This is a genomic window from Gillisella vitis, from assembly GCF_001541345.2.
GTDB classification, from domain to species: Bacteria; Pseudomonadota; Alphaproteobacteria; order Rhizobiales; family Rhizobiaceae; genus Allorhizobium; species Allorhizobium vitis.
This window is the reverse complement of record NZ_LMVL02000003.1, coordinates 687,140-743,731: the sequence shown is the minus strand read 5'-3', so window position 1 is coordinate 743,731 and position 56,592 is coordinate 687,140. Positions and strand designations below refer to the sequence as shown.

The window sequence follows — 56,592 nt, the reverse complement described above, 5'->3', positions numbered from 1 at the left end:
CGCCGAGCCGGTGAATTCCGCCAAAATTCGCAGGCCGCTCTATGAAGCCCGCAAGAAGATCTTTCCAAAGCGCGCTTCGGGCCGTTTCCGGCAGTTCAAATGGCTGATCATGGCCATTACGCTTGGGATCTACTATCTCACGCCCTGGCTGCGCTGGGATCGCGGTCCCTATGCCCCGGATCAGGCAGTGCTGATCGACCTGGCGCATCGGCGATTCTACTTCTTTTTCATCGAGATCTGGCCACAGGAGTTTTTCTTTGTCGCGGGCCTGCTGGTCATGGCGGGATTTGGCCTGTTCCTGGTCACATCTGCGGTCGGGCGCGCCTGGTGTGGCTATACCTGTCCGCAGACGGTCTGGGTCGATTTGTTTCTGGTGGTCGAGCGCTTTCTGGAAGGCGACCGCAATGCCCGCATCAAGCTGGACAGCGCGCCGTGGAGCCCGTCCAAGATCTGGAAACGGGGTGCCAAGCATGTCACCTGGATCATCATCGGCGTGCTGACCGGCGGCGCCTGGATCTTCTATTTCGCGGATGCGCCGAGCCTGCTGAAGGAGTTCGTCACCGGTCAGGCGGCTGGCGTTGCCTATGTCACCGTCGCCATCCTCACCGCCACCACCTATGTGTTCGGCGGGTTGATGCGCGAGCAGGTCTGCATCTATATGTGTCCATGGCCGCGCATCCAGGGGGCGATGCTGGACGAAAAATCACTGGTGGTGACCTATAATGACTGGCGCGGCGAGCCGCGGACCCGTCACGCCAAGAAAGCCGCCGCGGCCTGTGAGAGCGTCGGCGATTGTGTCGATTGCAATGCCTGCGTGGTGGTCTGTCCGATGGGCATCGACATCCGCGAAGGCCAGCAGCTGGAATGCATCACCTGCGCGCTCTGTATTGATGCCTGCGATGGGGTGATGGATAAGCTTGCCAAGCCGCGTGGGCTGATCGCCTATGCGACACTGGAGGAATATCAGTCCAATATGGCGCTGGCGACCGATAGTGGCGCCGTGCCAATCGATCCCGACCGGGTCCGCAAGGCCGATGGCAGCTTTGCCGATGCCATCAGGCATTTTGATTGGCGGGTAATTTTCCGGCCCCGGACCTTGCTTTATACAGCCGTCTGGTCCGCCGTCGGTGGTGGCCTGTTGTTTGCGCTGATGACCCGCGACCGGCTGGACATCAACGTGCTGCATGACCGCAATCCGCAATACGTGCTGGAATCGAGTGGCGCTATCCGAAACGGCTATACGGTGCGGCTGCTAAATATGATCCCGCAACCGCGCGACTTAACGGTCACGCTGGATGGCCTTCCCGACGCCACCATGAAGGTCAACGGCATGCAGGACCAGCCAAGTCGGTCGATGACTGTTACGGCGGAACCGGATGAGGCGACCACGCTGAAAATCTACGTCACGCTTGCCGGTCGTGACGTGACGGAGGCCTCCGAGCCATTCCGCTTTATCGTCAGTGATCCGAATTCCAGCGAGCAAGCCATTTATAAGGCGACGTTTAACGGACCGGCCAACGGATCTGGAGAGAAGAAATGAGTGCTAAGAGCCCAAAACCTTTTGTTTTCACCGGCTGGCATATGCTGGCGACAATCTGCTCTTTCTTTGGGGTGATCATCACCGTCAACCTGACCATGGCCTGGTATGCGGGCCACAGCTGGAGCGGCATGGTGGTGCAAAATACCTATGTCGCCAGCCAGCAATTCAACGACACGACAGCGCAAATCCGCAAACTGCTGGATACCGGCATCCAGGGGACGATGACGATAAAGCAGGGGGCGATTGCCTATGATCTCGCCATTCCCGGCAAGGGCCCTGTGATTGCCGATCAGGTGGTCGCCAATTTCAAGCGCCCGGTTGGTGAGCATCAGGATTTCACGGTCATGCTGAAGCCAGCCGGTCCCGGCCATTTTACCGGCGATCATCCTGTCGATGACGGCCATTGGATTGTCGAGACCATTGCAACGCGTGACGGGCAGTTGGTCATGCATGAAGCCAACCGTATGGCTGTCATCGGGGGTGAAAAATGAGTTGCTGCGCGGCGGGCTCGGAAGCGGCCCTCGACCTGGAACGCTCAATAGCGCTGCTGCCATCCTCGGAAGAAATCCGGCTGGCAAGCCGAGATCTGGGCGAGGGGTTGTCCCAGGTGGATTTCAGCGTCCCCGGCGTCTATTGCGGCGCCTGCATCACCAAGATCGAGACGGCCTTGAAGCGCCTGCCTGCTGTCGAGCGAGCCCGCGTCAACCTCTCCACCCGGCGCGTCGGCGTGGTCTGGCGGGCAAAGGTTGCAGAGGAAGGGCCGTTCATCGACCGGGAAGTAGGCCCATTTACGCACGATAGCGGGTTCGATCCGGCGGAGCTTGCTCGCACCATCGCTTCCACCGGCTATAGTTGTCACTTGTTCACGCCGCAGGATCTGGCGTCCGATCTGCTGTTGAAGCAATTGATCCGGGCCGTCGCCGTTACCGGCTTTGCCGCCACCAATATCATGCTGCTGTCGGTCTCCGTCTGGTCCGGTGCGGATGCATCGACGCGGGATCTGTTCCATTGGATTTCGGCACTGATTGCCGCACCGGCGCTGATCTATGGTGGGCGGTTCTTCTATCAATCGGCCTGGACTGCGCTGCGGCACCGGCGCACCAATATGGATGTGCCGATTGCCATCGGCATCTCGCTTTCCTATTTTTCGTCGCTTTGGGAAACCATTCATCACGGCGAACATGCCTATTTCGATGCGACGGCGTCGCTGCTGTTCTTCCTGCTGATCGGGCGGGCGCTGGACCATATGATGCGCGACCGCGCCCGTTCGGCGATCAGCGGCTTGGCGCGGCTCAATCCGCGCGGCGCCACCGTTGTCGGCGCAGACGGCAGCCGGGAATACCGGCTGGTGGATGATATCAAGGTCGGCGAACATGTCGCCATCTCCGCTGGCGAACGCATTGCGCTTGATGGCACCGTCATCGCCGGTACCAGCGATCTCGATGTCTCCATCGTCAATGGTGAAAGTGCGCCACAAACCGTTGGACCCGGCGATGCCGTGCAGGCGGGAACGCTGAGCCTCACCGGATCGCTGACGGTCAAGGCGACAGCGCAGGCACGCGATTCTTTCCTGTCGGAAATCATCCGGCTGATGGAGGCAGCGGAAGGCGGCAAGGCCCATTATCGCCGCATCGCCGACCGGGCCTCGCAGCTCTATGCGCCTGTCGTTCATCTGCTGGCTCTCACCTCCTTCATCGTCTGGGGGCTTTATGACGGCGACTGGAAACATGCGTTGATGGTGGCGATTGCCGTGCTGATCATTACCTGCCCTTGCGCATTGGGCCTGGCCGTGCCGGTCGTGCAGGTGGTTGCAGCCGGAAAGCTGTTCCAGCGCGGCATCATGGTCAAGGACGGCTCGGCCATGGAGCGCCTGGCCAAGGTGGATGCCGTCGCCTTTGATAAAACAGGGACGCTGACGCTTGGACGTCCCATGCCCGTCGATATCAACAGGGCCAGCCCCGGCATGCTGGCCATCGCTGCCGGGCTTGCTGCTCATTCCCGTCATCCGCTGTCACAGTCCCTGTGGCGCAGCGCCTCATCCAATTACGCAGCCGGGACAATCCGCAATTTCTCCGGTGTGACGGAAATTCCTGGTAGCGGCGTTGAGGCCGACGCGGAGGAAGGGCGCTACCGGCTTGGAAACCGTCGTTTTGCCCTCGGTTCTGGCGGGGATGAGGCCGATGGTCCGGCTTTGTCGGAAGTCATTCTTTCGCTGAATGGTTACAGTCTTGGCTGTTTCCGCTTCGAAGACAGCCTTCGTCCCAGCACAGCGGAAGTTATTGCCGGGCTTCAAGCTGAAGGCATGAGGGTCACGATCCTGTCGGGAGACAGGAGGCCGGTGGTGAAGGCGCTTGCTGCACGGCTTGGCGTCGACGCGGCAGAGGCCGAGCTTTCGCCATCCGGCAAGGCAAAATTTTGTGCGGCTGCGGACGAGGCTGGGCAACATTTGCTGATGGTGGGCGATGGTATCAACGACGCACCAGCGCTATCGGCTGCCTATGTCTCCATGGCACCGGCCACGGCAGCCGATGTCGGGCGCCAGGCCGCCGATTTCGTCTTCATGCATGACGGGCTCGATGCGGTGCCTTTCGCCATCAATGTTTCCCGCCGGGCCGGGCAGTTGATCCGCGAGAATTTCGTGCTGGCAATCGGCTACAACGTCCTGGCCGTGCCAGTCGCGCTGCTGGGCTATGCTACGCCGTTGATTGCCGCTGTCGCCATGTCCACCTCTTCGATCATCGTGGTGGCCAATGCGCTACGGCTGAACGGGGTGGGCGGGTTTACCCGCAAGACCGACGCTCATGCCCTTCAACCGGCATCAAACCGCAAACCGCTGGGAATAGCCGCATGAACATGCTGATCTATCTCATTCCTATTGCGCTTCTGATGGGTGGCATAGGGCTTGCCGCCTTTCTCTGGTCGCTGAAAAGCGGCCAATACGAGGATATGGATGGCGCGGCCTGGCGGGTAATCACTGATGACGACGACCACCCTTGATCATTGATCTGCCAATCATTTATGCATCTGCCGTCACACATCCTTGTCCATGCCGTTTCATGTTGCATCTTGCTCCCCTGCCAAAGGAGTGCCAAAACAGCGCTAAAGTTTTTGGTTGAATGAAATGGAGCATGGTTATGCAGCAGGCGGAAATCGGACTGATCGGCCTTGGCGTTATGGGATCGAACCTGGCGCTCAATATTGCCGAGAAAGGCAACCGCATCGCGGTCTTCAACCGGACACCGGCGCGCACGCATGAATTCATTGGCGAGGCGGGCGACCTTGCCGGCAATATCATCGGCTGCGACACAATCGAGGAGTTTGTGGCCGCCATTCGCCCACCGCGCCCGATCATCATCATGATCAAGGCCGGTGACGCTGTCGATCAGCAGATGGAGTTGCTCAAGCCGCATCTGTCGGCCAATGACATCATGATCGATGCGGGCAATGCCAATTTCCGCGACACGATCCGCCGGTTTGATAATCTGAAGGATAGCGGCCTGACCTTTATCGGCATGGGCGTTTCCGGTGGTGAAGAAGGCGCGCGCCATGGCCCGTCGATCATGGTTGGTGGCCTGGAGGAAAGCTGGAAGCGGGTCGAAAAGGTTCTCACCTCGATTTCCGCCAAGTTCAATGGTGACCCCTGCGTGGCCTGGCTCGGCAACGATGGGGCCGGTCATTTCGTCAAGACCATCCATAATGGTATCGAATATGCCGATATGCAGATGATTGCCGAAATCTACGGCATCCTGCGCGACGGGCTTGGCATGTCGGCCAGCGAAATTGGCGATGTATTCGGCCAGTGGAACAAGGGTCGCCTGAATTCCTACCTGATCGAAATCTCCGAAAAGGTGCTGAAGGCCAAGGACCCAATTACAGGCAATCCGATGGTGGATGTCATCGTCGATGCCGCAGGCCAGAAGGGCACCGGCAAATGGTCGGTGATCGAAGCGCAGAATCTCGGCATTGCGGCAACGGGCATCGAGGCTGCTGTGGCGGGACGTGTGCTGTCTTCGCAAAAGCAGGAACGCGTTGCGGCGGAAGCAATTTTCGGCCTTCCTAAACCCATCGAAAAGCCCCATGACGGCATGGCTTTCCTGGCCGATCTGGAAAGTGCGCTGCTGGCGGCAAAAATTGCGGCCTATGCTCAGGGCTTTGCGGTGATGGCTGCCGCCTCAAAGGAATTCGGCTGGTCGCTGCCGATGCCGACGATTGCGAAAATCTGGCGGGAAGGCTGCATCATCCGCTCGCAATTCCTCGATGAGATCACCTCGGCCTTTACCAAGGACCCTGACGTGGCAAACCTGATCGTCACGCCCGCCTTCTCGAAAATGGTCAAGGACAGCGATGCAGCACTTCGCCGCGTCGTTTCCTACGCAGCCCTTTCCGGCCTGCCGGTTCCGGCCCTTTCCTCGGCACTATCCTACTTTGACAGCTACCGTCGCGGTCGCGGCACAGCCAACCTCATCCAGGCGCAGCGCGACTTCTTTGGCGCCCATGGCTTTGCGCGGGTGGACGGCAAGGATTATCCGCACGGCCCCTGGGGCAGCGGTGCAGCGATCTACTGATCCCAACGGTTTTGCAATAAAAGCAATGCCTCGCTGCTTCACCGCAGCGGGGCTTTTTTGAGGGCGTTGTTTCGATGAACGATCATCTTGTTATTCTGGGCAGTAAGGGCGGCCCGGCGATCCGCCCCGGCGGCCCGAATCCCACATCGATGCTGCTGACACTCGGTGTACGCCGCATTGTCGTCGATTGCGGCCTTGGCGTGACGCGCGGGGTGGTGGAGACGGGCATGTCGTTGAAAGAACTGGATCTTGTATTCATTACCCACCTCCATTCCGATCATGTATTGGAGCTTGGTGGCCTTCTCCATACGGCCTGGACGACGGGGCTTGCAACGCCGGTGCTCGTCTATGGACCTTTGGGTACACAGCAGCTATGGCAGGGGTTTCTCGCCTCGCTTGACTATGACATCCGCACGCGAATCGAAGATGAGGGCAGGCCCGATCCGGCGGAGTTGATTACCATCGTCGAATATGGAGAAGGGCCGATTTTTGTCGAAAACGGTTTGACGGTGTCGGCATTGCGCGTTGACCATCCACCCGTGACAGAATGCTTTGCCCTGCGGTTTTCCTACGGCGAAAAGACGGTCGTGCTATCGTCCGATACGGCCTATTTTCCGCCACTGGCACAGTTTGCGGCTGGGGCCGACATTCTCGTTCATGAGGCCATGTTGCCGGAGGGTGTGGATAACATCGTTGCCCGAACCGGCAATGGCGCTCGCCTGCGAGAGCATCTCTACGCGTCGCACACGCTTGCCGAAGATGCCGGGCGGCTGGCGAATGCTGCGGGTGTGAAAAAGCTCGTGCTCAATCATCTCATTCCTGCCGATGATCCGGCGTTTGGCGAGGCGGATTGGCGCCGTGCGCTTTCTACGGCCTGGCATGGACCATTGGTCATCGCCCGGGACGGGGTTTGTATCCCGTTCTGATCAACGGCCAAGATTCCTGTTGGCGGGTGAATGGTTCAGGACCACACAGGCTGGCTGATGCTTTGCAGCAGATGCGGCTCCACGCCATCGATGCTGGCAATCACTGCCTTGGCGAGTTCACGTCCGGCCATCAACGCATCCTCATTGGCGGTGATGATTTCGGGGCGTATCCATTTAAGGATCGGCACCGATTGCTTGGATACGAGATCAACATCCAGGCCCAGCCTCTTGTTCGCGGCATCAATCCCGGCGTTGACAGCGATCGCGGCGCTGCTGGAAGAGCAGATGATTCCGTCTGGGGCCTCTGGTGAGCGCATCAGTGCTTCTATCGCGTTGCGGATCTCCTCGAGCGATCCATCGATATTGACGGACACCGGCACTTCTTTAGCACCGGCCTCACGGATGCCGGCCACAAAGCCATCGCGCGTATGGCGGTAATAGGTCAGCTTGTCGGTCGGCGGTAACAAGGCGATCCTGCGCCGATGACGCTCGGCGAGGCGCTTTACCGCCTGGCTGGCGAAGGCCTCATTGTCGAAATCGTGAAACGGATGGATGAGACCGGATGCCGTGCGGCCATGGGCGGCAAACGGCATGCCGCGCTCTGTCAACAGCTTGATGCGGGCATCGTCGGGTTCGGTGCGTGAAATAATCACCCCATCCGCCGAACCGGTATCGAGAATATAGCGCACCGGCTGCATCGGGTCTTTGCTATGGGAATGCGGGGTGACGACGATATGGTAAGGTGTGCCTGACAAGACTTCGGAAATACCGAAAACCATCTGGCTGCTGAAACCCATGATTTCTTCATCGATGCTGAGCACCAGGGCGATGACATTGGTCTTGCCGGTGCGCAGACGCACCCCCGCACGGTTGGGCTGATAGCCCAATTGCCGCGCCACCATGCGCACGCGCTCCTTGGTGTCGGCGCCGATATCCGGCGCATCCTTCAACGCGCGCGATACCGTGGTAATCCCGAGCCCGGTCAGGAAGGCAATGGTCTTGAGGGTAGGGCGTTCGCCCTTACCTTCATGTGTGGTCCCAGCCTGTGGGGCTCCGATATGTGAGGCCGTTATCGGGCCTGGTCTTCGCTCATCATTCATGAAATGTCCGCCGTAAAGTCTATTTCTACACTCCAATACTCAGTTTCGGCAAGGAGGTCTGTGACGCGATACGTCATTGGACGAAAGGGAAATTTCCTCCAAATTCTGAAACGATACAGTAAAAATGTCGAGCGCTAATTTGGATGATATTCTTGAATAAATTACAATCAGTGCAGGTATTACATCACATCACCCTATTTCGCATTTGCGAAGAAAAATCTATTTTATCAGAAAAAACAGTCCAAAATTTTAGATTGCAGTGCAGTAAATCCCGATTTTAAGGATGTTTTTTGTGGTTTTTGACGGACGTAATTTCAAATGCAAAAAAGCTGATTAAAAAATTTCTAATTCCCGGTTGCGTCCTCAAGAAGATTGACTTAGGTTTTTCCGGCAACGTTTCAGTGAGGGAGGAGACTCAATGATAATTCGGTGCATTGCGGCTGCATTGGCAGCCACTGTGGCCCTGCCGCTCGGCATGGCCAGCGCGACCGATCTGGAAGTGACCCATTGGTGGACTTCGGGGGGAGAGGCGGCTGCGGTCAAGGAGCTGGCAAAGGCTTTTGACGCGACCGGCAACAAATGGATCGACGGCGCTATCGCCGGATCGGGCGGTACCGCCCGGCCGATCATGATTAGTCGCATCACCGGTGGTGATCCTATGGGGGCGACCCAGTTCAACCATGGACGTCAGGCGCAGGAGCTGGTGGAGGCCGGTTTGATGCGTGATTTGACGGATGTGGCCACCAAGGGCCACTGGAAGGACGTGATCAAGCCTGCCAGCTTGCTGGATAGCTGCACCATTGACGGCAAGATCTATTGCGCGCCGGTCAATATCCATTCCTGGCAATGGCTCTGGTTGTCCAATGCCGCCTTCAAGAAGGCCGGTGTCGAGACCCCAAAAAACTGGAACGAGTTTGTTGCCGCAGCACCTGCCCTGCAGAAGGCAGGCATTCAGCCGCTGGCGCTGGGCGGCCAGCCCTGGCAATCCGCCGGGTTGTTTGACACGCTGCTGATTTCTCTTGGTGGGAAAGACCTTTATCTCAAGGTCTACCAGGACAAGGACGAAGCGACGATCAGCGGTCCTGAATTCGCGGCCATTTTCAAAGCGGCGGATGATGCCCGTAAAATGTCGAAGGGCAGCAATGTCCAGGATTGGAATCAGGCCACCAATATGGTGATTACCGGCAAGGCTGGCGGCCAGATCATGGGTGATTGGGCGCAGGGCGAATTCCAGCTGGCCGGACAGGTGGCGGGCAAGGATTATAGCTGCCTGCCGGGTCTCGGCCTCAACGGCTATCTGACAGCGGGCGGCGATGCCTTCTATTTCCCACTGCTGAAGGACAAGGATAAGTCCAAGGCGCAGGAAGTCCTGGCAGCGACCATTGTCGATCCGAAAACCCAGGTGGCCTTCAACCTGAAGAAGGGCTCGCTGCCGATCCGCGGCGATGTCGATCTGGGAACGGCCAATGACTGCATGAAAAAGGGGCTGGAAATTCTTGCCAAGGGCAATGTCCTGGCCAGCACCGACCAACTGATGTCCGCCGATACGCAAAAGCAGAAGGAGGACCTGTTCTCCGAATTCTTTGCCAATCCATCGATGACACCTGAGGCCGCACAGAAGCGCTTCGCCGATATCATCAGCGACGCGGACTGAGCATTTTCGCTCCATCACTTTGTTTTTATGGATTTTCTGGCTCAAAGCCATGGCGGATCACCCTTCGCCATGGCTTCCGGTTCCAAGGCGCCGCCAACTGGAGTTTTCCAGATATGGAGGGGATGGTTGTGACCAGAGGAGGGTATTTCGATGATGGCCACGGGCCAAACTAAAAGACCGGTTCGGTTGTTTCGCAATCTGAACGCCAAGATTGCCTCTATTCCCATGATTCTGGTTGCTGTCGTTATTTTTCTCGGCGGCAGCGTCTGGACCGTGGTCTATTCCTTTACCAATTCCAAGCTTCTGCCCCGGCTGAATTTCGTCGGTCTCGATCAGTATGAGCGGCTCTGGGGCTCGGCGCGCTGGCTGATCTCGATCCAGAACCTGGCTGTCTACGGCTTTTTCTCGCTGATCTTCAGCCTGGTGATCGGCTTTCTGCTGGCAGCGCTGATGGATCAGAAAATCCGTTTTGAAAACCTGTTTCGCACGATTTTTCTCTATCCCTTTGCGCTTTCCTTCATTGTCACCGGCCTTGTCTGGCAATGGGTGCTCAACCCGGAATTTGGCGTGCAGTCGGTGGTGCGCAGCCTGGGCTTTACCAGCTTCACCTTCGATCCGCTCTATAATCCCCAACTGGTGATTTATGGCATTCTGATCGCAGGCCTTTGGCAGGGAACCGGCCTGGTGATGTGCCTGATGCTGGCTGGCCTGCGCGGTATTGACGAAGACATCTGGAAGGCCTCGCGGGTCGATGGCATTCCGACCTGGAAAACCTATCTGCTGATCATCATTCCGATGATGCGACCGGTGTTCATCACCACGCTTGTCATTATCACCAGTGGTATAGTCAAGGTCTATGACCTGGTGGTGGCGCAAACCAGCGGTGGACCCGGCATCGCGTCGGAAGTGCCTGCCAAATATGTTTATGACTATATGTTCCAGGCGCAGAATCTGGGGCAGGGCTTTGCAGCTTCGACGATGATGCTGGTCACCGTCGCCATCATCATCATTCCCTGGGCCTATCTGGAATTTGGAGGGCGCAAACGTGGTTGACCATTCCGCTCTCAACACGCAGGCTTCAGCTGTGCGTCCTGTGGCATCACGCCTCGGCGAAGGGCCAAAGGGGGCCAAGCCGAAGCCCATGCTGTCGCGCCGCAATATCATGCTCTACGGCATCCTGTTCGTGGCCGCCGCCTATTACCTGCTGCCGCTGTACGTGATGGTCGTCACCTCGCTGAAGGGCATGCCGGAAATCCGGATGGGCAATATCTTCTCGCCGCCGATGGAGATTACTTTTGAGCCCTGGGTGAAAGCCTGGAGCCAGGCCTGTACCGGGCTGAATTGCGATGGCCTGTCGCGCGGTTTCTGGAACTCGGTGCGCATCATGGTACCCTCGACCGTGGTGTCGATCGCCATTGCCTCCGTCAGCGGGTACGCGCTGGCCAATTGGCGCTTCAAGGGTGCGGAACTGTTCTTTTCCATCCTGGTGATCGGCGCCTTCATTCCCTATCAGGTGATGATTTATCCGATCGTCATCGTGCTGCGCGAAATCGGCATCTATGGCAGCCTGACGGGTCTGATCATCGTCCATACGATTTTCGGCATGCCGATCCTGACGCTGCTGTTTCGCAACTATTTCGCGTCGCTGCCGGAGGAATTGTTCAAGGCTGCCCGGATCGATGGGGCAGGGTTCTGGCAGATCTATTTCCGCATCATGCTGCCAATGTCGCTGCCGATCTTCGTGGTGGCGATGATCCTGCAAGTGACCGGCATCTGGAACGACTTCCTGTTCGGCGTCGTCTTCACCCGCCCGGAATATTACCCGATGACGGTGCAGCTCAACAATATCGTCAATTCGGTGCAGGGCGTGAAGGAATACAACGTCAACATGGCCGCAACGATTTTAACCGGCGCTGTGCCGCTGTTTATCTATTTTGTCTCCGGACGCCTGTTCGTGCGTGGCATCGCCGCGGGCGCCGTGAAGGGATAATGCCGATGAATACTAGTGTTTCCATACGCGATCTCTCGCTCAATTTCGGCGCCGTCACGGTGCTGAAGGATCTCAATCTGGATATCGCCGATGGCGAGTTTCTGGTGCTGCTGGGATCGTCCGGCTGCGGCAAGTCCACGCTGCTCAACTGCATAGCCGGGCTTCTCGATGTCTCCGAAGGACAGATCTTCATCAAGGATAAGAACGTCACCTGGGAAGAACCCAAGGATCGCGGCATCGGCATGGTGTTCCAGTCCTATGCGCTGTATCCGCAGATGACCGTGGAGAAAAACCTGTCCTTCGGCTTGCAGGTGGCGAAAATGCCCAAGACCGAAATCGACAAGCGGGTGGCGCGGGCCGCCGAGATTCTGCAAATCGGCCCACTGTTGAAGCGTAAGCCAGCCGAGCTTTCCGGTGGTCAACGCCAGCGCGTTGCCATCGGTCGGGCGTTGGTGCGCGATGTCGATGTCTTCCTGTTTGATGAACCGCTGTCCAATCTCGATGCCAAGCTGCGGGCCGAGTTGCGCGTTGAGATCAAGCGGCTGCATCAATCGCTGAAAAACACGATGATCTACGTCACCCATGACCAGATCGAGGCGCTGACGCTGGCTGACCGAATCGCCATCATGAAAAGCGGCGTCATCCAGCAGTTGGATGATCCGATGACCATCTATAACCGGCCGAAAAACCTGTTCGTGGCTGGCTTTATCGGCTCGCCGTCGATGAATTTCTTCAAGGGCGAATTGCGGGAAAAAAATGGTGCTGTGGTGTTTCATTCCGGTGGCGTCGATTTCGGCCTGACAGGCTATCAGGCCGATAGCACGCTCCTGCCCGGACGAAAGGTTGTGCTCGGTGCTCGTCCCGAACACATCGCCGTGGACGGCGATATCGGTCCGGGCGAGGAGGCGCACTCGGCCCTCGTTGATATTGAGGAGCCAATGGGCGCCGATAACCTCCTCTGGCTGAAGCTGGCGGGCCAGGTGCTGTCGGTGCGCATTGCCGGGACGAGGCGCTACCGGCCCGGCAGCGAGGTCAAACTCGCCTTCGACATGTCCGTCGCATCGATTTTCGACGCCGAGACCGAGATGCGTCTCTGACACCCCTATCCAGAGGAGCGGTATCATCCGCTCCGCAGTTATCGAGGTGAACATGACCGATATCCACGACCTTGCTGGCCCCTGGCAGCTTTCCACTGTAAACGGTGAGCATGCCTGCACCATCACCTTGCCCGGCGACGTGCATAGCGCGCTTCATGCGGCAGGCATGATTGCCGATCCTTATTTCGCCAGGAATGAGGAACAGGTGCAATGGGTGGCCGAAAGCGATTGGGTGATGGTGCGCAGCTTCCATCTCGATGTGGCCGATGCGGACTGGTATCTGGATATCGACAATCTCGATACGGTTGCCATGGTGTTCATCAATGACATCCCGGTGCTTTCCGCCGACAATTGCTTCCGCCGCTACCGTCCTGACATCAGCGCCGCCTTGCAGCCGGGCGAAAATACCATTCGGATTGTCATCCATTCCAGCATCAAGGCGGGTGCCGAGCGGCAGGCGCGCCAGCCTTTCTACGTGCCTTACCATCCCGGCAATTCGCCCATCCCGCATGGGAACATGCTGCGCAAGCCGCAATGCCATTTCGGCTGGGACTGGAATATCGCCATCGCGCCGCTTGGCGTCTATGGGACCATTGCTATCCGCAAACTGGACCCGGCGCGGATCGAGCATGTGGAGACCAGCCAGCTGCACCATGCCGACGGTAGGGTGGAGCTGACGGTCAAGGCAACGATCTTTGCCAAGACCCCATCGGTCGTGCCGGTGCATTTCCAGCTGGAGGACGAGCGGGTGCGGCTGGACTGCGGCGTCAATGCCGGGGAAACGGTGATTACACATGTATTCGAGGTGGAGCAGCCGAACCTGTGGTGGCCTGCGGGCAGCGGCGAGCAGGCGCTTTATGCCCTTAGCGTAGATGTTCCGGGCGATACAGTCGAAAAGCTGATCGGCTTGCGGGTCATCGAACTTATCACCGATGCCGATGAGGCGGGCAGCCGGTTTGCCTTCAAGGTCAATGGTCGGGAGATCTTCTGCCGGGGTGCCAACTGGATTCCCGCCGATGCGCTGTTTTCGCGTTCATCGCCGGAAAAAACCACGGGCCTGCTGGACTCGGCGGTGGCCGCCCATATGAACATGATCCGCGTCTGGGGCGGCGGTTTTTATGAAGCCGACTGGTTCTATGATCTCTGCGACCAGCTGGGTCTGCTGGTCTGGCAGGACTTCATGTTTGCCTGCAATCTCTATCCCTGCACCGATGACTTCCTCGATAATGTCGCAGCCGAGGTTGATTATCAGGTTCGCCGCCTGCAATCGCATCCGTCTATTGCGCTCTGGTGCGGTGACAACGAATTGATGGGCGCGCTGACCTGGTTCGATGAAAGCCGCAACAATCGTGACCGCTATCTGGTCGCCTATGACCGGCTGAACCGGGTGATCGAGCAGGGGGTCAAAAAGACCTTTCCGCAGGCAATCTGGTGGCCCTCCAGCCCAGCCTCGGGCTATCTCGACTATGGCGATGCGTGGCATGCCGATGGCTCCGGCGACATGCATTACTGGTCGGTCTGGCACGAGAACAAGAGCTTCGACAATTACCGCAGCGTCAAGCCGCGCTTCTGCTCGGAATTCGGTTTCCAGTCCTATACGTCGCTGCCCGTCATTGAGAACTTTGCCGAGGCAAAGGACATGAATATCGCCTCGCCGGTCATCGAGCTGCACCAGAAGAATGCTGGCGGCAATGAGCGGATCGCAGGCACGATGTTCCGCTATTTCCGCTTCCCCAAGGATTTCGCCAATTTCGTCTATCTCAGCCAGATCCAGCAGGGCTTGGCGATCAAGACGGCGGTGGACTATTGGCGCTCGCTGAAACCGCATTGCATGGGTACGCTTTATTGGCAGCTCAACGATACCTGGCCTGTCGCCTCCTGGGCGAGCCTGGATTACGGCGGGCGGTGGAAGGCCATGCATTATATGGTCAAGCGTTTCTTCCAGCCGGTGACTATTGCGGCCATCCCGGATGAAACGGGCAAGCGGCTGCAATTTTCCATGGTCAATGACACGGCTGACAGTGTCGATATCGATCTGACCGTGTTTGCGCTGACATTGTCTGGTGAGCGCCGGCTATTGACGACGGCACGCGGATCATGCTCGCCAGATCGAGCGGAGATTTTGACTTCCATTGAACTATCAGATCTCCCCGGCAATCTACTGATAATATGGGATTTCAAGGCATCCAATGGCATGAAAGGCGAGGGCCATTTCGTGTCAGGTGGCGCTTACAAAAGCCTCGAACTGGAGCCATCGGGCCTTGGCCTCAATGTCACGCCACAGGCCGATGGTTCTTTCGAATTGACGGTTACTGCCTCCGGTCTTGCACTGTTCGTGATGATCGAAAGCCGCCTTGACGGGAGCTACAGCGACAACGCCTTCGACCTGACCGCCGGTGAAATCCGCCGTGTGACCTTCACGCCAGCCACGCCGCTGCCGCCGGGCGAAGTGCCTGATTTCACCCTTTACGACCTCTATTCCTGCCAAACCGCCGACTAATTCGACACAAACCGACAACCCGCGTCATGGGAGGCGCGGCTTATTCATTCAGGAGGAAATGACCATGACCGATCTCGGCTTTCAGCTTTACAGCGCCCGTAATTTCCAACCGTTTTCCGCCATCCTTCCGAAGTTGAAGGCTGCGGGCTATACGCATGTCGAGGGCTATGGCGCGATGTATGCCAGCGCCGATGACGCGGCGCTAAAAGCGTTGCGCGACGATCTCGATGCCAATGACCTGACCATGCCGACCGGCCATTTTGGCCTCGACCTGCTGGAAAGCGATCCGGCCAAAGCGCTATCCATTGCCAAGACGTTGGGCGTAAAAGCGGTCTATTGCCCTCATCTCGTTGCGGACCTGCGTCCAACGGATGCGGCGGGCTGGTTTGCTTTTGGCCAAAGGCTGGAAAAGGCAGGCAAGCCTTTCGTCGATGCCGGGTTGCTGTTCGGCTGGCACAATCATGATTTCGAATTCGCAGCACTTCCCGACGGCTCAACGCCGCAGGAGCAGATTTTTGCCGGTGGCCCAAGCCTGACCTGGGAAGCCGACCTGGCCTGGCTGGTGCGTGGCCATGCCGATCCCGTGTCCTGGATCGAGAGCTATGGCAAGCGGATCACCGCCGTGCATGTCAAGGATATCGCGCCCGCAGGCGAAAATGCGGATGAAGACGGCTGGGCCGATGTTGGCCACGGCACGGTCGACTGGAAGGGACTGGTGGCCGCTCTGGAGCGCTATAACGTCCAATATTACGTGGTCGAGCATGACAATCCCAACGATATCGACAGATTGATCACCCGGTCTATTGCGTCCTTTAATTCATTTTAAATCAGTTACTTGTCAGGATAAACTCAGATGACACGTGAACTTAATGTCGGCATCATCGGATGCGGCAATATTTCCTCGGCCTATTTCACACTAGCCCCGCTGTTCAAGGGCATCACGGTGGTGGCTTGCGCCGATATCAACATGAATGCGGCAGAGCTGCGCGCCGAGGAATTCGGCGTCAAGGCCCAGACGGTGGAAGAGCTACTGGCCAATCCGGATGTGGATGTGGTGGTCAACCTCACCATTCCGGCGGTGCATTATGCCGTCTCCAAACAGATTCTCGAAGCAGGCAAGCATGTCTATTCGGAAAAGCCGCTGGTTCTGAGCCTGGAAGAAGGTGAGAGCCTGCGGCGGATCGCAAAAGACAAGGGTCTCTCAGTCGGCTGCGCCCCTGACACCTTCCTGGGTGGTGCGCATCAACTGGCGCGCAAACATATCGATGAAGGCGGTATTGGCCGCGTCACATCTGGCACCTGCCACGTGATGAGCCCCGGCATGGAAATGTGGCACCCGAACCCGGATTTCTTCTTCCTGCCGGGCGGCGGTCCGGTCCTCGATCTCGGGCCTTATTACATCGCCAACCTGATCAACCTGATCGGTCCGGTCAAACGGGTCGGGGCGCTGACATCGATGGCCAGTGAGACCCGTACCATTACCAGTGAACCGCGCAACGGCCAGGTGATCCCGGTCAAGACACCGACCAACATTCATGCCCTGTTGGAATTCGTCAATGGCGCGACCATAACCCTGTCGGCCAGTTGGGATGTCTGGTGTCATCGCCATGCCAATATGGAGCTTTATGGTACGGAAGGTTCGCTATTCGTCCCGGACCCGAATTTCTTCGGTGGCGTGGTCGAGGCAACGGGCCGCAACAAGGATGTCAAGCCGCTGGAGGGATGGGACCATCCGTTCGGCATCAACAATCAGGAAAGCGCCCAGGGGCCGCGCGCCAATTACCGCACGGCGGGGCTTGCCGACATGGCCCTGGCGATCATTGAGGGACGCGATGCGCGTTGCTCGCTGGACCGGGTTTTGCACGGGGTCGATGTGATGACGGCCATTTTGAAATCCGGAGAGACAGGCGAATTCATAACGCTCTCCACTAGCTGTACCCAACCGGCGGCTCTTGGCGTAGAAGAGGCAAGGGCCTTGCTTCGGTAAGGCTGAACAGACAAAGGCGGCGGCGTAATGCCGTCGCCCATTTCAGGGAGCGTAACATGACCTGGCAACCGGCTGACGACCGCTACGAGCGGATGACCTATAATCGTTGCGGCAAGAGCGGACTTAAATTGCCGGCGATCTCGCTTGGTCTCTGGCATAATTTTGGCGATGACACGCCGCACCAGATAAAGCGGGACATGTGCCGCCGCGCCTTTGATCTTGGCATCACCCATTTCGATCTTGCCAACAATTACGGCCCTCTGCCGGGCGCTGCCGAACTGGCCTTCGGCGAAATCCTCAAGACCGATTTTCATGGGTTTCGTGACGAGCTGATCGTCTCGTCCAAGGCGGGCTACAATATGTGGCCCGGTCCTTACGGCGAATGGGGCAGCCGCAAATATCTGATCTCATCCTGCGACCAGAGCCTGAAGCGTATGGGTCTGGACTATGTGGATATTTTCTATTCGCACCGTTTCGACCCTGATACACCGCTGGAAGAAACCTGCGGCGCTCTCGACCATATCGTCCGTTCGGGCCGGGCGCTGTATGTTGGGATTTCCTCGTATAATTCGCAGCGAACCCGCGAAGCGGTCGAGATTATGAAGGGCCTCGGTACGCCGCTGCTGATCCACCAGCCGAGCTATTCGATGCTCAATCGCTGGGTGGAGGATGACAAGCTGCTCGATACGCTTGAGGATGTCGGCATGGGCTCCATCGTGTTTTCACCACTGGCGCAGGGCATGCTGACCACCAAATATCTTCAGGGCATTCCCGAGGATAGCCGTGCCGCTCAGAATCACTTCCTGAAGCGCGAGTTCATCCGCCCTGAGATCATCGACAATATCCGCAAGCTGAACGCGATTGCCGAAAAGCGCGGCCAGACACTGGCGCAGATGGCGATTTCCTGGGTGCTGCGCGGTGGTCGTGTGACCTCTGCCCTGATCGGCGCCAGCCGGGTTTCGCAAATCGAGGATTGCGTCAAGGCGCTCGACACGCCTGATTTTACCGAGGCGGAACTGGCCGAGATCAATGTCTATGCCAAGGAAGCCGATATCAATCTCTGGGCGAAATCCGCCGAGCGCGATTGATTGATCCGACCCTCCTTGCTGGTGACGGCGAGGAGGTTTTTCTCGTGGAGGAGGAAGCATGATCGTCAACCCAATCCTGCCGGGCTTCAACCCGGACCCGTCCATCTGCCGGGTGGGGGAGGATTATTATATCGCCACCTCTACCTTCGAATGGTATCCGGGCGTGCAGATCCACCATTCCCGCGATCTGATCAATTGGACACTGATCCGCCGCCCGTTGGAGCGCCAAAGCCAGTTGGACATGCGCGGCAATCCCGATAGCTGCGGCATCTGGGCGCCGTGCCTGTCCTATGCCGATGGGCTGTTCTGGCTGGTCTATACCGATGTGAAGCGCCTCGATGGTAGCTTCAAGGATGCCCCCAATTACATTGTGACCTCGCCGAGCATCGAGGGTGAATGGTCCGATCCTGTCTATGTTAATGCGTCAGGCTTTGACCCTTCACTGTTTCACGATGACGATGGCCGCAAATGGTTCGTCAACATGCAATGGAACCACCGGCTTGAGGCTTTCAATACCATCGGCCCGCATCCGGCCTTCGACGGCATCCTGTTGCAGGAATGGGACCCGGTGGCAAAAACGCTCACAGGTCCGGTGCGCAATATCTATCCCGGAACCGAACTTGGACTGGTCGAGGGACCGCATCTGTTCAAGCGAAATGGCTGGTACTATCTGACCGTTGCCGAAGGTGGCACAGGCTATGACCATGCGGTCACCATGGCGCGGTCGCGCACTATCGAAGGCCCTTATGAGACCCATCCTGACCGGCATCTGATCACCTCCAAAGATGATTCCAAGGCAGAACTGCAAAAGGCTGGCCACGGGCAATATGTGGAAACGCCTGACGGGCAGGCCTATCACACCCATTTATGCGGCCGCCCGCTGGCGCCCTATCGCCGTTGCACGCTGGGGCGTGAGACATCCTTGCAAAAATGCGTCTGGAAGGAAGACTGGCTCTATCTGGCCCATGGCGGTCCGGTGCCTGCGGTCAATGTGAAGCCGCCTTTACCGGCAGAGCGTTTGGAAAAGCCCGCGATCATCGACTACCGTTTTGATCCTTCCGGCCTGCCGATGGATTTTCAATGGCTGCGGACGCCGGAGCCGGAGCGGATTTTCAGCCTTACGGCGCTGCCCGGCTTTCTGCGGCTTTATGGCCGGCAAAGCATTGGTAGCTGGTTTGAGCAAGCGCTTGTCGCCCGTCGCCAGCAGCATCACTCCTTCCGGGCGCAGACCCGGATCAGTTTTGCGCCGCAGACCTATCAGCAGGCGGCGGGCCTGACCCATTATTATAACCGCTACAAGTTTTACGCCCTGACCGTCACCTGGCACGAGACTTTGGGCCGGACGCTGACAATCCTGTCTTGCCCCGGTGACTATCCAGACGGCAAACTGGTCTTTCCCATCGATGCCGGATTGTCTCTGCCGGATGGCGATATCGATCTGGCGCTGGAGGTGACGAATAACGATCTGCAATTCTTCTGGCGTACAGCCGGGGACGGTTCCGGCGAGGCATGGCAGACGGTTGGCCCGATTCTCGACGCAGGCGTCATTTCCGATGAGGGCGGGCGCGGCTTTGACGCCTCCTTCACGGGCGCCTTTACCGGCCTGTTCGCCTTCGATCTGACGGGGCAGGCGAGATCGGCCGATTTCGAGGGTTTCGTCTACGAAGCGCGTTGAAAACTGCCGTTATCACGGGGCAGGGCCACGACATCGAAATGATCCGGTGCAAGGCCCGCCTTGGCGCGGTCTGCCATGGTGACATAAGCAGCCTCCAGATGGCGGCAAAACCGCGTCGCATCGAACAAGGGCGCTATGAACCGTTGTTCGGCGATATGCGCCTTCAACCGGGCAATCCTGGGAGGATCATTGATCAACGCCGTGGCAAGCTCGACGAAATCGTCTTCGTCCCGCGCCACCAATTCATCAAGACCGATGGCTTTCAACAGGCTTTCCGAAACGCGAGACGCGAAATTAGTTCCCCGCTTGGTTATAACGGGCAAGCCTGACCACAGCATATCCGAGGTGGTGGTGTGGCCGTTATAGGGAAAACTGTCGATGGCAAAATCGGCAGCCTTTGCGCGGGCGATGTGGTTTTCATACAGCATTTTCGGAGCAAACAGCAGTTGCGATTGCTTGACACCAAGCGATTTGAAGAAGGCGGCGGTGGATTGGCGCGCGCTATGGCCATCGACCATCATCCAGAGCAGGGCCTTTGGATTGGCCTTGAGGATGCGCGCCCAGAGCCGCAAGGTTTCCGGTGTGTTTTTCGATTGGCTGTTGAAGGCACCGATTACCACCCTGTCCGCGGGCAGGCCGAGCGCCATGCGGGATGAGGCGGGCGGGAAGGGACGATGAAACGGATCGTTCGGCTGATAGCTGTCCGGCATTCGGCAGAATTTCTCATGATAATGAGGCTTGGCACTATCAGGTAGCACGACATGATCGCCAATGACGTAATCGCAATCGACATCGCAACAACTGCCGGGAAAGCCGAGCCACGCGACATGAACCGGTGCAAGAGGCCGGTTCATCAGCCCGGAGCGGCTGTCGCGTGTATGGCCTTTCAGATCGACCATGATGTCGATCTGAAAGGCCTGGATCGTTGCTTCTGCCTCATCGTCAGTCTGGTCGGCAATCGAGGTGATCGCCCCCCATTGCTGACGGCCGCCCTTATCGATCTCGACGAGGTGGTGAGGCGTATGGCAAAACAGAAAAATCTCGAACCGGCTGGCATCGTGGCTGGTCAACACGCTGCGCAACAAACGCATCGTGGCGTGATCATCCCAGAAATCACCGGAAAGATAGCCTATCCGCAGCTTTTCGCCCCAGACGTGCGGCAGATTGCGCCGTGTCGTCTGGGATGCCGCTGTCATCGCCTGTGTCATCGTATAGTAACGGGCGCGCCTGTTCAGGCTTTCATCCGCCAGCCACATCAGATTGGCATGGGGCGATTCCATTGCGAGAAAATCCACATTACCAGCCGCAATATCGCGATGCAGCAGAGCCTCCTCGGCTGTCAGGATGTCGTAATTGCATTGCATCCGGGCAATCTGCACCAGCGCCATGCGCACTTTCGGCAGGTCCGGACGCAATTGCCGCAGCCTTGTATAAATCGGTAGGCAAAGCGGATGATGGATGTCATTGCCGACAGACAGGGCAGCAAGCACCAGATCATCAATATCATTGCTTGTCCCCAGCGTGGCGATCAGGGCGTCTTTTGCCGCGTGGGACAGTGGAACAGTTCCAGATTTCAGCACCACATAGGCAGCGTCCACAGTCGCGGGGCCAAGTGCGAGGCTGTTTAAAGCAAGAGCGACGGCTTTCTCTTGCTGCATGGCGGCCAGATAGAGACGCGCCGCATGGCCAAGAAAGCCCGCCTGAGCTGACGGATCGACTAATGCGGTAGAAGTGCCGAGATCGGCAAAGGCTTGTGCAGCATCAATGATCTTGCCAGTCGCTTCCAGATTTTTTGCTGTACGAATCCGAAGATCGAGATCCGATGGTTGCGAACCCGTCTCATCCATCAGCACTGTCATGATGTCTGTCTTTCTGGTGTCATGGGGACATCGAAATGGTCCGGCGGCAATCCCGCTTTGGCGCGTTCCGCCATCATTTCGTAGGAGGTCTCCAGGTGGCGGCAAAAGCGCGTTGCATCAAACAACGGCGTCTTGAAGCGTTGATCGACCAAATGGTGTTTCAGGGCGCGCAGCTTTTCCGGGTCGTTGATGAGGTCAGTTGCCAGCACCACGAAATCCTGTTCGTCCCTTGCCACCAGTTGCGGCAGACCGATAGCGTTCAGCAGGCTTTCCGACACGCGGGACGCAAAATTACGGCCTTGCATGGTCAGCACCGGCAGCCCGGCCCACAGCATGTCCGAGGTCGTTGTGTGACCATTGCAGGGGAACGTGTCGATGGCCAAATCAGCCGCCTGCGCCCGGGCCAGATGCGCCGCATAGGCCATTTTCGGCGCAAACAGCAATTGCGATTGCTTGACGCCCAGCGTCTTGAAATGGGCAGCGGTTGCCTGACGCGCACCATTCCCGTCGATCATCAGCCAGAGCAATGCCTTGGGATTGGCCTTGAGCACCTCGGCCCAAAGCCGCATGGTGAGCAGCGAGTTCTTGCGCTGGCTGTTGAAGGCGCCAATCACCACGCGGTCAGCCGGAAGGCCAAGCGCCATGCGGCTGGCGGCATCGGCCAGCGGACGGTAGATGGGGTCGTTCGGCTGGTAGCATTCTGGCAGGCGGCAGAATTTCTCATGGTAATGGCGCTTTGAACTGTCGGGCAGCACAAACCGGTCGCCAATCGCATAATCGCAATCGATCTCGATACAGGTGCCGGGAAAGCCCAGCCATTGAACATGCACTGGCGCCAGCGGCCTGTTCATCAGGGCAGAGCGACTGCCGCGCGTATGGCCCTTCAGATCGACAAGAATGTCGATGTTGTGCGCCCTGATCGTCGCCTCGGCCTGGTCATCGCTCATATCGGTGATCGAAACGATTCGGCCCCATTGCTGACGCCCGCCATTGTCATAGGCCAGAAACTGGTCTGGCGTGTAGCAAAACAGCGTCACATCGAAGCGCGCCGCATCGTGAGCGGTCAGCACCGAGCGCAGCAGCCGCATGGTGGCGTGATCGTCCCAGTAATCACAGCTCAGATAGCCGATTCGGAGCTTTTCGCCCCAGCTATGTGGCTGGCTATGCCGCAAGGCCTGCATGGCCGGAGTGACGGGCGGGAAGCCCCTGATCATCGAGGCCAGACGGTTCAGCCGCTCATCGTCTTCCCACATCAGGCTGGCATGTGGCGGCTCCTGGGTGAGGCATGCGATCTCGCCACGTGCCAGCTTTTGCCGCAGCAGCGGCTCTTCTTCCACCAAAACCGGATAATGGCATTGTTCACGCGCCACCCGCAGCAGCAGCATCAGCACGTTATCGTCTTGAGGTCTAAGACGGCGCAATTTCTGCAACACAGTCAGCGTCAGCGGATTGCGACTGTCTGCCGACAGAATTTCACCGGCCTTTTGCCAATGCTCCGGCCTATCGCTGGCGACCAAGGTGGAGAGCAACCCATTCATGCGCTCCGGCGGGTAGACCGCATCTGTCCCCAGCGCCAGAAAGGCGGCATGGGCGCGCAATCGCGATCCCTCCGGCTCCGGCATACGGCTTGCGGCAAACTCGAAAGCTTCGACCGCACCCTCCACCGAACCCAGTTTCAGCAGGATTTCCCCAAGCAGGCCAGGCGCATCGGGGCCAGGATGGCTGGCAACCAGGCCGGAGACTGCCTCCAATGCCGCCTGATACTGGCCACTGTCATAAAGGCGTTTCGCCTCCTGGAGGGGGTGGGCAACATTCAACACGGTATTCTGGTCTCCCTGCATGGCCGAAAACCGATGCGAGAGTCCGGCAGGTTCCAAGTAAACCCGCCAGACCCCAGACATTCACGTTTCCGTTTGTCTTCTCGGGAAAATCCTAGGAAGTCTGGCTTGCCTGAGCCTAAACCTTAAGCAGTCCGGGTTGCCGCCTTAGCGAGCGCCGCCTTTTTGCGCTTCGCCGCCATCAGCCTTGGACGCACCAGACGATAACCAAGCAACAGGATAACGATGCCGGTATAAATGGCTGGCTCCAGCGTGAAGGACTTGCGCGACAGGACGAAATGCAAAAGCCCCGCTGCCAATATGATGTAGCTCGCCTTATGCAGCGTATTCCAGCGGCTGCCGAGCTTGCGGATCGACCAGCGATTAGAGGTCAGCGCCAGCGGAATGAGCAGGATGAGACCCAACATGCCGAGCATGATATAGGGCCGTTTCAGGATGTCCCCGAGAATGGACGAGAGAATCAGGCCCCTGTCCAGCGTCAGATAGACGGCAAAATGGGCCAGCACATAGTAGAACACCAAAAGGCCCAGCGCCCGGCGATAGGCGATGAAATTGTATTTTGCCAGATCACGCAGCGGCGTGATCGCCAGCCCCAGACAGAGGAAACGCAAGGCCCAGAGCCCGAGGCGATGCTCGAATTCGCGTACCGGATCGGCACCGAGATCGCCGAAAATGCCGAGATAGAAGGCGTAGAGGCCCGGCATGAGGCCAAAGGCATAGAGCGCCCAGATGGAGAGCGATTTTTGCCGTGCGGAGAGACTGAAAGAGGCCATGATCAGAAATTCTTGGTCAGGTCCATGCCAGCGTAAAGGCTGGCGACCTGTTCCCCGTAACCGTTGAAGGGCAGGGTATCCTTGCGTGAGCCGCCGAACAGGCCACCACCTTCACCGATGCGCCGCTCTGTCGCCTGGCTCCAGCGGGGATGATCGACCTTGGGGTTCACATTGGCATAGAAGCCATATTCATTGGCGGCCAGAATGTTCCAGGTGCAGGGCGGTTGCTTTTCCGTCAGCGTGATCTTGACGATGGATTTAATGCCCTTGAAGCCGTATTTCCACGGCACGACCAGCCGCAAAGGCGCACCGTTCTGGTTCGGCAGCGTTTCTCCGTAAAGACCGGTTGCGAGGATGGTCAGCGGATGACGCGCTTCATCCAGTCGCAGGCCATCGACATAGGGCCAGTTGATTGACTGGAAGAAACCGCTCTGGCCCGGCATTTCTTCCGGCCGCACCACGGTTTCAAAGGCAACATACTTGGCGCTGGCCAGCGGCTCGACCCGGTCCAGAAGCGCCGACAGCGGAAAACCATCCCAGGGAATGACCATGGACCAGGCCTCAACGCAGCGCATGCGGTAGATCCGCTCTTCCATGGTGAAGGACTTCATGATGTCTTCGATGGCGATCTTCTGCGGCTTGGAAACCAGACCTCCAACCTCCACCGTCCAGGGGGTTGGTTTGAATTTACCGGAATTGGTTGCGGGATCGGATTTGTCCGTGCCGAATTCGTAGAAATTATTATAGGTGGTGACGTCTTTTTTCGGCGTCAGCTTTTCATCCACCTTATAATCCGACGGCTTGGCAGTCAGGGGCGCGGCCAGCACATCGCCAGCCGCCGCCAGCGCCAAGGTTCCCGCCGCGCCACCAATCAGGCTGCGGCGTGACAGGTAGATGCCCTGCGGTGTAATCTCGGATGCGGGGATATGCGGTGGGCGAAACGCGGCCATGTTAATCTGCTCCCTGTCGATTATGATTGGTCTACGATTGAATACGGCAAATAGATCGAAAAAGTTACAAGGACAGAACGATTTGATGAGAAGTTAACTTCACAATCTTGTGCGCCGCTGCCGCGTCACTCATTCAGCTTTCCGCGAGCGTACCGTTTTCGACCATGCTGATAGTGACACAAAGGCCCGACTACCGTAGATAAATTGGAAAATTCGATGCGTTTCCGGCGCAATAAATAGTATTGAGGTGACACCCATGCCAGCCTATCGCTCAAGAACCACGACCCATGGCCGCAACATGGCAGGCGCACGCGGCCTTTGGCGCGCTACCGGTATGAAGGATGGCGATTTCGGCAAGCCGATTATTGCCGTGGTCAACTCCTTCACGCAATTCGTGCCCGGCCACGTGCACCTGAAGGATCTCGGCCAGCTCGTGGCTCGCGAAATCGAAGCCGCTGGCGGCGTTGCCAAGGAATTCAACACAATTGCCGTGGATGATGGCATCGCCATGGGCCATGATGGCATGCTCTATTCGCTGCCATCGCGTGAAATCATCGCCGATAGCGTCGAATATATGGTCAATGCCCATTGCGCCGATGCCATGGTCTGCATTTCCAACTGCGATAAGATCACCCCCGGCATGCTAATGGCATCCTTGCGCCTGAACATTCCAACCGTGTTCGTGTCCGGCGGCCCAATGGAAGCGGGCAAGGTCGTCATGCACGGCAAGAAGGTCGCGCTAGACCTCGTGGATGCTATGGTTGCAGCCGCTGATGATAAGATTTCCGATGAAGACGTGGCGACCATCGAGCGTTCGGCCTGTCCAACCTGTGGCTCATGCTCGGGCATGTTCACCGCCAATTCCATGAACTGTCTCACGGAAGCGCTGGGCCTGTCACTGCCCGGCAATGGCTCCACGCTGGCCACCCACTCCGACCGCAAGCGGTTATTTGTAGAAGCTGGCCACCTGATCGTTGATATCACACGCCGCTACTATGAGCAGGACGACGAAAACGTGCTGCCGCGCAACATCGCCTCCAAACAGGCGTTTGAAAACGCCATGGCGCTGGATATTGCCATGGGCGGTTCCACCAACACCGTTCTGCATATTCTGGCTGCCGCCTATGAGGGTGAGATTGATTTCAATCTTGATGATATCGACCAGTTGTCGCGCCGCGTGCCGTGCCTCTCCAAGGTCGCGCCTGCCAAGCAGGATGTGCATATGGAAGATGTACACCGTGCAGGTGGCATCATGCGCATTCTCGGCGAGCTGGATCGCGGTGGCTTGATCAACCGCGACTGCCCAACCGTTCATGCGCCAACGCTGGGCGATGCCATCGACCGCTGGGACATTACCCGCACCACGTCCGAGAGTGTACGCGAGTTCTTCCGCGCCGCCCCTGGTGGTGTACCGACGCAGGTGGCGTTTTCGCAATCGTCCCGTTGGGATGAGCTGGACATGGACCGCGAAAATGGCGTTATCCGCTCGGTTGAAAAGCCATTCTCCAAGGATGGCGGTCTGGCTGTTTTGAAGGGCAATATCGCCTTGGATGGCTGCATCGTCAAAACCGCTGGTGTCGATGAAAGCATCCTGAAATTCACCGGCCCGGCCAAGGTCTATGAAAGCCAGGATTCGGCGGTAAAAGCCATTCTCAGCAATGAGGTCGTGGCAGGCGATGTCGTGGTCATCCGCTACGAAGGACCGAAGGGCGGCCCTGGCATGCAGGAAATGCTGTACCCGACCAGCTACCTGAAATCCAAGGGCCTCGGCAAGGTCTGCGCCCTGATCACCGACGGTCGCTTCTCCGGCGGCACATCGGGCCTGTCCATCGGCCACGTCTCGCCAGAAGCTGCCAATGGCGGCACCATCGGCCTGGTGCGCAACGGCGACACGATCGCCATCGACATCCCTAATCGCACCATCGAACTGATGCTGTCCGAAGGGGAACTCGCCGCCCGCCGCGTCTCACAGGATGCCGCTGGCTGGAAGCCTGCGGAGCACCGCAAGCGCAAGGTGACGACCGCGCTGAAGGCCTATGCGGCTTTTGCGACGTCGGCTGATTTGGGCGCTGTGCGGAAACTGCCTGAGTAAAGACTGAAGTGATTTGTCATCAAGCCTCTTTCCGTTATTCGGAAAGAGGCTTTTTTATTGGAAGTGGCCTACTGCCTGATCACACCGGAATAATCAGTCGGTGAATTCCCCGCAGCCTGCGCTTTGGCACTGATGGCGGCGCGGGCGCGCAATTCCGGTTCCGGCAGTTTCCAGAGCGAGGCTCCATGCTCTGCAAGATAGCCGGGCAGGTAGCCCGACAGCAAAACGCGGTAATCCGTTGGAATGCCGGGCTCAATCTGGCGAGCAAGATCAAACACCACTGTCGTGCAATTGGTGGTGATTGTGTCGTAGAATTTGGGCTGTTTGGCAAGCTGATCTGCCGAGTTCACGTAATTTAAAAACAAGGCTCTCATCGCCTGTTTGGGAATATCCAGCGGGTAAAGATAGGTGTCTTCCTTGCGCATATTGGTGCGAAGATAGAGAATGTCACGCTCATCGGCGGCGAGAAAAGCCAGTTCATAGGTTTTGAAAAAGCCTGCAATCGATGAATAGGATTCGGTCTTCTCTCGGCGCGTTTCCACCGAAAATACCACGCGCTGACCATCCTCAAACCCGAAACTGATCAGCGTATGGGCAATGGCATCCATGCCCCAATAGGACAGGACCATATCGGCCTCATTCAGCTTGTTGAGATCATATTGCCGCGTCTCCCATTTGGCATCGGCAACCGTGTCGCTTGTCCAGTTAAAGTTTCGCACATTCTGGAGCGTCACAATGTTGTTCTCAACGCTCCCGGTGACAGTTCTCGACACATCCGTCGCCCAATCGCGATCAAGACTCGGTTTGATCGAGTGCCACCAGATACCGACGACGACCAGGCTCAGCACAAAAAGGCAGACCGATGCGAGCAGTGACTTTCGACCAATTGAGATGATGGCGAGGATAAAAATCAGCCAAAGCCCAACAGCCGCTCCACGAACATATTCCGGTCCGGGAATACGATACCAGAGCGCCAGAGCAATCCAGCCTGTGGCAACGAGTGCTGCCAGAACCAGAAGAGAAAGCAGGATCACACTGATAAAACGAAGAAGAAGTTTCATGCCGCATTCCATTTTTCCACGGCGCTTATCCGCGTACATGACTGATAATGGTCAAGAATATAGCGAGTAAGTACGGTTTAACAATGATCAGCGGGAGGATGAATGGGCGGGATGCAAGTCGTAAAGGAACGGTGTTTCTAGAGTCCGTTTGGTTCAGAATGCATCAACGGACCTTGCCAATTTCAGTTTCTCGTGCCCAGAGCCAAGCGGCAGGCCAAACCAGTAAAGACCGTCGCAAGAAGATATTGAGGCAGTTTTGGAAAGCGACGCACTGATGAAAGATGGCTGCGTATCCGGCTGCCGAGGAGGATGACCACGCCATTCACGAACATTCCGATGACATTCAAGACTGTGGCAAGCAACAGCATTTGCATGAGCAGGGAGCCTCGTTCCGGATTTACGAATTGCGGAAACAGGGCAAGAACGAAAAGCGCCATTTTGGGATTGAGAAGATTAGTCGCAAGACCTTCTGTAAAAATGCGTTTGCCAGAGAGGCGCTTGAGTGACGATTGAGGAGAGAAGGCTGCTCCTTGTGACCGTATCGTCTTATAGGCAAGGTAAAGCAAATAGATGCAGCCTGCCCAACGCACGATCTCATAGGCAACGGGAACAGTGAGGAAAAGTTGCGATAGTCCAAGGGCAGCAGCCGTTGCGTGACAATAGCAGCCAAAAGCAATGCCCGCATATGTTAGAAATCCAGCCGACCGGCCTTGGCTAACACTGCGCGAGGCAATGAGCAACATATCCGGGCCGGGAGTTGCTGTGAGAACCAATGAGGCCGCGGCAAAAAGCATGAATGTAGAAAAATCCGGCATAATATTCCCTCGATATAGTGGAGCCGGAATTCTTGATTATCATCCACGACGTTGAATGCAATCCGTTTTCGAGGTTAAGGCCTCAATCACCTTACAGGTCATGCTCCGCCGTGCGCCGAGCCGCTGATAACGTCGAAATGCTATCGAAGGTGTCACCCTCAAGATAAGCCCACTGCTGTCCGGTTTAAATTCACGCCCACTGGAACGCCAACTGGTTTGGGCTTTTGGGTTTGTTGGGCGGCTTGGTCAGAAGGCGGTCTGTGCGTCTGCGATGCATGAGGTTGACGCGGAACAGTCGTGCGAAGGCGAGCGGGCTTGGCACGGTCTTCTGATCGGCCTGCGCCAATCGCAGGAGCAGGTAGGCGATGAGGGCAACCGCGATCTGGATGCGAACGGCGTTCTCTGACGTGCCAAGGAAATGGCGGATCTTCAGCGTCTGCTTGACCCAGCGAAAGAACAGTTCGATCGCCCAGCGGCGCTTGTAGAGGTCGGCGATCTCCTGCGCCGGTGCGTCGAGATCATTGGACAGGATGCGCAGCACCTTTCCTGTCTCGGTCCTGACGGTAATCTCGCGAATCGGATCGCTGAACGGGTTCTTGCGGTTGGCGGCCTGGCGTGCAGGCAGAAGGCCGATGCGGTCGGACAGAACAGGGCCGTCTTCTGCAACCGTCTGCTCGCGCGTCACGGAAAGCGGCGTATGGGATTTGAACCGGGTCACAATCCGGCATCCGGCCTTGTCCATCTTGGCCCACCAGCCGAAATCATAGTAGCCGAGATCGAAGACATAAGTTGCACCCGGCTCGATCGGCATGGCCTTGGCGGCGGTGATGTCATTGATATTGGCAGGTGTGACGGCCGCATAGATGGGCTGCTCGGCGTCCGCATCATAGACAATGTGAACCTTGGCTCCACAGGCATGGTCGGAGAACCGCGCCCACTGCGATCCAGCACCGCTGAGCCTGACCCCTGTTGCATCAATCAGATAAGTCGCCTCGCCAACTGCCCGACGCAAGCCGCGCCCCGCCATGGCCGCCATCTGCGCAAACAGTCCGGCAAAGACAGCACTCGCACGCAAACGATTGGCATCGGCGAGCGTCGAGCGTGACACGGGCTTGGCACCGACATGATAGAGCCGCGCCGAATGGCTTTCCAGGCCACCGACGATCTCACGCAGGCTCACCGCTCCCGCCAGTTGCCCATAGAGCAGGGCGACGAACTGGCTTTTGGTCGATAGCCGGCGGATATGCTTGTCAGCACCATGTTCATCCACAAGCCGCTCGAACGACGCCCAGGGAATACGCTTCAAAAGATCATGGAAAACGCTATTCTCGTGCCGCACGGTGCTGCTCCTCTTTCGTGTCCGAGATCGTCGCCAAACGCTCGAATACGAGTAGAATCAACACCGTGCGCCATGTCCACAAAATTTAAACCGGACAGTAGTGAGATAAGCCTGAGGGTGACATGATCCAAAATAATCCCATTAAAATTCAGCGCTGTTCAGATGTCTTTCACCCAAAAACCCGCTTGAAAATCGTGTCGACATGCTTGGTGTGATAGCCGAGGTCAAACTTCTCACGGATCTGCTCTTCGCTCAACGCGGCACGAACCTCGGCATCTCCAAGCAATTCCTCCAGGAAGTCCTTGCCCTGTTCCCAGACCTTCATGGCATTGCGCTGCACGAGGCGGTAGCTGTCTTCGCGGGAAACACCAGCTTGGGTGAGCGCCAGCAGCACGCGCTGGCTCATCACGAGGCCGCGGAATTTGTTCATGTTCTTCAACATGTTTTCCGGGTAGATCACCAGCTTTTCAACAACGCCAGCCAAACGGTTCAGGGCGAAATCGAGCGTGATGGTGGTGTCGGGGCCGATTGTCCGTTCCACGCTGGAGTGGCTGATGTCGCGCTCGTGCCAAAGGGCGACGTTTTCCATGGCAGGCACAACCGACATGCGCACGAGGCGGGCGAGGCCGGTGAGGTTTTCTGTCAGTACCGGATTGCGCTTGTGCGGCATGGCAGACGAGCCCTTCTGGCCCGGAGAGAAGAACTCTTCGGCTTCCAGCACCTCGGTGCGCTGCATGTGGCGGATCTCAATCGCGACGTTTTCAATTGACGAGGCAATCACGCCCAATGTGGCGAAGAACATGGCGTGGCGGTCGCGCGGGATGACCTGCGTGGAAACCGGCTCCGGTACGAGTCCGAGCTTTTCGCAGACGTGCTCTTCCACGCTGGGGTCGATGTTGGCAAAGGTGCCAACAGCACCGGAGATGGCGCCCGTGGCAATTTCAGCGCGGGCATTGACGAGACGGGCGCGGTTGCGCTCCATTTCGGCGTAGAACCGGGCAAAGGTCAGGCCCATGGTGGTGGGTTCGGCGTGGATGCCGTGGCTGCGGCCAATGCGCACCGAATCCTTGTGCTCAAAGGCGCGGGTTTTCAGCGCGGCCAGCACGCGGTCCATATCAGCAAGCAACAGATCGGCAGCGCGGACCAGCTGAATGTTGAAGGTGGTATCCAGCACGTCGGACGAGGTCATGCCCTGATGCACGAACCGGCTGTCGGGGCCGATAAACTCTGCCAGATGAGTGAGGAAAGCGATGACATCATGCTTGGTGACGGCTTCGATCTCGTCGATGCGGGCTACGTTGAATTCGGCAGCGCCGCCCTTTTCCCAGATGGTTTTGGCGGCGTCCTTAGGGATCACACCCAGCTCGGCCAGCGCGTCGCAGGCATGGGCCTCGATCTCGAACCAGATGCGGAATTTGGTTTCGGGCGACCAGATGGCGACCATTTCTGGCCGGGAATAACGCGGGATCATCGGCTTGATCTTTCTTGCATGAATAACCTATGCCGCCCCATAGCAAACATGGCAGCCGATCTCAACGGCAACGGCGCGAAAGGATGGTGTCAGGGCTTGATCGGTACCGCCAGCCAGCGTCCGTCAGAGCCTTCGGAGGAGGGGTTCATCACCAGGACCAGGGCGATCTGCACCACATTGCCACCGGGAACCTGATAGGTGACGACGCCACCCAGCCGGTAGCCGGTCGGACAACGGCGGCTGGCGGGTACGTGGCCGTCTTCATAGACGACCTTGTCCTGCTTGGCGCCGTTGATTTGCGTCATCTTCAGGCGAAAGCCCTTGATGGTCTGTACCTGGTCCTTGCAGGCGGCAGGCGCGCCTTCGTCCAGCTCTTCCAGCGTCAGTGTATTTGGCTCGCCCACCGTCGGCTGTGAGGCGTGAACGCGGTAGCTGAGCACATGCGGATCAATGCCGATCTCGCTTAGGGGATTGAAGGCAACCACTTCACCGGGATGATCCAGCAGGCCTCGGTCCTGAACAGTTTTTGCCACCTGATCCATGCTCTGCTTGCGGATCGCGGCCATGCTGGCCTTGTCGTCATCGCCGCGCAGGCGCACCGGCGTATCCGGCAGGAAAGTATTATTGTTGAGATCTATGGCAAAAATATTCGAATAAGGCGTGTTGACGCCGCTCTGCACGCCATATTCCTCAAAGGCGAAGACGGAACCGTCAGCAGAAAAACCGATGGGGCGAACGGCGGCGATATCGCCTGCCGCAGCGGGCAGGGCGGCAAGGCTGCCCACGGCAACCATGGCTGCGGAAAGCCAGTTTAGTTTCAAGACCTGCCTCCTTCAGCGGCATGGCGCAATGCCGTCACCGTTTCGCGGTAGGCATCGACACCCTGGCCCTTGTAGATCGCAGATCCTGCCACCAGCACATTGGCACCGGCCTTTGTGGCAATTGGCGCCGTTTCCACGGTGATGCCGCCATCGACTTCCAGCGCAATCGGCCTCTCGCCAATCAGCGCCCGCGCCTGGGCGATCTTGTCCGCCGCAGAAGGAATGAAGCTCTGCCCGCCAAAACCGGGATTGACACTCATGATCAGGATCAGATCCACATCATCGATGACGTTTTCCAGCATGGAGACCGGCGTGGCCGGATTGATCGATACACCAGCTTTCTTGCCCAGGGCGCGAATGGTTTGCAAGGAGCGATGCAGATGCGGCCCGGCTTCGGCATGGACGGTGATGTAATCACATCCGGCATCGGCAAAGGCGGCCAGAAACGGATCGGCAGGGGCAATCATCAGGTGGCAATCGAATACCGCTTTGGTATGGGGCCGTAACGCCTTGATAACAGCCGGGCCGAAAGAGATATTCGGCACGAAATGGCCATCCATCACATCGAGATGAATCCAGTCGGCGCCCGCCTCCACAACATCGGCAACTTCAGCCCCCAGCCGGGAAAAATTGGCGGCGAGGATCGAAGGGGCGATCAGCAGCGGAGGTGTCATTTATTTCGTTCTTTCGATATAGCGGGTGTCGTGCCGCTCATAGCATTCCCGCATTAGCGCGACAACCTTTCCTGTGGCCCAGATTGCGAAAGTCGGTTGATTTTACAGCCGCTTTGCGGGCGATCATGATCCGGCCTTGGACAGGTGCGATAGCCGGGTTATGAATGCTTGGAGATGACCTATGGGAGGAAATATGGGCAGGTTTGTGATCATCACCGGCGGCAGCACGGGCATAGGGCGCCAGCTGGTCCAGGCTTTTGCCGGTCTGGGCGACACGGTGGCCTTCAGCTATCTTGGCGACGATACACCGGCCAAAAGCCTGGTGTTCCTGATGGAGCAACAGGGCCGCAACGTGCTGGCCCTTTCCGCCGATGTCGGCGACGGAGACGCCGTCGATCAGTTCTTCAATCAGGCCTGCGCCTGGGCCAAGGCAAGCCCGGCTGTTCTCATCAACAATGCCGGTGTGCAGACCTGGTCCAGCCTGCTGGATCTCTCTGAAAAAGACTGGAACCGGGTGATCCGCACCAACCTAACCGGCACGTTTCTCAACACCAAAGCGGCTGCAAGCCGGATGGTTGCAACTGGTAACGGTGGCGCCATCGTCAATATTGGCTCGGGCTGCAATAAGCTCGCCTTCCCAAACCTGGTTGATTATACCGCCTCCAAGGGCGGGGTGGAGCAATTCACCAAGGTAGCCGCGGTGGAATTGGGGCCGCATGGCATCCGGGTCAATTGTATCGCGCCCGGTGCCATTGCCACGGAACGAACCTATGAGGAAGCACCTGACTATGGCGAAGTCTGGGGCAAGGTCACGCCGTTGCGCCGTGTGGGGACACCGCAGGATATCGCCGGCCCCGTGCTCTATCTCGCCAGTGACGCGGCGGCCTTTGTGACCGGTCAGACGCTCTGGGTCGATGGCGGGTTGTTTACACGGCCAGTCTGGCCTTACGAATAGCCGCTGGCCGTTATTCGCTAAGCGGACGGGGCGGCTGGAAACTACCGTCACGCCATTCCTGCAATTGAAACGGATTGTCGCTGAGTTCGTGGCCGTCGGTAAAGGACAGCGAGCCGATGACGGTCTCAGCCTTGGTCTTGCTGATGGCCTCAGCCAACGACGGTTCGTTTAATGCCGCCGCCGCATGCAAAAACTGGACGCTGGCAAAAGCGGGCAGGGCATAACCATCCGCTGCGCTGCCCTGTGTTCGTAGCGCATCAACCGCCTTCTGTGCGCTCGGCATTCTGGCATAATCCGGCGTTATCACGGCCAATACCCCGTCTTGCAATGGAACGGGCCGATCTACCGCCCTCATTGCCTCACCGCCCATAAGCGTCAGGGGGATATTCTCGGCTTTGGCATCGCGGGCGATGATCGAGACGTCGCTACGGTCACCGCCGATGAAGACATTGGTCGCGCCCGTCTTCTTCAAGCGCCGCACCAGGGCAATCTGTTGCTCCTGAGCCGGGCGGTAAGTATCGGTGAAAACCGGCTTCATGCCGCGCTGTTCCAGCGACACGCGGATGGCTTCCACCAGTTCACGGCTGCGGATTGTGCCGTCATCGAGAAGCGCAAAGGCCGTTCCTGCCCATTGGCTGACGATCACATCCACCAGCTTTTCGCTTTCCGCTTTGGTGCTGGGTGCCAGCCGGAAGAGTGGCCATTGGTTCTTCAAGGCATCTTCCATAACAGTGGGCCAGCGCACCGAAAGCGTCACGGACGGAATACCGGCCGGGCCAAGCTTGGCCAGCAAACCATCCAGGCTTTCGCTGCACAAAAAGCCGATCGCCGCATCGGCCTTTGCCGCTACAAGCTTGTCAGCAATCGCCGGGCCGGTGCCCGTGGCGCATGGCTCGTCGATTACCGCCAGCGTATCGCCGCTTTGCTTTGCCGCAGCTTCCGCCCCAGCCCGTATCTGCTGACCAAGAACAGCATAAGGCCCACCCTGCGGCGCAACCAGGCCGATGGTAAGGGCAAACGCACCCGGCGCTGTGAGCGCATAGCCCAGGGCGAAAAGCAGTGGAAAAAGGCGCAATGTCATTTCAACCCGGATCATCATGAATTTTCAGTTACCTTAGCGACACAGCAACAGCAAGGGAATGAAAATGTCTTGGTCGCCGCCGTAAGATGCTGTCGGAGCATGATGGTTTCGTAAAACCGCTTCACACTTTTACGCATCATGCACTATAGCCATTCTTGACAAGCAAATAGGCAAGGAGTGCAGGCGTGGCTATCAATCCTTTGGACTATCGTGAAGCGATGAGCCGCTACGCAGGCCATGTGCAGATCGTCACCACGGAATTTCAAGGTGTTGCCAGAGGCACGACCATCACTGCCGCATGCTCGGTTTCCGATCAGCCACCGATGGTGCTGGCCTGCATCAACAATCAGAATGAAGGCAACAAGCCGTTCTTCGAAAGTGATTGTTTTGCCCTGAACACGCTCGCCGCTCATCATCAGGACCTGGCTGGAGCTTTCGCTGGCTTCGGCAAGCTGTCGAGCGAAGAGCGCTTCGCGCTTGGTAGCTGGGAGCAGATGATTACTGGCGCACCGCTGCTGGCCGATGCCATCGCCGCTTATGATTGCCGGGTGGTGGACAGGAAAATCACGGCCACGCACACTGTCCTGTTCGGCGAAGTGGTGGGGCTGAAGCTTGGTGAAAAAGCTGCAACGCTTCTTTACCTGCAAAGAGGTTTTCACACCGTCTAATAGGCCAGATCATGGACCCAAATCATGGACAATGCCGACATTGAAGAGATGTTTCAATCGCTGGGTCCGGTCAGTATCCGGCGCATGTTCGGTGGCAAGGGTATCTACCACCAGGGCATAATCTTCGCGCTTTATCTGTTTGACGAGATCATGCTGAAAGCCGACGCGCAGACGGCATCAGAGTTTGCCGCCGCTGGCGCCCGGCAATGGGTCTATCAACGGCCCGGCAAGAAGCCTGTCGCCATGCCCTATTGGTCTGTGCCGGAAGACGCGTTTGATGATCCCGACGAAATGGCGCGCTGGGCAAGGCTGGCCTATGAGGCTGGTATCCGGACACAAAAGCCTTCACCCCCAAAGCGCCGCAAGTGAGCTTCGGCGCGGCAACAGCCGCTTAAAACGACACGGACGCAGTAGCCAGGAGACTGGTGCTCGCGCAATCGCTTCGCCACGAAAAAGCACCCAAAAAAGGTCTCTTCAAGAGTGCTGGGCAACTTGACGGTTATTTAAATCAATAGTAGCAATTTTATAACATTCAATCAAAAGACACATTTAACCGCATCAGGATTTACTCGATAGTTCTCTGAAATCTAAGAGGTTTTGAGAGCAAAATCATTCAATGTTTTCACTCACCAAAGTTTTGTTAGGGAAAATCGAGCTCGAGTTTCCCAAAATTCAACGGACAACCTGAAGACCAAAGCATCATGATGATGCTGATTTCCGACGATGTGCCAACGGATCTATATTCAAAGGACGGGGCATTCTCTACGGATTCATAAGTGTAAGCCATTCGGCTGAAGCCTTTTCCTCACCAATCGAAGACCTCACCTCCCTCTAAGGGCGGGATCTTGGGGGGCGAAGCTTTGGCCTAGTTTCTGATCGTTTTTTCATCAAATATCCTGGGGGATAATATGGTTTACGTTCGTAAAAGTGTATGGGCGAATGGCGGCGATTTCAGCGATCCAATTCTCTATTGGTACGCCAAGGGTGTCGGCAAGCTGCGACAAAAGGCGTTGGCCGATAACACCAGCTGGAATTTCATGGCTGCGATCCACGGGATTGATATCGATGATCCCGATAGTCTCTGGACGACATATGGATATTACACGGCTGGAGAGCCCTTGCCGTCCCAAGCGGACCAGGATCTCTATTGGAACCAATGCCAACACGGCAGCTGGTATTTCCTACCCTGGCATCGCGGTTATATCTGGTCGATTGAAGCGCTTGTGCGGGCGCAGATCGTGGCTATGGGAGGGCCAGCGGACTGGGCCATGCCCTATTGGAACTACAGCGATACGACCAATCCCAAGGCACGGATGATGCCACCTGCCTTCGCGCAGGAAGAGTTTGAAGGTGGCCCTAATCCACTCTACATCAAGCAGCGCTACGGCTCAGGAACGCCACCGATCATCGTGCCTGTCGAGGATGTGAGCCTGGAGGCACTGGAGTGGCCTATTTTCACGGGTGTGTCCTCAGGCGGCAGCCCCGGATTTGGTGGCGTCAAGACGGGCTTTTCCCACGATAGCGACACATTCGGCCTGTTGGAACACATGCCACACAATGTGGTCCATATTGCTATCGGTGGCGACAATCCTGAAGATTCGAAGCTACAGGGCCTGATGGCCGTCCCCGACACGGCGGGACTTGATCCGATTTTCTGGCTGCATCATGCCAATATCGACCGGCTTTGGGCGCAATGGAATGCCGCATCCCCATTGCACAAAAACCCTGTCGATCCGGCCTGGCTGGACGGACCTCAGGATCGTAAATTCGTCGTGCCGAACCCGGATGGAACGCCGTATTACTACAAGCCCTCTGATATGCTGGAGACCACAAGCCCGAAACTGGATTATACCTATGACCAGTTCGTTGTAGCTCAAGCCCCCGTTCTGGCGGCGGCTGTCGCAACAGGAGGAAAAGCGGTGACGGAACCCAAGGCTGCCGAACTGGTCGGGGCGAATGCGGATGTTCTTGCCCTGTCCGGTGAAAAAACGTCATCGGCGGTCCATCTGGACGATGCCTCCTCAGCGCTATTTACTGCACCAAAGACGTTGGCTTTGGGGTTGCGCAGTGGCGATGCCCCGCATGACAGGTATTTCCTCAATCTGGAAAACATTCGTGCACAACAGGATGGCTTCGTGATCGATGTCTATCTCAATCTGCCCGATGATGCCGATCATGCGCACCGTCTGGACCTTCGTGCAGGCTCTGTCGGCCTATTCGGCGTTCGCAATGCGTCGAAAACCGACAGCTCCCATGGCGGACGGGGTGTGACGCAGGTTCTTGACATCACCAAACTCCTATCCGGCTTAATCCATAGCGGCAATATCACCAAGAGCGGTTTGAGCGTCCATCTCGTTCCCCGTAAGGCTCTGCGAGAGGGCGCGAAGGTAACTGTCGAACGCATCAGCCTTTACCGTCAGCCGGGCTAAGCGGCATGGCTCCCACTCTGTCTCGGATCAGGGCCGTGGTCTCCTTGTTGAAGGAGCCGCCATGGCCCACCTTGCTTACCTTCAGCCTTACCGGCTGGCTTGCCATGGCTTTCACAAGCCATGGCAATGATGCTCTGGATCTTTGCATTTCGGCCTCTGGCGCTCTTCTTGACCGGGGCTGGCGTGCCTTCCAGGTGCAAATATGGATGATGTCCGTGACCGGCGTTGCCTTGTCTCTGATGATCATGCTGATCGCAATGATGTCATTAATTTTGCGGGACCCGATCATGCATATCTGGAACCGTAGCCTCAAGAGGCGGCGAGTACGCTCGTTGGGCATGTTCTTTGTCAGTTATTGCGGTCTATGGGCTGTTTGCGCACCACTGCTTGTGGTCCTCGGCATGCTGCTGCGGGTGGCTGCAAGCCTAGTCGATCTGCCAGTCCTGCTGCTGGCATTGGGCCTCGTCGGCTTCTGGCAAATCACACCCTGGAAACAACGTATCTTGAACCAGTGTCACTGGACGCCGCGATTGAGCGCTTTTGGCTGGTCCGCAGATCGTGATTGCCTGCGCTACGGCCTGCGTGAGGGCGGACTTTGTGTTGGTACCTGCTGGGCGCTGATGGTGTTACCATTCGCCGTGCATGACTACCACCTTCTGTTTATGGCTGCCGCATCGGCGATCATGGTCTCGGAGAGGCTCCGCCCCGGACGTCCAGCTCGCTGGACTATAGCAGGGCCAGCAGGCCTTGTGTATCAAGGAGCGCTTAAGAGGTTACGCCCCACAACCAACACTGTTCCAGGATTCTTTGATGGTTGCGATCAGTCACGGCACGCGGAAAAATCAGCGTAGAAACGGCAGTATAGCCTTGGTGAAGGCCGATAAAGGCTGCGGCAGGTGATCGAGATCGAACCAGCCGAAATCCGATAGCTTGTCGGGTTCGGTCAAGGTCGCTTCGCCTGAGATGTCGCTGGTCTTATAGAGAAGAGAAACCCAGTGCTGACGGTCGGCTGCGATGATTTGTTCGCTGACGCTGACAAATTCCACGGAGCCGATGGTCAGCCCGGTTTCTTCTTCGGCTTCACGCCGCGCTGCGTGCTCCGCAGGCTCAAGCACATCGACCTTGCCGCCGACAATATTCCAGAAACCGGCTTCGGGCGGGCGGATTCGCTTGTAAAGCAAAAGCTTGCCATCTCTGAGGATGGCAAGGCCAACGCCGACACCCGGGAAATCAATTCCGGGCAGCATGTCAGGCTTTGGCGTTGGCAACGATCAGCATGAAAGCAGGAATATCATCGCCGAAGCCAACAGGGGTCGGGCCGTCATCGTGATCGCGGTAATGCTGGCGGCGGCGTTCGCGCTGGTCATCATTGGCCGGGTTGGGTGCCTGGCTATTGCGATAATCGCGGTTGCCCTGGCTTGGCCGTCTGTCTGTCTTGCGCTCTTGCTTCACGCTATCCACCTTGGTTGCGACGACTTCTACAGCCGCTTCGGTGCTAATCTGCTCTTCTGTCGTGTCAGGCTTGTGACTGCTGCGATGTTCACGATCACCGTCACGCGCGCCGTCTCTGGAGCGCTCCCGGCCACGGCCCCGTTCACTACCGCTTCTGTCACTTCCGCTCTTGTCACGAGCATTCTTGCCGCCACGGCCACGGCGCTCATCACGATCACCTTCTGCCATGGGCGGCAGCGCCGCGACGTCGCCGTCCAGCCATTCTGGCTTTTCGCCGATCAGTTTTTCAATCGCGTCGAGATATTTCGCGTCTGACTTGGTCACGAGCGTAAATGCACGACCGGAGCGCCCAGCGCGGCCGGTACGGCCGATGCGGTGGACATAGTCTTCCGCATGGATCGGCACGTCGAAATTGAACACATGGCTAACATCGGGAATATCAAGGCCACGGGCCGCAACGTCGGAAGCGACCAAAAGCGTAATCTGATTGTCCTTGAAACCTGCCAGCATGTTGGTGCGCGAACGCTGGTCCATGTCGCCATGCAGGGCGCCGACCGAGAAACCATGCCGCTCAAGCGAACGGAACAGATCGGCCACATCCTTCTTCCTGTTACAGAAGATGATGGCGTTCTTCAGATCGTCTTGGGCGCGGATGATGTCGCGCAGGGTGGAGCGCTTTTCATAATCCTTGTTCTGGCAGGCAACCAGCCGCTGCGTCACGGTCTTGGCGGTCGAAGATGGCGGAGCCACCTCGATGCGTTCCGGGTTTTGCAGGAACTTGTCGGCCAGCTTCTGGATTTCCGGCGGCATGGTAGCCGAGAAGAACAGCGTCTGACGGGTAAAGGGAATGAGCTTGGCGATACGCTCGATATCGGGAATGAAGCCCATGTCCAGCATACGGTCGGCTTCGTCGATAACGAGGATTTCCACGCCGGTCATCAGCAGCTTGCCGCGCTCGCAATGGTCCAGCAGGCGGCCAGGCGTGCAGATCAGCACATCGGCGCCACGCTCCAGTTTGCGGTCCTGTTCATCGAACGAAACGCCGCCGATCAGCAGGGCAATGTTGAGCTTATGATTCTTGCCGTATTTTTCGAAATTCTCGGCCACCTGGGCTGCAAGTTCGCGCGTCGGCTCCATAATCAGCGTGCGCGGCATGCGGGCGCGGGCGCGGCCTTTTTCGAGCAATGTCAGCATCGGCAGTACGAAGGACGCCGTCTTGCCTGTACCCGTCTGGGCAATGCCGCAAATGTCGCGGCGCATCAGGGCCGGCGGAATGGCGCCAGCCTGGATCGGTGTCGGCACGGTGTAGCCGGCATCAGTTACAGCGGAAAGAACTTTTTGGCTCAGGCCAAGGTCAGCGAATGTGGTCAAAGGGAAATGTTTTCCGTTCCGTTCTTGCGAACTCAAGATGAATCGCCCGCGAACAGGCGTTAACGCCAGCGCGGGATAGGCCGAAAACGCCCCAAAGTCAAGGAATAGGCCCTTCGCTGCGCCATAAAGCTTAACGAAACTTCAATTTCCGCGGCCAGATGCGAGGATAGCCACCCCGGCAGCGCCCAAAAAACCGCCGGTCGTGCGGTTGATCAGCGCCACGCTGCGGGGTGTTTTCAAGAGGCGTCTGGCCCGTCCCGCCAGAAAGACATGGCCGCCAATCACCAAGGTCTCGACCGCAAGAATGATCGCGATGATATCGATCAGCGCCGACACATTGAAGGATGCGGGTACGAAATTCGGCAGCAGGGCTAGATAGAAAAGTGGCATTTTCGGATTGCCGAGATTGAGCGCGAAACCTGTCAGGTACACGGGAAACAGCGCCCCACGGCGCTCCATCGGCACCATCTGCGGCAGGACCGGCTTTGCCATCCAGAGGCGGACACCCATCCAGATAAGATAGACCGCACCGCCATAACGCAAAAGCTCCATCAGCCAGCCCATGTCTTGCGCCAACACAGACAGGCCGAAAAACGCAAGCGTCAAATAAATTAGGATGCCGGTAACCGTCCCCAAGCCATAAGCAAGACCCGACGCAGGCCCATGGGAAAGGGTGCGGGCCATGATCGTCACATTATCGGGGCCGGGACTGGCGGCAAACACCAGAAAAGCCAGCGCAAAGGTGATCATTGAATGCAGGTCCATAGCAATCCCCTTTTGATATCCGGCGATTCAGGAAGCCGATCTGGGCGGATAGACTATGCCACAAAAAACGCCGGTTGAAACAACCGGCGTTTTTATTTGCAAAAAGAAATATGGGCTAATCAGCGCAGCCGCTTGGCAGCCGGTTCGGGCACCAGTTCGCCTTCCAGGCGGCGATCCAGATAATCCTCGCATTCGGCCATCAGTGTTTCGACCTGGCCATTGAAGAAATGGTTGGCGCCGGGCAAGGTCTTCTGGGTGATCAGAATGCCCTTCTGGGTCTTCAGTTTGTCCACCAGACCCTGAACGTCCTTTTCGGGCGCAACCTTGTCGGCATCGCCATGGATGATCAGACCGGACGAAGGGCAGGGGGCGAGGAAGGAGAAATCATAGGTATTCGGCTGCGGCGCAACCGAAATAAAACCTTCGATTTCCGGGCGGCGCATCAACAGCTGCATGCCGATCCACGAGCCGAAGGAATAGCCGGCAACCCAACAGCTCTTTGAATCGGGATGCAAGCCCTGCACCCAGTCGAGCGCCGAGGCAGCGTCGGACAATTCGCCGGCGCCGTGGTCGAATTCGCCCTGGCTGCGGCCGATGCTGCGGAAGTTGAAGCGCAAGGTTGTAAAACCACGCTTCTGGAACATGTAGAACAACTGATAGACGATCTGGTTGTTCATCGTGCCGCCAAATTGCGGATGCGGATGCAGGATGATCGCAATCGGGGCGCTCTTTTCCTTGGAGGGCTGGTAGCGGCCCTCTAGACGTCCTGCGGGTCCGTTGAAAATGACTTCGGGCATGGATACTCCGGTCTTGGCGTGTTTTTTTGCCTTCGCGCCCTTACCCGTCAGAAGATGACTTGACGGGGGCACTCAGCTTTTCTAAAACCCAGTTTAGAACCATTCGAAATTATGGGTCGCTGTGTTATTGAATGTGTCATAGGACAGTCGGGGTGAAAATTTCAAGAAAAATGCATCTTCTAAGGCAGATGCGTGATTTTCTCCGAAAACAGGGCATGATTTAAGACAATACGCAGGTTTTGCGCCTTCCGGCTTAAGATCGCGGCACAACAAAGCGGAACATATCAGAGAAAACATGGCTGAACGCATCTACATGGACTGGAATGCTACCGCACCGCTTCTGAATGAAGCGCGCGATGCCATGCTGGCTGCTTTGGCCATGCCGGGCAATCCATCCTCTGTTCACGCTGAAGGTCGGGCTGCCCGCGCCCTGGTAGAAAAGGCGCGCCGCCAGGTGGCGGAACTTGTCGGAGCCGCGCCCGCCAATGTCGTCTTTACCTCGACGGCAACGGAAGCGGCAAATTTTGTCCTGTCGCCTCGCTATAGGATGGGCCGTTCACTGTTGGCCATCGGACGAGCCTATGTCTCGGCCATCGAACATCCTGCTGTGCGGCAAGGTGGGCGCTTTTCGCCAGATTGTGCGACCGAAATCCCTGTGACCCAACAGGGCGTGATCGATCTCGATACCCTGGAGCGGGCGCTGGCCGACCATCCTGCCGATCAGGGCATGCCGCTGGTCGCCGTCATGCTGGCTAATAATGAAACCGGGGTTATCCAGCCGGTTGAAGCGGTGGGGCAACTGGTTCACGCTAAGGGCGGATTGCTGCTGGTGGATGCGGTCCAGGCGGTTGGGCGTATCCCGGTCGATATTGCGGCCCTGGATGCGGATTTCCTGATTCTATCTGCCCACAAGCTTGGCGGCCCCAAAGGGGCTGGCGCCGTGGTGGCTCGCGGCGAGGCGCTGATGCCGGAACCGCTGGTGCGCGGCGGCGGGCAGGAAAAGGGCCATCGCGGTGGCACGGAGAACCTTGCTGCAATTGCAGGCTTCGGTGCTGCTGCGGACTATGCTACAAAAGACTTGATAAATCGCAATTTACAGATTGCGGCCTTGCGAGATGCTTTGGAAACAGGCATGCGCAGCATGGCTCCCGATCTAGTGATCCACGGCGCGGGTCAGAAGCGTATCGGCAATACGAGTTTCTTCACGCTGCCGGGTCTGAAAGCTGAAACCGGGCAGATCGCCTTTGATCTGGAAGGCGTGGCGCTGTCTGCCGGAGCGGCCTGTTCGTCCGGCAAGGTTGGACAGAGCCATGTTTTGACGGCGATGGGATTGGATGCAGGCATTGGCGGCTTGCGGCTGTCGCTCGGTCCCGCCACCACGGCTGAAGATATCGAGCGGGTCGTGTCGATTTTCGGCAAGATTGCCGGGCGGCGCCAGCTTGCCGGTCACGCGGCTTAAGGCGCGAAAAGAGTGCCTGAAAAGGCGGAATAAACCCAGGCTTGGGGGTGAAAACTCATCTCCATTCCCTATATGAGAGCGGATCCCCCGCTGAAACGTTGACAAGCTGCCGGACCTTGGACCCGGCGAGATTGGAGAACGCTAATGGCTGCCGTACAAGAAACGATCGATCAGGTCCGCCAGATCGACGTCGATCAGTACAAGTATGGTTTTGAAACCATGATCGAAGTCGATAAGGCCCCGAAGGGCTTGTCGGAGGACATCGTCCGTTTCATTTCCGCAAAGAAGAACGAGCCGGACTGGATGCTGCAATGGCGTCTGGACGCTTATCAGCGCTGGCTGACGATGGAAGAGCCCGATTGGGCGCGCGTCCACTATCCGAAGATCGACTTCAACGACATCTATTACTATGCCGCGCCGAAAAGCACGGCTGGCCCGACGTCAATCGACGATGTCGATCCTGAGCTTTTGAAGGTCTATGAAAAGCTGGGCATTCCGTTGCGCGAGCAGGAAATCCTGGCAGGCGTTCAGACCTCGAAAATCGCTGTCGATGCGGTGTTTGACTCGGTTTCCGTTGTCACCACCTTCAAGGCCGAGCTGATGAAGGCTGGCGTGATCTTCATGTCGATTTCAGAAGCCGTGCGCGAATATCCTGATCTGGTGAAGAAATATCTCGGCACGGTCGTGCCGGTCACCGACAATTATTATGCAACGCTGAATTCGGCTGTGTTTACCGATGGTTCGTTCGTGTTCATTCCCAAGGGTGTTCGTTGCCCGATGGAATTGTCCACCTATTTCCGCATCAACGAGAAAAACACCGGCCAGTTCGAGCGCACGCTGATCATTGCCGAAGAAGGCGCTTACGTCTCCTATCTGGAAGGCTGCACAGCCCCGCAGCGTGATGAAAATCAGCTGCACGCTGCCGTGGTTGAGCTTGTGGCGCTTGACGATGCCGAAATCAAATATTCCACCGTCCAGAACTGGTATCCGGGCGACAAGAACGGCAAGGGCGGTATCTATAATTTCGTCACCAAGCGTGGCGATTGCCGTGGAGCGCGCTCGAAAATTTCGTGGACGCAGGTCGAGACCGGATCGGCGATCACCTGGAAATATCCATCCTGCATTCTGCGCGGCGATGACAGCCGCGGCGAATTCTACTCGATTGCCGTTTCCAACGGTTATCAGCAGGTCGATAGCGGCACCAAGATGATCCATCTCGGCAAGAATACGTCGAGCCGCATCATCTCCAAGGGGATTTCGGCCGGCTTTTCCAGCAATACCTATCGCGGCCAGGTTTCTGCGCATCGCAAGGCTGAAAATGCCCGTAACTTCACCCAGTGCGACAGCCTGCTGATCGGCGACAAATGCGGCGCGCATACCGTGCCTTATATCGAGGCGAAGAACTCCTCGGCTCAGTTCGAGCATGAGGCAACAACCTCGAAAATCTCGGAAGACCAGCTGTTCTACTGCCTGCAACGCGGCATTCCCCAGGAAGCCGCCATCGCCCTGATCGTCAATGGTTTCGTGCGCGAAGTCATCCAGGAATTGCCGATGGAGTTTGCGGTCGAAGCGCAGAAGCTGATCGGGATTTCGCTGGAAGGCAGCGTGGGGTGATGAGCCGGACGATCGTACTTTTTCGTCCGGTCGGACTGGAAGAATTGAAGCTGATTGAGGAGAGTGGCTGGAAAACTTTTCCGCCCCGTCTGCCAGATCAGCCGATATTTTATCCGGTGACGAATGAGGATTATGCCGCGCAGATTGCGCGGGATTGGAACACCAATGTTGGCTCCCGGCGTGGCTTTGTCACGAAATTTGAAGTCGACTCCACCTATGTATCGAAATTCGAAAAGCGGGTCGTTGGTGGTCGAGAACATGAGGAACTATGGGTTCCTGCCGAAGAACTGGAAGAATTTAACCGGCATATCGTCGGAAATATTGTCGTGACGCAGAGCTTCGCGCCTTGAGAGCAGGAAATGCTTTGCCGACGTATGGTTGAATATGCGGGTCCTTGAAACCCGCCATATGAGGGAATTGAAAAATGCTTGAAATCAGAAACCTTCACGCCCGGATCGCGGAAGACGGCACGGAGATCATTCGTGGTCTCAACCTGACCGTCAAGGCTGGCGAAGTGGCGGCGATTATGGGGCCAAACGGCTCTGGCAAATCGACGCTGTCCTACATTCTGTCGGGCCGCTCTGACTATGAAGTCACCGAGGGCGAGATCCTTTATAACGGCGAGAGCATTCTGGAGCTTGACCCGGCGGAACGGGCTGCCAAGGGGATTTTCCTGGCCTTCCAATACCCGGTCGAAATTCCGGGCGTTGCCACCATGCAGTTTCTGAAAGTGGCAATGAACGAGCAGCGCAAGGCGCGCGGCGAAGCGGAACTCACGACGCCGGATTTCATACGCCGGGTCAAGGAAGCCGCTGCCGAACTTAAGATCAACCCTGACATGCTGAAGCGTCCGCTGAATGTCGGCTTTTCCGGTGGCGAGAAGAAGCGCGCGGAAATCCTGCAGATGGCGCTTCTGGCCCCGCAGCTTTGCATTCTCGATGAAACCGACTCTGGCCTCGATATCGATGCGCTGAAGATCGTTGCCGATGGCGTCAATGCATTGAAGTCGCCGGATCGCGCCACCATCGTCATCACCCATTATCAGCGCCTGCTGGATTACATCGTTCCGGATACGGTCCATGTTCTCTACAAGGGCCAGATCATCAAGACCGGCGATAAGAGCCTGGCGCTGGATCTGGAAGCCAATGGCTATGCTGACATCATCGGCGAAGCGGCCTGATTGGTCGGGAGAGGGAGTGTCGTAATGAACATTCAAGCTGCCAATCGGTCGACAGCGGCCGAGGCTGCGCTGGTCGAAGCCTATACGGCCCAACTCGGCGATTTACCGGGCGATGGGGCCGTGCTGGGCGCGCGGGATATCCTGTTTGATGACCTGAAGCGGGCTGGCCTGCCAACCCGTCGCGTTGAAGCCTGGCATTATACGGATCTGAAAACCCTGCTGCGTGCCATTCCCGACGCTGCAACGCTAACGCCTTCCAAGGCTGTGGCGCCGCTGGTGGAGGCGGCTCGTATCTTCGAACTGCGCCAGGGCTTGAGCCGTGACGTCTCTGCACCCGACGGTGTGACCGTGCGTGCCTATAGTGAAAGCCTGCTGGATGGAACGGCGGCGACCGATCTGGTTGCCTTCTCCAAGGACGATGCGATTGGCCGGATCAATGGCAGTTTCGTGCGCGATGGCTATCGGCTGAACGTCGAGGACAATGTCGAGGTTGACAGGCTGATCGAGTTGCAGGCCCATCAGGGTGGCGGTCAGAGCCATGCGCGGTTTGTGGCGAGCTTCGGCTCTGGCTCAAAGGCAACAGTGATCGAGCGCCACCGCAATTCCGGCGAAACCGCTGGCCTGATCTCCAGCGTCAGTGACCTGGACTTGGGCGAGGGTGCCGAGGTAACGTGGATCATCGTGCAGACCCAGGGTCTTGCCGATACCCATCTGGCCCAGATCAAAGTCGTGCTGGGGACCGATGCCAAGCTGAAGCTGTTCGTGATCAACGCTGGCGGCAAGCTGGTGCGCCAGGAAATCCATGTCAGAACCGCAGGCGAAGGTTCCGATTTCACCCTGCGCGCTGTCAACCTTCTGGGTGGCGAAAGCCATACGGACGTGACCATGACGCTTGGTCATGACGTGCCGAACACAACCTCGACGGAAGTGATCCGTAATGTGGTGTTTGATCGGGCACGCGGCGTGTTCCAGGGCCAGATCCGGGTTGCTCCCGATGCCCAGAAGACTGATGCGCGCATGGCCTGCAACACGCTGTTGATGTCTGACGACGCCGAATATTCGGTCAAGCCAGAGCTGGAAATCTTTGCCGATGACGTGCAATGCGCCCATGGTGCAACGGTTGCCGATATCGACCATAACCACCTCTATTACCTGATGGCGCGCGGCATCCCGCAGAAAGTGGCGCGTGGGCTGCTGATCAAGGCTTTCGTCGCCGAATTGGTGGAAGAGCTCGAAGATGAAGAACTGGTAGAGGCCCTGGAAGGGGTCATCGCCGACTGGCTGGAGACCCATGGCTGATCAGATGAAGCCGTCAAGCCGCTATGACGTTGCCAAGGTACGACAGGATTTCCCGATCCTGTCGCGGCTGGTGCATGGCGATAAACCGCTGGTCTACCTGGACAACGGTGCGTCGGCGCAAAAGCCCCAGGCGGTGATTGACGCCATCAGCCATGCCTATTCCAACGAATATGCCAATGTGCATCGCGGCCTGCATTTTCTCTCCAATGCAGCGACCGATGCTTATGAGGCGGCGCGTGAAAAGGTGCGGCACTTTCTGAATGCCGGATCGGTGGACGAGGTGGTGTTCACCAAATCCTCCACCGAGGCCATCAATACGGTGGCCTATGGCCATGGCATGAAAGAGATCGGCGAGGGCGATGAAATCGTCCTGACCATCATGGAGCATCACTCCAACATCGTGCCCTGGCATTTCCTGAGGGAACGCAAGGGTGCCAAGCTGGTCTGGGTGCCAGTGGATGACGATGGTGCGTTCCACATCGAGGAATTCGAAAAGCGGCTGACCGACCGTACCAAGCTGATTGCCGTCACCCATATGTCCAATGCGCTTGGAACCGTGGTGCCCGTCAAGGAAATCTGCCGGATCGCCAGGGAACGTGGCATTCCGGTGCTGGTCGATGGCAGCCAGGCGGCGGTGCATATGCCGGTGGATGTGCAAGACATCGACTGCGACTGGTATGTGATGACCGGCCATAAGCTTTACGGCCCGTCCGGCATCGGCGTGCTCTATGGCAAGATGGACCGGTTGCGCGCCATGCAGCCCTTTATGGGCGGCGGTGAGATGATTGTCGATGTCACTGAGGATTTTGTGACGTACAATGATCCGCCGCATCGGTTCGAGGCGGGGACCCCGCCGATTGTTCAGGCCATCGGGCTTGGCCACGCACTGGATTATATCGAGGGTCTTGGCCGCGAGGCGATTGCCGCACATGAAGCCGATTTGACGTCCTATGCCCACGAGCGGCTAACGGCGATCAATTCGCTCAGGATTTTCGGCAATGCACCGGGCAAGGGTGCGATCTTCTCGTTCGAGCTCAAGGGCATCCACGCCCATGACGTGTCGATGCTGATCGACCGGCGCGGTGTGGCGGTTCGGGCTGGCACGCACTGCGCCCAGCCATTGCTGTCTCGTTTCGGTGTGACCTCTACCTGCCGGGCCTCTTTTGGCCTATATAATACCCGTGAAGAAATCGATGCGCTGGTGGAAGCGCTTGACTATGCCAAGACCTTCTTCGGCTGAGGATTGAAACCATGAGCGCCAGCGACATGAATGCCAGTAAAAGTGACGAAAAGCCGGATGCACGAGAAGGTATTGTTCATACCAGCATCCCGCCGGAGGAAGTCGCCCGCTTGTCGGATGATATCATCTCGGCCCTGAAAACCGTCTATGACCCGGAAATTCCGGCGGATATTTTCGAACTTGGCCTGATCTACAAGGTCGATATCGAAGACGACCGCATGGTGAAGATCATGATGACACTGACGGCGCCCGGCTGCCCGGTGGCTGGAGAAATGCCAGGCTGGGTGGAAAACGCAGTCGGCTCCGTGGAAGGCGTTTCCGGCGTGCAGGTGGAAATGACCTTCGATCCGCCATGGACACCGGACCGGATGTCGGAAGAGGCACAGGTCTCCATCGGCTGGTATTGAGTGAGGGCGGCTTGCTGAAAGGCGAGCCGCCTATTACATTGTAAATACCGGTTTTGTCTGGCGCTATTCCAGTTAAGAAACCGAACCCACTTTTAAAAAACACCGGGCCTTGAACCCAGCTGTGAAAAGGAGAAAGCCCATGGGCTTTGCGGTGATGACCATGACCGATGCGGCAGCAGCCCGCGTCAAGGAAATTGTCGAAAATTCCGGTCCCGATGCCAAGGGCATTCGCGTCGGTATCAAGAAGGGCGGCTGTGCGGGGATGGAATATACCATCGACCTGGTGACAGAGCCGAACCCGAGGGATGACTTGATTGCCCGCGACGGCGCATCCGTCTGGCTGGAGCCAGCCGCTGTGCTTTATCTGCTGGGTACGGAAATCGATTTCGAAACGACAACCTTGCGCTCCGGCTTCACGTTCCGCAATCCGAACCAGACCTCGGCTTGCGGCTGTGGCGAGTCGGTGGAGTTGAAGGCAGCGGACCTCGCCGAACTGGCAAAACAGCGACAAGCAGTCCACGTCTGATCAGAGCCTATTTCTGCCATAAAATAATGTCACAAAAAGAAACGCCTCGCTTTCAGATGAAAGGCGAGGCGTTTCTCATAGATCCGGGTAGAATGAAATTATTTCAACAGGGATCGTAAATCATCTTGCTCACGACGTAGCGCAGAGATCGTCGAAACGACAGAGTAGACAAACATCGCACTTATAGAAGCCGAGAGCACGCAGAGAAGCAAGAACATCTTGTTTTCCTTTGTGTCTGATCATCACTTGTCAAGCCTCAACGGTTATCCTGCACCAAGGTTCCAATCAGCGGCTGGCGCTGTGGTAAGGCTGAGAGATTGACGTACGGAAATTGGAAGGGGCGCGGTCTTCGTTCATGTGAAAACCAATGCTCGTTGCCAGCATAGCGCCGATCATGGCAGTCCAGACCAGATTAATCATCGTCACTTTATCAAGCATGGGTTTCGTCCTTCGTTTTGACGGGGTCAGTTGCAGCAACAATGGCTGCAACCGCGTCTTGTTCCTGTGAGCAGTGCACGCTTTTTACAAAAGCCGTGCTGAAGCTGCCCTTAACACTCCGTTCATCTGGCGTTCATCTGCGAGGCCAGAAATGCGAAGCAATCGTCTTCATGTTCATCAAACCAGGCAACCAATGCTTCAAGAACAAATGCGCTGACAATTGCGATACTCAAAACAACTGCAAGCATTGTTTGCTCTCATGGCCTTGTCGTTGAACATGATCCTTGTATAAACGCCCAGCCTTGAAGCGGGCCTGAATGTGCCGTTCATCAGGCATTCATGGGGCAGGCAGGGGATGGTCTGGCCACAAATATGAACGGAATGGACATGAAAACCGGGGCCGTAGGCGCTTGCGGTTCCAGCCTGTCCGTGACAAAAGGCGGGCGTAAAAAGATGAGGGCGGACCGATGACAATTGCCTTTTATCCGGGCTCTTTCGACCCGATGACCAATGGCCACCTGGATGTCTTGGTTCAGGCGCTGAATGTCGTTCCCAAGGTTGTCGTCGGAATCGGCATTCATCCGGGTAAAGTGCCGATGTTCAGCTTTGAGGAGCGCGCAGCACTGATTGCGACCAGCCTTAGTGAGGCCGTGCCTGAGCGGGCAGGGGATGTTTCGGTTATTGCCTTCGATGGTCTGGCCGTTGATGCCGCCCGACATCATGGCGCGGCCTTGCTGGTTCGCGGCCTGCGCGATGGGTCGGACCTTGACTATGAAATGCAGCTTGCGGGCATGAACCGGCAGATGGCACCAGATCTGCAAACCGTTTTCCTGCCAGCAGGCACGGCTTCGCGGCCCATAACGGCCACATTGGTCCGGCAAATCGCCACCATGGGCGGTGATGTCAGCGCCTTTGTCCCCCCGCCGGTGTCGCGGGCATTGAAATCCCGGCTCAAGACTTGAGCCGATCCGAGAAATTACGGAGCCTTCATGAAACTCATGTCTCTTGCTTTCGCGGGCCTGCTCGCGCTTTCCACCCTTGGCACCAACGCCATGGCCCAGGCCGGGGCTGGCGATAACATCATGACCATCCAGCTGAAGGACGGCCCTGTTGTCGTACAGCTGATGCCGGAGGTCGCGCCCAAGCATGTCGCGCAGATCAAGACGCTGGTAGGCCAGGGTCTATACGACAATGTCGCTTTTCACCGCGTCATTGAGGGCTTCATGGCCCAGACTGGCGACGTGCAATATGGCAATATGAAATCCGGCTTTGACAAGAGCCGTGCTGGCACCGGCGCTTCCAAGCTGCCGAATATTCCGGCGGAATTTTCCAAGACGCCTTTCGTGCGTGGCACGGTTGGTATGGCGCGTTCCCAGGACCCTAACTCTGCCAATTCGCAATTTTTCATCATGTTCGGTGACGGCAGCTTCCTGAACGGCCAATATACCGTGGTTGGCAAGGTTGTGTCCGGCATGGAATTTGTCGATAAGATCAAGCGCGGCCAGGGTGGCAATGGCGAGGTCAGCGACCCCGACCGGATGATCAAGGTCACCCTCGGCAAGAAGTAATTTACCACCACACATCGCCCCTCTCGCCAGCCCGTCCGGGCAAGCGGGGAGGGCATGACCACTAAAAATCTGAGAAAATCGGAATACCAAGGAGAAAATCATGGCCGAGATCAAAGATCCGGAAAATACCGTCATCCTGGAAACCACCAAGGGCAAGGTTGTGATCAGCCTCTTCCCTGACCTGGCCCCTGGTCATGTCGCCCGCATCAAGGAACTGGCCCGCGAAGGCGCCTATGACGGCGTCGTCTTCCACCGCGTCATTCCCGATTTCATGGCCCAGACCGGCGACGTGAAATTCGGCAAGAAGGGTGGCGAAAGCTTCAATCCCGGCCGTGCAGGCATGGGCGGCTCCGACAAGCCGGACCTGAAAGCTGAATTTTCTGCCACACCGCATGTGCGCGGCACCTGCTCCATGGCCCGTTCGCAAAGCCCGAACTCTGCCAATTCACAGTTTTTCATCTGCTTCACCGACGCTCCCTGGCTGAACAAGCAATATTCCGTCTGGGGCCAGGTTATCGAAGGTATGGATGTCATCGACGCCGTCAAGAAGGGCGAACCGGTCACTGACCCCGACTCGATCATCTCGATGAAAGTCGCCGCCGACGCGTGATTTCGGCTTTTCTGTCAGCCCGCTCCGGTGCTTCGGTGCCGGGGCGGGTTTTCGCGTTTCAAATCCTGTTGCGGTATCATGCGTGTAGACCTGTTCGATTTCGACCTTCCAGACAAAAATATCGCGTTGCGCCCGGCCAATCCGCGCGATCAGGCGCGGTTTCTGGTCGTTCGCCCGGATGGAGCGCCCATGCTGGAAGATCGCAAGGTTTTCGAGCTGCCGTCCTTCCTGAGGGCAGGCGACGCGCTGGTCTTCAACGACACCAAGGTCATTCCGGCCCAGCTTGAGGGTGTCCGCATCCGCGAAGGGGCCGAGCGCACGCCGGTGTCCTGCACCTTGCATATGCGCGTTGCCGCCAATCGCTGGAAAGCCTTTGCAAGGCCGGGCAAACGGATCAAGCAAGGCGATGTCATTGATTTCGACGGCCTGCTGGCGACGGTAACAGAAAAAGGCGAGGCGGGCGAAATCGATCTGGAATTTGCCGCCTCCGGCCCTGATCTCGACCGGGCGATTGCTGGTGTCGGCCATATCCCGCTTCCGCCCTATATTGCCGCGAAACGCCCGGAAGACGGGCAGGATCGCACCGATTACCAGACCATTTATGCGCGGGAAGAGGGAGCGGTTGCCGCACCAACCGCCGGTCTGCACTTCACGCCTGCCCTGTTCGAGGCGCTGGATAAAGCCGGAATTGAGCGTCATTTCGTGACGCTGCATGTTGGGGCGGGCACCTTCCTGCCCGTCAAGGCCGACGATACCGACGACCACAAAATGCATCAGGAAATCGGCCATGTCTCGGCGGAGACGGCTGAAGCCTTGAACGCCGTCAAGGCGCGGGGCGGGCGGATCGTCAGTGTCGGCACCACCTCGCTACGGCTGCTGGAAAGTGCAGCCAACGAGGATGGCCATCTCCTGCCCTGGTCGGATGCGACGGGCATTTTTATCACGCCGGGCTATCGCTTCAAGGCGGTCGATGTGTTGATGACCAATTTTCACCTACCGAAATCCACGCTGTTTATGCTGGTTTCGGCATTTGCCGGACTTGAAACCATGCGGGTTGCCTATGCCCATGCGATCGAGACCGGTTACCGTTTTTATTCTTACGGCGATTCCAGCCTGCTCTTCCGGAAAGACAAATAACAATGAGCGAGCAGTTCACGTTTACCTTGAAAGCCACCAGCGGCAAAGCCCGGCTTGGCGAAATCACCATGCCGCGCGGCACGATCCGCACCCCGGCCTTCATGCCGGTCGGCACGGTCGGCACGGTCAAGGCCATGTATCTCGATCAGGTGCGGGAAGGGGGCGCCGATATCATTCTGGGCAATACCTACCACCTGATGCTGCGCCCTGGTGCCGAGCGGGTTGCGCGACTTGGCGGCTTACACGAGTTGATCCGCTGGCCGCAGCCGATCCTGACCGATAGCGGCGGGTTTCAGGTCATGTCACTCTCCGGCCTTCGCAAGCTGGATGAGCAGGGCGTCACCTTCAAGAGCCATATCGACGGTTCGCTGCATCACATGTCGCCGGAAAGGTCCATCGAAATCCAGGGCCTGCTGGACAGCGATATCCAGATGCAGCTGGACGAATGCGTCGCCTTGCCCGCTGAACCGCGTGAAATTGAGCGCGCCATGGAAATGTCGTTGCGCTGGGCGGAGCGTTGCCGCGTTGCTTTTGGCGAACAGCCCGGCAAGGCGATGTTTGGCATCGTGCAGGGCGGTGATCAGCCAGGCTTGCGCATTCGCTCCGCTCAAGGGCTGAAGCAGCTGGACCTGAAAGGCTATGCCGTCGGTGGTTTGGCAGTTGGCGAGCCTCAGGAGGTGATGCTCAGCATGCTCGATATTACCCTGCCTGTGCTGCCGACTGAAAAGCCGCGATACCTGATGGGCGTCGGCACGCCGGATGATATGTTGAAATCGGTCGCGCGTGGCATCGATATGTTCGATTGCGTCATGCCAACCCGCTCTGGCCGTCACGGCCTCGCCTTCACCCGGCGCGGCAAGGTCAATATCCGCAATGCTCGCCACGCGGAGGATAAACGCCCCCTGGACGAACAATCGTCCTGCCCGGCAGCACGAGATTATTCACGGGCCTATCTGCACCATTTGGTGCGTTCGAATGAAGCACTGGGCGGCATGCTGTTATCCTGGAACAATCTATCCTATTATCAGGAATTGATGCAGGGCATCCGCCAGTCAATCGCCGAAGGCAGGTTTGAGGACTTCATGGCAGAAACCATGGAATGCTGGGCAAGGGGCGATATCGATGCGGTGTAACGTAACGTTTGCTCAGTGCTCAGCCATTGCTGGCGAGCGGGAGGTGGACTGCAAGGCCAGGGCCTCGATCAGGGACTGCTGAATGGCATCGCGCAATTGCTGCGATGTTTTTATAGTCTGTTTCTTATCAAGCCACTGCGCCGCGTTGACAAGGTTTGCGCCTTCTTGAACCATGATCCTGTGCGCGCGTTCCAGCGCCCAGGCCTCCCAATCTTCGTTGAGAAAATGTTCAATAGACATATCATTTGCCCCCGGAAACATGCCCGTCATCCATGCAATTCATTCGCCAGGGCAGAATAACAAATCTTATGATTCGCTAAAAAATAAAAACGCGTTAGATCGCGGTTTTTTCGCGAGATACCTGAGATTTACAGGGAGTATTTTCGAGCCATCAAGTCTAAGTTGGGTATTTGAAACAGTTGTTTTATTTAAAGTTGCCGACAGATGGACAAGAGTAATAGATGGCGCGATTTGAGCGTCAATTTCCAATAGCCCCGGTGGTTTTGCCCTCACGCATGATGGGTGGCGCAAAATGGGCAAAATGACATGAGAACAAATAGGACATTGAGCTGGAGACCACATGCGGATTTTTGTCGGATCGGATTTTCATGCTGACCATCAGGAGAACATGGAGTGGCTCCGCCAGAT

General features: G+C 57.4%; 54 protein-coding genes (2 of these 54 only partly in view). 35 read left to right on the top strand and 19 right to left on the bottom strand.

Annotated elements, in window-relative coordinates; genetic code table 11:
* The 6 genes from ccoG to ASB66_RS13580 form a co-directional block, all read left to right on the top strand.
* Positions 1-1,540: the 3' portion of a cytochrome c oxidase accessory protein CcoG gene (gene ccoG / locus ASB66_RS13605; RefSeq protein WP_114386605.1), read on the top strand. 47 nt of this gene lie to the left of the window's left edge; the window shows 1,540 of its 1,587 coding nt (coding positions 48-1,587); its start codon lies off the left edge, out of view; it ends in the stop codon at positions 1,538-1,540.
* Positions 1,537-2,031: a FixH family protein gene (locus tag ASB66_RS13600; protein ID WP_060717811.1), complete on the top strand. Its 495-nt coding sequence runs from the start codon at positions 1,537-1,539 to the stop codon at positions 2,029-2,031. The genes ccoG and ASB66_RS13600 overlap by 4 nt, the downstream gene beginning before the upstream one ends.
* On the top strand, positions 2,028-4,391 hold the full coding sequence (locus ASB66_RS13595) for a cation-translocating P-type ATPase (protein WP_060717810.1): 2,364 nt from the start codon (positions 2,028-2,030) through the stop codon (positions 4,389-4,391). The genes ASB66_RS13600 and ASB66_RS13595 overlap by 4 nt, the downstream gene beginning before the upstream one ends.
* On the top strand, positions 4,388-4,537 hold the full coding sequence (gene ccoS, locus ASB66_RS13590; protein ID WP_015916125.1) for a cbb3-type cytochrome oxidase assembly protein CcoS: 150 nt from the start codon (positions 4,388-4,390) through the stop codon (positions 4,535-4,537). Before ASB66_RS13595 ends, ccoS begins: the two co-directional genes overlap by 4 nt.
* Positions 4,538-4,674: 137 nt before the next feature.
* Positions 4,675-6,105 carry an NADP-dependent phosphogluconate dehydrogenase gene (gene gndA / locus ASB66_RS13585; protein ID WP_060717838.1) on the top strand — a complete coding sequence of 477 codons (1,431 nt, stop codon included), beginning with the start codon at positions 4,675-4,677 and terminating at the stop codon, positions 6,103-6,105.
* Positions 6,106-6,179: 74 nt separating this feature from the next.
* Positions 6,180-7,031 carry an MBL fold metallo-hydrolase gene (locus ASB66_RS13580; protein ID WP_060717809.1) on the top strand — a complete coding sequence of 284 codons (852 nt, stop codon included), beginning with the start codon at positions 6,180-6,182 and terminating at the stop codon, positions 7,029-7,031.
* 35 nt (positions 7,032-7,066) lie between these two features.
* On the opposite strand, the gene ASB66_RS13575 is transcribed toward ASB66_RS13580, so the two are convergent.
* The gene (locus ASB66_RS13575) at positions 7,067-8,131 is read right to left on the bottom strand and encodes a LacI family transcriptional regulator (RefSeq protein WP_156544796.1); all 1,065 of its coding nucleotides are present in this window, start codon (positions 8,129-8,131) and stop codon (positions 7,067-7,069) included.
* 418 nt (positions 8,132-8,549) lie between these two features.
* Between ASB66_RS13575 and ASB66_RS13570 the strand changes: the two genes are divergently transcribed.
* The 9 genes from ASB66_RS13570 (at position 8,550) to ASB66_RS13530 (ending at position 20,122) form a co-directional block, all read left to right on the top strand.
* Positions 8,550-9,785 carry an ABC transporter substrate-binding protein gene (locus ASB66_RS13570; RefSeq protein WP_060717808.1) on the top strand — a complete coding sequence of 412 codons (1,236 nt, stop codon included), beginning with the start codon at positions 8,550-8,552 and terminating at the stop codon, positions 9,783-9,785.
* A 150-nt stretch (positions 9,786-9,935) separates the two neighbouring features.
* Positions 9,936-10,838, top strand: coding sequence for a carbohydrate ABC transporter permease (locus tag ASB66_RS13565; RefSeq protein WP_060717807.1), 903 nt, complete (start codon positions 9,936-9,938; stop codon positions 10,836-10,838).
* Entirely contained in the window at positions 10,831-11,775 is a 945-nt protein-coding gene (locus ASB66_RS13560; RefSeq protein ID WP_060717806.1) for a carbohydrate ABC transporter permease, read from the top strand. Before ASB66_RS13565 ends, ASB66_RS13560 begins: the two co-directional genes overlap by 8 nt.
* Positions 11,775-12,872, top strand: a complete 1,098-nt coding sequence (locus ASB66_RS13555; RefSeq protein WP_272940002.1) for an ABC transporter ATP-binding protein — start codon at positions 11,775-11,777, stop codon at positions 12,870-12,872. The genes ASB66_RS13560 and ASB66_RS13555 overlap by 1 nt, the downstream gene beginning before the upstream one ends.
* Before the next feature lie 52 nt (positions 12,873-12,924).
* Positions 12,925-15,372, top strand: coding sequence for a beta-mannosidase (locus ASB66_RS13550; protein WP_060717805.1), 2,448 nt, complete (start codon positions 12,925-12,927; stop codon positions 15,370-15,372).
* Between the two features lie 64 nt (positions 15,373-15,436).
* On the top strand, positions 15,437-16,198 hold the full coding sequence (locus ASB66_RS13545) for a sugar phosphate isomerase/epimerase family protein (protein WP_060717835.1): 762 nt from the start codon (positions 15,437-15,439) through the stop codon (positions 16,196-16,198).
* A gap of 27 nt (positions 16,199-16,225) precedes the next feature.
* On the top strand, positions 16,226-17,359 hold the full coding sequence (locus ASB66_RS13540) for a Gfo/Idh/MocA family protein (RefSeq protein WP_060717804.1): 1,134 nt from the start codon (positions 16,226-16,228) through the stop codon (positions 17,357-17,359).
* Between the two features lie 56 nt (positions 17,360-17,415).
* Positions 17,416-18,447 (top strand): L-glyceraldehyde 3-phosphate reductase, encoded by a 1,032-nt coding sequence (gene mgrA / locus ASB66_RS13535; protein WP_060717803.1) that lies wholly within the window; start codon positions 17,416-17,418, stop codon positions 18,445-18,447.
* 58 nt (positions 18,448-18,505) lie between these two features.
* On the top strand, positions 18,506-20,122 hold the full coding sequence (locus ASB66_RS13530; RefSeq protein WP_060717802.1) for a glycoside hydrolase family 43 protein: 1,617 nt from the start codon (positions 18,506-18,508) through the stop codon (positions 20,120-20,122).
* On the opposite strand, the gene ASB66_RS13525 is transcribed toward ASB66_RS13530, so the two are convergent.
* The 4 genes from ASB66_RS13525 to msrP form a co-directional block, all read right to left on the bottom strand.
* On the bottom strand, positions 20,107-21,981 hold the full coding sequence (locus tag ASB66_RS13525; RefSeq protein WP_060717801.1) for an O-linked N-acetylglucosamine transferase, SPINDLY family protein: 1,875 nt from the start codon (positions 21,979-21,981) through the stop codon (positions 20,107-20,109). The two genes, ASB66_RS13530 and ASB66_RS13525, sit on opposite strands and share 16 nt — an antisense overlap.
* Positions 21,978-23,882, bottom strand: coding sequence for an O-linked N-acetylglucosamine transferase, SPINDLY family protein (locus ASB66_RS13520; RefSeq protein ID WP_060717800.1), 1,905 nt, complete (start codon positions 23,880-23,882; stop codon positions 21,978-21,980). The genes ASB66_RS13525 and ASB66_RS13520 overlap by 4 nt, the downstream gene beginning before the upstream one ends.
* Before the next feature lie 62 nt (positions 23,883-23,944).
* On the bottom strand, positions 23,945-24,592 hold the full coding sequence (msrQ, locus tag ASB66_RS13515) for a protein-methionine-sulfoxide reductase heme-binding subunit MsrQ (protein WP_060717799.1): 648 nt from the start codon (positions 24,590-24,592) through the stop codon (positions 23,945-23,947).
* A 2-nt stretch (positions 24,593-24,594) separates the two neighbouring features.
* Positions 24,595-25,542, bottom strand: coding sequence for a protein-methionine-sulfoxide reductase catalytic subunit MsrP (gene msrP, locus ASB66_RS13510; RefSeq protein ID WP_060717798.1), 948 nt, complete (start codon positions 25,540-25,542; stop codon positions 24,595-24,597).
* A 256-nt stretch (positions 25,543-25,798) separates the two neighbouring features.
* On the opposite strand from msrP, the gene ilvD reads away from it, so the two are divergent.
* Positions 25,799-27,634 (top strand): dihydroxy-acid dehydratase, encoded by a 1,836-nt coding sequence (gene ilvD / locus ASB66_RS13505; RefSeq protein WP_060717797.1) that lies wholly within the window; start codon positions 25,799-25,801, stop codon positions 27,632-27,634.
* A gap of 68 nt (positions 27,635-27,702) precedes the next feature.
* On the opposite strand, the gene ASB66_RS13500 is transcribed toward ilvD, so the two are convergent.
* From ASB66_RS13500 to rpe, 6 genes are all read right to left on the bottom strand, one after another.
* Positions 27,703-28,695 carry an Lnb N-terminal periplasmic domain-containing protein gene (locus tag ASB66_RS13500; RefSeq protein ID WP_234613963.1) on the bottom strand — a complete coding sequence of 331 codons (993 nt, stop codon included), beginning with the start codon at positions 28,693-28,695 and terminating at the stop codon, positions 27,703-27,705.
* A 182-nt stretch (positions 28,696-28,877) separates the two neighbouring features.
* On the bottom strand, positions 28,878-29,510 hold the full coding sequence (locus ASB66_RS13495; protein ID WP_060717795.1) for a LysE family translocator: 633 nt from the start codon (positions 29,508-29,510) through the stop codon (positions 28,878-28,880).
* Positions 29,511-29,700: 190 nt separating this feature from the next.
* Entirely contained in the window at positions 29,701-30,849 is a 1,149-nt protein-coding gene (locus tag ASB66_RS13490; protein WP_060717794.1) for an IS4 family transposase, read from the bottom strand.
* A gap of 169 nt (positions 30,850-31,018) precedes the next feature.
* The gene (purB, locus tag ASB66_RS13485; protein ID WP_060715475.1) at positions 31,019-32,320 is read right to left on the bottom strand and encodes an adenylosuccinate lyase; all 1,302 of its coding nucleotides are present in this window, start codon (positions 32,318-32,320) and stop codon (positions 31,019-31,021) included.
* 89 nt (positions 32,321-32,409) lie between these two features.
* Positions 32,410-33,141 carry a DUF2259 domain-containing protein gene (locus ASB66_RS13480; RefSeq protein ID WP_147274039.1) on the bottom strand — a complete coding sequence of 244 codons (732 nt, stop codon included), beginning with the start codon at positions 33,139-33,141 and terminating at the stop codon, positions 32,410-32,412.
* Positions 33,138-33,815 (bottom strand): ribulose-phosphate 3-epimerase, encoded by a 678-nt coding sequence (gene rpe, locus ASB66_RS13475; protein ID WP_060715477.1) that lies wholly within the window; start codon positions 33,813-33,815, stop codon positions 33,138-33,140. The genes ASB66_RS13480 and rpe overlap by 4 nt, the downstream gene beginning before the upstream one ends.
* Before the next feature lie 193 nt (positions 33,816-34,008).
* On the opposite strand from rpe, the gene ASB66_RS13470 reads away from it, so the two are divergent.
* On the top strand, positions 34,009-34,770 hold the full coding sequence (locus ASB66_RS13470) for an SDR family NAD(P)-dependent oxidoreductase (protein ID WP_060715478.1): 762 nt from the start codon (positions 34,009-34,011) through the stop codon (positions 34,768-34,770).
* Positions 34,771-34,780: 10 nt separating this feature from the next.
* On the opposite strand, the gene ASB66_RS13465 is transcribed toward ASB66_RS13470, so the two are convergent.
* Positions 34,781-35,866: a branched-chain amino acid ABC transporter substrate-binding protein gene (locus tag ASB66_RS13465; protein WP_060715976.1), complete on the bottom strand. Its 1,086-nt coding sequence runs from the start codon at positions 35,864-35,866 to the stop codon at positions 34,781-34,783.
* A 203-nt stretch (positions 35,867-36,069) separates the two neighbouring features.
* Between ASB66_RS13465 and ASB66_RS13460 the strand changes: the two genes are divergently transcribed.
* The 4 genes from ASB66_RS13460 to ASB66_RS13445 all read left to right on the top strand — a co-directional run bounded on the left by ASB66_RS13460 (position 36,070) and on the right by ASB66_RS13445 (position 39,799).
* Positions 36,070-36,519 (top strand): flavin reductase family protein, encoded by a 450-nt coding sequence (locus ASB66_RS13460; protein WP_060715479.1) that lies wholly within the window; start codon positions 36,070-36,072, stop codon positions 36,517-36,519.
* A 24-nt stretch (positions 36,520-36,543) separates the two neighbouring features.
* On the top strand, positions 36,544-36,888 hold the full coding sequence (locus tag ASB66_RS13455) for a TfoX/Sxy family protein (protein ID WP_060715480.1): 345 nt from the start codon (positions 36,544-36,546) through the stop codon (positions 36,886-36,888).
* A gap of 539 nt (positions 36,889-37,427) precedes the next feature.
* Positions 37,428-38,948 carry a tyrosinase family protein gene (locus tag ASB66_RS13450; RefSeq protein ID WP_060715481.1) on the top strand — a complete coding sequence of 507 codons (1,521 nt, stop codon included), beginning with the start codon at positions 37,428-37,430 and terminating at the stop codon, positions 38,946-38,948.
* A 35-nt stretch (positions 38,949-38,983) separates the two neighbouring features.
* Positions 38,984-39,799 (top strand): copper chaperone, encoded by an 816-nt coding sequence (locus ASB66_RS13445; RefSeq protein ID WP_158544214.1) that lies wholly within the window; start codon positions 38,984-38,986, stop codon positions 39,797-39,799.
* Here ASB66_RS13445 and ASB66_RS13440 read toward each other — a convergent pair.
* The 4 genes from ASB66_RS13440 to ASB66_RS13425 all read right to left on the bottom strand — a co-directional run bounded on the left by ASB66_RS13440 (position 39,791) and on the right by ASB66_RS13425 (position 43,333).
* Complete coding sequence (locus tag ASB66_RS13440) at positions 39,791-40,195, bottom strand: NUDIX domain-containing protein (RefSeq protein ID WP_060715483.1); 405 nt, start codon at positions 40,193-40,195, stop codon at positions 39,791-39,793. The two genes, ASB66_RS13445 and ASB66_RS13440, sit on opposite strands and share 9 nt — an antisense overlap.
* Before the next feature lies 1 nt (position 40,196).
* Positions 40,197-41,771, bottom strand: coding sequence for a DEAD/DEAH box helicase (locus tag ASB66_RS13435; protein ID WP_114386603.1), 1,575 nt, complete (start codon positions 41,769-41,771; stop codon positions 40,197-40,199).
* A 141-nt stretch (positions 41,772-41,912) separates the two neighbouring features.
* Positions 41,913-42,536, bottom strand: a complete 624-nt coding sequence (locus ASB66_RS13430; protein WP_060715485.1) for a LysE family translocator — start codon at positions 42,534-42,536, stop codon at positions 41,913-41,915.
* Positions 42,537-42,655: 119 nt separating this feature from the next.
* Positions 42,656-43,333 (bottom strand): alpha/beta hydrolase, encoded by a 678-nt coding sequence (locus ASB66_RS13425; RefSeq protein ID WP_060715486.1) that lies wholly within the window; start codon positions 43,331-43,333, stop codon positions 42,656-42,658.
* Between the two features lie 295 nt (positions 43,334-43,628).
* Between ASB66_RS13425 and ASB66_RS13420 the strand changes: the two genes are divergently transcribed.
* The 8 genes from ASB66_RS13420 to sufA all read left to right on the top strand — a co-directional run bounded on the left by ASB66_RS13420 (position 43,629) and on the right by sufA (position 51,058).
* Positions 43,629-44,792: a cysteine desulfurase family protein gene (locus ASB66_RS13420; protein WP_060715487.1), complete on the top strand. Its 1,164-nt coding sequence runs from the start codon at positions 43,629-43,631 to the stop codon at positions 44,790-44,792.
* A gap of 144 nt (positions 44,793-44,936) precedes the next feature.
* On the top strand, positions 44,937-46,406 hold the full coding sequence (gene sufB / locus ASB66_RS13415; RefSeq protein ID WP_015916159.1) for a Fe-S cluster assembly protein SufB: 1,470 nt from the start codon (positions 44,937-44,939) through the stop codon (positions 46,404-46,406).
* Positions 46,406-46,756, top strand: a complete 351-nt coding sequence (locus ASB66_RS13410; RefSeq protein ID WP_060715488.1) for a hypothetical protein — start codon at positions 46,406-46,408, stop codon at positions 46,754-46,756. Before sufB ends, ASB66_RS13410 begins: the two co-directional genes overlap by 1 nt.
* Positions 46,757-46,830: 74 nt before the next feature.
* Positions 46,831-47,586, top strand: coding sequence for a Fe-S cluster assembly ATPase SufC (gene sufC / locus ASB66_RS13405; RefSeq protein WP_060715489.1), 756 nt, complete (start codon positions 46,831-46,833; stop codon positions 47,584-47,586).
* Between the two features lie 24 nt (positions 47,587-47,610).
* Positions 47,611-48,885: a Fe-S cluster assembly protein SufD gene (sufD, locus tag ASB66_RS13400; protein ID WP_060715490.1), complete on the top strand. Its 1,275-nt coding sequence runs from the start codon at positions 47,611-47,613 to the stop codon at positions 48,883-48,885.
* Positions 48,878-50,125 (top strand): cysteine desulfurase, encoded by a 1,248-nt coding sequence (locus ASB66_RS13395; protein WP_060715491.1) that lies wholly within the window; start codon positions 48,878-48,880, stop codon positions 50,123-50,125. The genes sufD and ASB66_RS13395 overlap by 8 nt, the downstream gene beginning before the upstream one ends.
* Positions 50,126-50,151: 26 nt before the next feature.
* The gene (locus ASB66_RS13390) at positions 50,152-50,532 is read left to right on the top strand and encodes an SUF system Fe-S cluster assembly protein (protein ID WP_060715977.1); all 381 of its coding nucleotides are present in this window, start codon (positions 50,152-50,154) and stop codon (positions 50,530-50,532) included.
* A 139-nt stretch (positions 50,533-50,671) separates the two neighbouring features.
* Positions 50,672-51,058: a Fe-S cluster assembly scaffold SufA gene (gene sufA / locus ASB66_RS13385; RefSeq protein WP_015916165.1), complete on the top strand. Its 387-nt coding sequence runs from the start codon at positions 50,672-50,674 to the stop codon at positions 51,056-51,058.
* A gap of 285 nt (positions 51,059-51,343) precedes the next feature.
* Here the strand turns inward: sufA and ASB66_RS26240 are convergent, their stop codons facing one another.
* Together ASB66_RS26240 and ASB66_RS27005 are read right to left on the bottom strand one after the other, a co-directional pair.
* Positions 51,344-51,496, bottom strand: coding sequence for a hypothetical protein (locus ASB66_RS26240; protein WP_156536474.1), 153 nt, complete (start codon positions 51,494-51,496; stop codon positions 51,344-51,346).
* A gap of 122 nt (positions 51,497-51,618) precedes the next feature.
* Positions 51,619-51,744 carry a hypothetical protein gene (locus ASB66_RS27005; protein WP_267967432.1) on the bottom strand — a complete coding sequence of 42 codons (126 nt, stop codon included), beginning with the start codon at positions 51,742-51,744 and terminating at the stop codon, positions 51,619-51,621.
* A 219-nt stretch (positions 51,745-51,963) separates the two neighbouring features.
* Between ASB66_RS27005 and coaD the strand changes: the two genes are divergently transcribed.
* The 5 genes from coaD (at position 51,964) to tgt (ending at position 55,944) form a co-directional block, all read left to right on the top strand.
* Positions 51,964-52,458, top strand: a complete 495-nt coding sequence (gene coaD, locus ASB66_RS13380) for a pantetheine-phosphate adenylyltransferase (RefSeq protein WP_060715492.1) — start codon at positions 51,964-51,966, stop codon at positions 52,456-52,458.
* Positions 52,459-52,485: 27 nt separating this feature from the next.
* Positions 52,486-53,064, top strand: a complete 579-nt coding sequence (locus tag ASB66_RS13375) for a peptidylprolyl isomerase (protein WP_060715493.1) — start codon at positions 52,486-52,488, stop codon at positions 53,062-53,064.
* Between the two features lie 100 nt (positions 53,065-53,164).
* Positions 53,165-53,674 carry a peptidylprolyl isomerase gene (locus ASB66_RS13370; RefSeq protein ID WP_041696653.1) on the top strand — a complete coding sequence of 170 codons (510 nt, stop codon included), beginning with the start codon at positions 53,165-53,167 and terminating at the stop codon, positions 53,672-53,674.
* Between the two features lie 78 nt (positions 53,675-53,752).
* A complete protein-coding gene (gene queA, locus ASB66_RS13365) occupies positions 53,753-54,811 on the top strand; it encodes a tRNA preQ1(34) S-adenosylmethionine ribosyltransferase-isomerase QueA (protein WP_060715494.1) in 1,059 nt (352 codons plus the stop codon).
* A 2-nt stretch (positions 54,812-54,813) separates the two neighbouring features.
* A complete protein-coding gene (gene tgt, locus ASB66_RS13360; RefSeq protein WP_060715495.1) occupies positions 54,814-55,944 on the top strand; it encodes a tRNA guanosine(34) transglycosylase Tgt in 1,131 nt (376 codons plus the stop codon).
* Between the two features lie 12 nt (positions 55,945-55,956).
* Here tgt and ASB66_RS13355 read toward each other — a convergent pair whose 3' ends face one another.
* Positions 55,957-56,214 carry a hypothetical protein gene (locus ASB66_RS13355; RefSeq protein ID WP_234613879.1) on the bottom strand — a complete coding sequence of 86 codons (258 nt, stop codon included), beginning with the start codon at positions 56,212-56,214 and terminating at the stop codon, positions 55,957-55,959.
* A 310-nt stretch (positions 56,215-56,524) separates the two neighbouring features.
* Between ASB66_RS13355 and ASB66_RS13350 the strand changes: the two genes are divergently transcribed.
* On the top strand, positions 56,525-56,592 hold the start of the coding sequence (locus tag ASB66_RS13350) for a metallophosphoesterase (protein ID WP_060715496.1). The gene runs 688 nt beyond the window's last position; the window shows 68 of its 756 coding nt (coding positions 1-68); the start codon lies at positions 56,525-56,527; its stop codon lies off the right edge, out of view.

What these genes read in the sequence shown, in the direction of transcription:
- ASB66_RS13355 (WP_234613879.1), bottom strand. Translation starts at nt 56,214, where the DNA reads ATGACGGGCATGTTTCCGGGGGCAAATGATATGTCTATTGAACATTTT.
- ASB66_RS13500 (WP_234613963.1), bottom strand. Translation starts at nt 28,695, where the DNA reads ATGAAACTTCTTCTTCGTTTTATCAGTGTGATCCTGCTTTCTCTTCTG.
- ASB66_RS13410 (WP_060715488.1), top strand. Translation starts at nt 46,406, where the DNA reads ATGAGCCGGACGATCGTACTTTTTCGTCCGGTCGGACTGGAAGAATTG.
- ASB66_RS13395 (WP_060715491.1), top strand. Translation starts at nt 48,878, where the DNA reads ATGGCTGATCAGATGAAGCCGTCAAGCCGCTATGACGTTGCCAAGGTA.
- ASB66_RS13555 (WP_272940002.1), top strand. Translation starts at nt 11,775, where the DNA reads ATGCCGATGAATACTAGTGTTTCCATACGCGATCTCTCGCTCAATTTC.
- ASB66_RS13550 (WP_060717805.1), top strand. Translation starts at nt 12,925, where the DNA reads ATGACCGATATCCACGACCTTGCTGGCCCCTGGCAGCTTTCCACTGTA.
- gndA (WP_060717838.1), top strand. Translation starts at nt 4,675, where the DNA reads ATGCAGCAGGCGGAAATCGGACTGATCGGCCTTGGCGTTATGGGATCG.
- ASB66_RS13525 (WP_060717801.1), bottom strand. Translation starts at nt 21,981, where the DNA reads ATGACAGTGCTGATGGATGAGACGGGTTCGCAACCATCGGATCTCGAT.
- ASB66_RS13460 (WP_060715479.1), top strand. Translation starts at nt 36,070, where the DNA reads ATGAGCCGCTACGCAGGCCATGTGCAGATCGTCACCACGGAATTTCAA.
- purB (WP_060715475.1), bottom strand. Translation starts at nt 32,320, where the DNA reads ATGATCCCGCGTTATTCCCGGCCAGAAATGGTCGCCATCTGGTCGCCC.
- ASB66_RS13540 (WP_060717804.1), top strand. Translation starts at nt 16,226, where the DNA reads ATGACACGTGAACTTAATGTCGGCATCATCGGATGCGGCAATATTTCC.
- sufC (WP_060715489.1), top strand. Translation starts at nt 46,831, where the DNA reads ATGCTTGAAATCAGAAACCTTCACGCCCGGATCGCGGAAGACGGCACG.
- ASB66_RS13450 (WP_060715481.1), top strand. Translation starts at nt 37,428, where the DNA reads ATGGTTTACGTTCGTAAAAGTGTATGGGCGAATGGCGGCGATTTCAGC.
- ASB66_RS13455 (WP_060715480.1), top strand. Translation starts at nt 36,544, where the DNA reads ATGGACAATGCCGACATTGAAGAGATGTTTCAATCGCTGGGTCCGGTC.
- ASB66_RS13495 (WP_060717795.1), bottom strand. Translation starts at nt 29,510, where the DNA reads ATGCCGGATTTTTCTACATTCATGCTTTTTGCCGCGGCCTCATTGGTT.
- ASB66_RS27005 (WP_267967432.1), bottom strand. Translation starts at nt 51,744, where the DNA reads ATGCTTGCAGTTGTTTTGAGTATCGCAATTGTCAGCGCATTTGTTCTT.
- ASB66_RS13440 (WP_060715483.1), bottom strand. Translation starts at nt 40,195, where the DNA reads ATGCTGCCCGGAATTGATTTCCCGGGTGTCGGCGTTGGCCTTGCCATC.
- msrQ (WP_060717799.1), bottom strand. Translation starts at nt 24,592, where the DNA reads ATGGCCTCTTTCAGTCTCTCCGCACGGCAAAAATCGCTCTCCATCTGG.
- ASB66_RS13580 (WP_060717809.1), top strand. Translation starts at nt 6,180, where the DNA reads ATGAACGATCATCTTGTTATTCTGGGCAGTAAGGGCGGCCCGGCGATC.
- rpe (WP_060715477.1), bottom strand. Translation starts at nt 33,815, where the DNA reads ATGACACCTCCGCTGCTGATCGCCCCTTCGATCCTCGCCGCCAATTTT.
- ilvD (WP_060717797.1), top strand. Translation starts at nt 25,799, where the DNA reads ATGCCAGCCTATCGCTCAAGAACCACGACCCATGGCCGCAACATGGCA.
- tgt (WP_060715495.1), top strand. Translation starts at nt 54,814, where the DNA reads ATGAGCGAGCAGTTCACGTTTACCTTGAAAGCCACCAGCGGCAAAGCC.
- ASB66_RS13595 (WP_060717810.1), top strand. Translation starts at nt 2,028, where the DNA reads ATGAGTTGCTGCGCGGCGGGCTCGGAAGCGGCCCTCGACCTGGAACGC.
- ASB66_RS13420 (WP_060715487.1), top strand. Translation starts at nt 43,629, where the DNA reads ATGGCTGAACGCATCTACATGGACTGGAATGCTACCGCACCGCTTCTG.
- ASB66_RS13470 (WP_060715478.1), top strand. Translation starts at nt 34,009, where the DNA reads ATGGGCAGGTTTGTGATCATCACCGGCGGCAGCACGGGCATAGGGCGC.
- queA (WP_060715494.1), top strand. Translation starts at nt 53,753, where the DNA reads ATGCGTGTAGACCTGTTCGATTTCGACCTTCCAGACAAAAATATCGCG.
- ASB66_RS26240 (WP_156536474.1), bottom strand. Translation starts at nt 51,496, where the DNA reads ATGCTTGATAAAGTGACGATGATTAATCTGGTCTGGACTGCCATGATC.
- ccoS (WP_015916125.1), top strand. Translation starts at nt 4,388, where the DNA reads ATGAACATGCTGATCTATCTCATTCCTATTGCGCTTCTGATGGGTGGC.
- ASB66_RS13370 (WP_041696653.1), top strand. Translation starts at nt 53,165, where the DNA reads ATGGCCGAGATCAAAGATCCGGAAAATACCGTCATCCTGGAAACCACC.
- ASB66_RS13390 (WP_060715977.1), top strand. Translation starts at nt 50,152, where the DNA reads ATGAATGCCAGTAAAAGTGACGAAAAGCCGGATGCACGAGAAGGTATT.
- sufA (WP_015916165.1), top strand. Translation starts at nt 50,672, where the DNA reads ATGGGCTTTGCGGTGATGACCATGACCGATGCGGCAGCAGCCCGCGTC.
- ASB66_RS13430 (WP_060715485.1), bottom strand. Translation starts at nt 42,536, where the DNA reads ATGGACCTGCATTCAATGATCACCTTTGCGCTGGCTTTTCTGGTGTTT.
- ASB66_RS13600 (WP_060717811.1), top strand. Translation starts at nt 1,537, where the DNA reads ATGAGTGCTAAGAGCCCAAAACCTTTTGTTTTCACCGGCTGGCATATG.
- ASB66_RS13425 (WP_060715486.1), bottom strand. Translation starts at nt 43,333, where the DNA reads ATGCCCGAAGTCATTTTCAACGGACCCGCAGGACGTCTAGAGGGCCGC.
- ASB66_RS13575 (WP_156544796.1), bottom strand. Translation starts at nt 8,131, where the DNA reads ATGAATGATGAGCGAAGACCAGGCCCGATAACGGCCTCACATATCGGA.
- ASB66_RS13375 (WP_060715493.1), top strand. Translation starts at nt 52,486, where the DNA reads ATGAAACTCATGTCTCTTGCTTTCGCGGGCCTGCTCGCGCTTTCCACC.
- msrP (WP_060717798.1), bottom strand. Translation starts at nt 25,542, where the DNA reads ATGGCCGCGTTTCGCCCACCGCATATCCCCGCATCCGAGATTACACCG.
- sufB (WP_015916159.1), top strand. Translation starts at nt 44,937, where the DNA reads ATGGCTGCCGTACAAGAAACGATCGATCAGGTCCGCCAGATCGACGTC.
- ASB66_RS13565 (WP_060717807.1), top strand. Translation starts at nt 9,936, where the DNA reads ATGATGGCCACGGGCCAAACTAAAAGACCGGTTCGGTTGTTTCGCAAT.
- ASB66_RS13465 (WP_060715976.1), bottom strand. Translation starts at nt 35,866, where the DNA reads ATGATCCGGGTTGAAATGACATTGCGCCTTTTTCCACTGCTTTTCGCC.
- ASB66_RS13545 (WP_060717835.1), top strand. Translation starts at nt 15,437, where the DNA reads ATGACCGATCTCGGCTTTCAGCTTTACAGCGCCCGTAATTTCCAACCG.
- coaD (WP_060715492.1), top strand. Translation starts at nt 51,964, where the DNA reads ATGACAATTGCCTTTTATCCGGGCTCTTTCGACCCGATGACCAATGGC.
- sufD (WP_060715490.1), top strand. Translation starts at nt 47,611, where the DNA reads ATGAACATTCAAGCTGCCAATCGGTCGACAGCGGCCGAGGCTGCGCTG.
- ASB66_RS13530 (WP_060717802.1), top strand. Translation starts at nt 18,506, where the DNA reads ATGATCGTCAACCCAATCCTGCCGGGCTTCAACCCGGACCCGTCCATC.
- mgrA (WP_060717803.1), top strand. Translation starts at nt 17,416, where the DNA reads ATGACCTGGCAACCGGCTGACGACCGCTACGAGCGGATGACCTATAAT.
- ASB66_RS13570 (WP_060717808.1), top strand. Translation starts at nt 8,550, where the DNA reads ATGATAATTCGGTGCATTGCGGCTGCATTGGCAGCCACTGTGGCCCTG.
- ASB66_RS13520 (WP_060717800.1), bottom strand. Translation starts at nt 23,882, where the DNA reads ATGTCTGGGGTCTGGCGGGTTTACTTGGAACCTGCCGGACTCTCGCAT.